Here is a 56,514-nt window from a genome sequence, read left to right as displayed (position 1 = left end):
CCACTTCCTGCAAATGGAAGACCCTTCAGGCTTCAATCGCACCCTGGCCGAGGTGCTGGCCCGCCTGACTCCGTAAACCGATCCGGCGCCGGGGGGGATCCTGCCCTCGGCGCCCTCTCTCCCGCCGTTTTCCCTTCCCTGCTCTATATTTTGCCCTCCAACCCTCCATTTTCCCCCATATGGGTGATTACTTGCCCCGGTCAGTTTGCTAGCATGGGCCAAAATCGCCATGAGCCGGGCTTGCCCGCGTCGGCGGCCGTCTGCGGCTGGCCGGCGCCATGATCCGGTGATTCCGGGTGACTCGGATGGGAGAGGTCGCAAAAACGGCGGCTCGCCCATGCCTTTGCCAGAGGGGTAACGGTTTTGCGCCCGATACAGAGTTTGGGCGGCAATATGCCATGAAAGGGGAGATGAGAGTTATGAAGGCTGGCAACAAAGGGAGTTTTTTACTGGGGATGATAGTGTTGATTGGGCTGATGATGCTGCCGGGTTCGGCGTGGGCCAGGTTCGCCGGCGGTTTGGGCACCGGGCAGGATCCCTGGCAGATCGCCACCCCGGCGCAGCTCGACCACGTCCGCGACTACTTAGGCAGCGCCAATGCCGACAAGCACTTCGTGCTGATTGCCGACCTTGATCTGGGCGTCGCGCCATACAATGATGGCGAAGGATGGCTTCCGATCGTCACCGACCCATGGAATGTCCAGTTTTACGGCCAATTCGACGGCCGCGGCCACACCATCCGCAACCTCTTTATCGCCAGGCCCACAACCAGCCACATGGGGCTGTTCGGCGCGACGAAGGGCGCGACCATCAAAAACCTTGTGCTGGTTGATGTAAACGTCACCGGCAACGACTACGTTGGCGCCCTGGCCGGCCAGATCGAAGACTACAACAACACTCCAACCATTATCTCCAACGTGTCAGCCATGGGAGCAGTAACCGGTGCTGCGCCCAACGGGAGCCAAGTCGGCGGCCTGGTGGGAAGGAACAGTTTATCCACCATCCGCGATTCCATGTCCGCTGCAGCAGTTACCGGCCGAGATTATGTCGGGGGGCTGGTGGGATATCAACAAAATCAGGGAACCGTTGCCAACTCATATGCCACCGGGACGGTGATCGGCAAGGGCAACTGCGTCGGTGGCCTGGTCGGCTACAACAACGGTAATGTAATCGGTTCCTATGCCATCGGTCCCGTTGCCGGGGTCAATGATGTCGGCGGCCTGGTGGGCAGAAATGAATCTGCTGGCGAAATAGCCAACTCTTATGCCACCGGTTCCTATTCGGGCCAGGATAATGTCGGGGGCCTGGTGGGCAATAACTCCGGCACCATCACCCATTCCTATGCCATCGGCCCCATTTTTTCCGCCGCAACAATTACGGCGGCCTGGTCGGCGCCATGGGCCCGGGGACTCCGGGACTCCGGGAGGGGAGCAGTCGCCGGAACGGCGGTTCGCTGACGTCCTTTGGCAGAGGGCTAACGGTTTTGCGCCCGATACAGAGTTTGGGCGGCAATATGCCATGAACAGGGAGAAAAGAGCGATGAAGGCTGGTAACAAAGGGAGTTTTTCACTGGGGATGATCGTGCTGGTTTGGTTGATGCTGGTATCGGCTCCGGCGTGGGCCGATTTCGGCGGCGGCAGCGGCACCACGGAGGATCCCTGGCAGATCGCCACCCCGGCGCAGCTCGACCACGTCCGCGACTACTTAGGCAGCGCCAATGCCGACAAGCACTTCGTGCTGACCGCTGATATCGATTTAGATGTCTTGCCTTACAATAGTGGTGACGGCTGGGAGCCTGTCGGGGCAGCGGCTGATGAAAACCGCTTCTTCGGCCATTTTGACGGCGCCGGGCACACCATCAGCGGTCTGTTTATAAATCGGCCAGGGGAGGACTTTGTCGGTCTGTTCGGCTATGCAGAAGAGGCCTCTTTTAAGAATATCACCGTGCTTAGCGTCAATGTGACCGGCCGGGATTCTGTCGGCGCACTGCTGGGCCGATCCAATGCCGCCGCTTTTTCCAATCTCAAGGTCCATGGCACCGTTGCTGGCCGCGTCCAGATAGGTGGGGTAATAGGGGTGCTTGAGCAAGCCAGTACTGCTGCCGGCATTTCCGCCGATATCGAGGTGACCGGCACAGGAAACAGAACCGGTGGGTTGAGCGGGTTTGTTTACACCGCCACTATCGCTGATTCTCAAGTCACAGGCCAGGTAACCGGAGGCGGCGATCATGTTGGCGGCCTGGTCGGCCACCTGGAAGGAAGATCCCCGGAACCGTTATCCGCCGTCATCAACGGTTCCTCGACCAACGTTGCGGTAAGCGGGGCGGGTTGGCATACCGGCGGTCTGGCGGGTTACGCGTCGAATGCCGAGATCAGTAATTCCCATGCCGCCGGGGTGGTGGCAGGAGAAGAAGGGGTTGGCGGGTTAGCGGGGTTTGCTGAACACGCGAGTGTCGTTGCTGCTTCCTCTGCAAGCGGCAATGTAGACGCCAGTGGCGATTACACAGGGGGGCTGATCGGGTATACCGGCGAGATCACCATCAGCAGCGTGTATGCCACCGGAACCGTGACGGCCGGTGGTAATAACATTGGAGGTTTGATTGGTGAGACCGGCGGGTCGGCAAGCATCAGCAACGCCTACGCCATGGGGCCGGTCAGCGGCGGCAACAATGTCGGCGGCCTGATCGGGGAGATCCATGGCGGCTCAGAAATCACCAATGCCTATGCCACAGGTCTGGTCAGCGGCAGTGGCCTTGACGGTGGTCTGATCGGTAATAATAACAGTGATGCCGGCGTGGTCACCGACTCCTACTACAACAGCGTCACCACCGGCCGGGCCGACACCGGCAAGGGCGAACCCAGAACCACGGAGGAGATGAAGCGGCAATCGACCTTTTTCGACTGGGATTTCGCCACCACCTGGGCGATCCGCGAGGGCATCGCCTACCCCCATCTGCAGTGGCAGCTTGCCTCCGACTTTTCCGGCACCCCCGTTTCCGGGCCGGCCCCGCTTACGGTGCAGTTTGCCGACGAGTCGACCGGTGATCCGACCGGCTGGGCCTGGTACTTCGGTGACGAGGATTGGGCGGCCGGTTCCTGGGTGGAGATGACCTCTTCCGCCGGCTGGGCCGGCCGTTACAACCATACCAGCGTGGTCCTGCCCGACGGCAGCATCGTCCTTATGGGCGGCCAGGGCGATGGTGGCGAAGGCGGCCATTCCCGCGATGTCTGGCGCTCGATCGACCAGGGAGAGACCTGGGTCGAGACGACCCCGGCCGCTACATGGTCGGCCCGCAACTCTCACGCCAGCGTGGCCCTTCCCGACGGCAGCATCGTCCTCATGGGGGGGCGCAATAGCGGTGGTTACGAGAGCGACGTCTGGCGTTCAACGGATGGGGGTGCGACTTGGACCGAAATGACCAACTCCGCCGGTTGGGCGGCCCGCGCCCACCATGCTGCCGTGGCCTTGCCGGATGGCAGCATTTTGTTGATGGGTGGCTATAACGATGCGGATTACGGAACCACGCTGGGCGACGTCTGGCGCTCCACCGACCGTGGCGCCACTTGGACCGAGATGACAGGTGCGGCAGAGTGGCCGGCCCGCAACAGCGCTACAAGCGTGGCCCTGCCCGACGGGAGTATTCTTCTGCTGGGTGGAAGCAACGCTTCTCATCAAGAGCTTAACGATGTCTGGCGTTCGACCGACCAGGGAGAAACCTGGGCTCAAGTCACCCCCGGCGCCGAATGGTCTGTTCGCTACGGCACCACAGGCGTGGCCCTGCCCGACGGCAGCATTGTCCTGGTCGGCGGCGGCAATTACGGAACGAATGATGTCTGGCGGTCGACAGACCTGGGCGAGAGCTGGGCCAAATTGACCGACTCAGCCCCATGGCCGCCTCGCGGCCGCCATACCAGCATCGCCCTGCCGGACGGCAGCATTGTCCTGATGGGCGGTTATGCCGGTCCCAAGTTCAATGATGTCTGGCGCCTGGAAACCGCCGGATCGTCCGAACAGAGTCCGTCACATACCTATACCGAACCGGGCGTCTACAGCGTAGCGCTGCAATCCTACAATACCAACGGGACCAGCAGTATCGCCAGGCAAGACTACCTCACGGTCGCTGGCGTATCCCAGTTCACCGTTACTCCCTCGGCCGGCGCGGGCGGTTCGATCAGCCCGAGTAGTCCGCAGTTGGTTAACCTCGGCGCCATGGCGAGCTTCACGGTAACGGCGGAAGCCGGCTACACGGCCCAGGTCGGCGGCACCTGCGGCGGCAGCCTAACCGGCGCTACTTTCACCACGGACGTCATCAGTGCTGATTGCACGGTGGAGGCCAACTTTGTCCTGGCCGTGGCGGGGGATGGCGACCCGCCGCCGGCCGATGATCCGTCCGGGCCGGCATCGGCCGGAGGAAGCAGCGGCTGCTTCATCGCCACCGCCGCCTATGGCAGTCCCCTGGCTTCCCAGGTCATGGTGCTGCGGGACTTCCGCGACCGCTATCTGCTGACCAATGGCGCCGGGCGCTGGTTGGTAAACCGCTACTACCACTATTCCCCGCCCCTGGCGGAGGGGCTGGCCCAGTCCGATACCCTGCGGCGCCTGGTCCGCTGGGGCTTGACCCCACTGGTCCTGGCCTTGCAATACCCGCTCATGGTCCTGTTGCTGCTGGGCCTGGGGGGAGGGGGCCTGGTGGCCCTGACCGGGCGAAATGCCTGGTCAGGGCCGGTTGCGCGGCGTCTGGCCTAGGGCCTCGGGTGGTTGTCTGCGTCTCCTGATCGTTGGCCCTCGCGGCCCCTCGCGGGGTTGCGCGCAACTTGCCCTGGCGCTGCCATGGTTTGGCTTCATGCCTGGCGAGGAACCACCCTGCCGCAGGATTTGCGGACGCCGTTAACCACCCCGGGCGCTAGATTTCGAACTCCTGGTGAAGTTCGGGGATCTTGATGTTGCTGAATTGCAGTTCTTCCGCCAGGGCGGCGGCCAGGGCGGCGGTGGACTCCGCCTCGCCGTGGACCAGGAAGGTGTGCCGGGGCTTTTTCTCCATGGCGCCGGCCCAGGCCAGCAGGCCTTCCCGGTCGGCATGACCGCTGAAGCCGGTGATGACTTCCACCCGGGCCTTGAGGGGAAATTCATCGCCGAAGACTTTGACCTTTTCCTGCCCTTCGACAATTTTGCGCCCCAGGGTATTGGGGGCCTGCCAGCCCGTGATCAGGATGGTGTTCTTGGGATCGCTGATCCGGTTGCGCAGGTGGTGGAGAATCCGCCCCCCTTCCATCATTCCGCTGGCGCTGATGATGATCGCCGGTTCGCGGAGAAAGTTGAGCTGCTTGGAGTCACCCACCGACTGGGTGTAGCGCAGGGTATCGAAGCCAAAGGGGTTGTCGTGGTTGCCCTTGAGGATGAAGTCGCGGATTTCCCGGTCGTAGGCCTCGGGGTGGAGGCGGAAGATATCGGTTACCCGGGTGGCCAGGGGGCTGTCCACGTAGATGGGCAGATCGGGGATGTCGCGCTCCAGGTAAAGCTTGTGCAGGGCGTAGACCAACTGCTGGGTGCGGCCCACGGCAAAGGCCGGGATCAGCAGGCAGCCCCCGCGCTGGTAAGTCTCGTTGACCAGCCGCTCCAGCTCCTTTTCCGAGTCGGGGTAGGGGGGGTGGCTGCGGTTGCCGTAAGTGCTTTCCATGATCAGGATATCGGCCCCCTCGGTCATCGGGGCGGGATCGCGGATGATGGGAATGCCGGGGCGGCCGATGTCGCCGCTGAAGATCAGGCGCCGCTGCTTCCCGCCTTCTTCCTGGATATCGAGCACGACGTTGGCGCTGCCCAGCATGTGGCCGGCCTCGGTCAGGGTCAGGTGGATGCCGGGCAGGATCTCCCGCCGGCGCTTGGGACTGATCCCGACGAATTGGGCCATGGCCCGGACCACGTCTTCCTTGTCGTAGAGGGGCTCGAAGAGCTTCTGGTTGTTGCGGGCCCGCTTCTTGTTGACGAACATCACGTCCTGCTCCTGAATATGGGCGCTGTCCATCAGCATTACCGCGCAGAGATCGCGGGTGGCCTGGGTGCAGATGATGTCGCCGGTGAAGCCGTTTTTGACCAGGCAGGGGATATTGCCCGAATGGTCGATATGGGCATGCGACAGGATCAGGCAGTCGAGGGTGGCGGGATCGCAGAAGCCCTGGCGGTTGAGTTCGAAGGCCTCCTTGCGCTTGCCCTGGAAGAGGCCGCAATCCAGGAGAATGCGGCGGCCGTTGACTTCGATCAGGTGCTGGGAGCCGGTAACGGTGCCGGCCGCTCCGTGAAAGGTGATTTTCATGGGAATCCTTGGCCGGGGCTCGACTCCAAGCCGTACCGGCGCCGCGCTGAGGTTGATAAGTGGTCGAATTGCCTCTCAGTCCTGGTTCTGCAGGGCGTACATCTTGGAAAAATCCCCCACCCGCTTGAAGAGGGCGGCAATCCCGGTCAGCAGAGCCAGGCGGTTGCGCCGCAGCTCGGGCTTCTCGGCCATGACCATGACCTGATCGAAAAAGCGGTCCACCGGTTCCTTCATCCCCAGGATGATATCCAGGGCCCGGCGGTAGTCGCCGCCCTGGAGCAGCGGTTCGGCCTCGGCGCCGATCCGGCTCAGGGCCGCGGCCAGTTCCCGCTCCGCCGGCTCCTGGAGCAGGGCCGGATCGACCCGGTCATCCCGGTTGTCCTTGATGATGTTGTTGACCCGCTTGAAAGCGGCGGCCAGCAGCGCAAAGGCCGGCCGGCTGCTGATCGCCACCAGGGCCTCGATCCGCTCCCGGCAGTCGTTGAGTTCCCGGAAATCGACGCTGAGCACCGCCTCCACCGCCTCCACCGGGATGTCGCGGGCGGTGAGGTCGTTGGCGAAGCGCCCCTTGATGAAATCCAGCAGCCGATTGCGGGCGGCGGCCGGCTGCTCGCTGAGCCTGTCGCCATACAATTCCAGGGCGGTGTCGATCCAGGGCGCCAGGGGCAGCGGGATCTTATGGCCCAGCAGCAGGTGGATCAGGCCCAGGGCCTGGCGGCGGAGACCGAAGGGATCGGCGGCCCCGGTGGTCTTGAGGCCGATGCCGAAGCAGCCGGCCAGGGTGTCCAGGCGATCGGCGCAGCCGAGAATGGCCCCGGCCAGATCCTTGGGCAGCCGGTCGCCGGCCCGCAGGGGCAGGTAATGGCTGTAGAGGGCTTCCGCCACCTCGATCTTTTCGCCCTGGCGGCAGGCGTAATCTCGGCCGATCACCCCTTGGAGGGAAGGGAACTCCCCGACCATGCTGGTCAGCAGGTCGGCCTTGCACAAGCGGGCGGCCCGGCGGACCACGCTTTCCTGTTCCGGGGCGAATTGGGCGGCCAGGCGGCCGGCCAGCTCGCCGATCCGGGCGCTCTTGTCGGCCATGGTGCCCAGCTTGGCCTGGAAAATGATGCCGTCCAGTTCGCCGGCCCGGGCGCTCAAGGGCCGTTGCTGATCTTCGTTGAAGAAAAAGAAGGCGTCTTCCAGGCGGGCCCGCAGCACCCGCTGGTGGCCTTCCGCTCCCACTCGGGCATCCTTGACCCGGGTGTTGTTCACCGCCACGAAGCGGGGCAGCAATTTGCCTGCCCGGTCAACCACCGCGAAGTATTTCTGGTGTTCGCGCATCGAGGTGATCAGCACCTCGTGGGGCAGTTCCAGAAAGCGCTCGGCGAAGCTGCCGCAGATGGCGAAGGGCGTTTCCACCAGGTTGGTCACCGTGCTGACCAGCTCCTCGTCGGGCAGAATGGCGCCGCCGGCGGTCGCCGCCGCCCGCTCGATTTCCTTCACCACCGCCCGGCGTCGTTCTTCCGGGTCGGCCAGAACTTCGGCCCGGCGCAGGCCGGCCAGATATTCCGTGAAGGATGCTGCCGTCAGGGGTGCCGGGGCCAGGAACCGATGGCCCCGGGTCTGGCTGCCCGTCGCCAGCTCTTCCAGTCGAAAATTAAGGAGTTTGCCGTCATAAACAGCCAGCAGCCAGCGCAGGGGGCGGGCAAAGTGAAGCTGACCGCTGCCCCAGTGCATGGACTTGGGAAAGGGCAGGCCGGTGACCAGTTGAGGGAGCATTTCCTCAAGCAGTTCGGCGGTCTGGCGGCCCGGCAGCTCGACCCGGGCCTGGAGGTATTCGCCCTTGGCGGTTACCACCACCTCCAACTCCTCCACCGCCACCCCCTTGGTGGCGGCAAAACCCAGGGCCGCCTTGGTGGGCCGGCCGGACTGATCGAAGGCCGCCTTCTTGGGGGGACCGAGGGCTTCCTCCACCCGGTCGGGCTGGCGCGGAGCCAGGCCGCTGACCCCCACCGCCAGCCGGCGCGGGGTGGCGGCGCTCCTGATCTCGGCGAAAGCCAGCTCCCGCTGGGTCAGTTCCCGGGCCAGTCCCTCCCGCAGGGCGTCCAGGGCGGGCATGATGTAGCCGGCCGGAATTTCCTCGGTCCCGATTTCAAACAGCAGTTCGTGCGCAGACATCTTATTCTCCCATGACGGTAAGCAGGTTCAAGTTTCAGCAGCCCGGGTTGAGGCCGGACTCGGGGCGCTTCCGGTCCCGGTGCCCTTTCCCCCCGGCCGGGGGCTCGCCGCCGCTGATGGTCGCGAAGGTGGAAAAACCAGCGGCCAGGTTTTCCACCCGGACCGAGTACTGGCGGATGTCGGGATGGCCCTGCAGTTTTTTGCCCAGGGCCCGGGCCAGATTCTCCACCGCCAGGGCGCATTCGCCCTGCTCCGGGGCGGCTTCCCGGCAGTCGGCCGGATCGGCCGGGGCCGGGGTTGCGGCGGCGGGTTCGGCCAGCGGCCAGCAGAGATCGTGGCGGGTGACCGAAGCGGCCAGGGCGATAATTTCCTCGATCCAGACAAAGCGGCGGAAACGCAGGCAGATATCGGCAGTGCCCCAGTGCCCCAGGGAGCGGGGCAGGCCGCTGCAATGGGCCGGCGGGCGGGGCGGGGCGATGGGAATCCGGATTTCCAGGGCCAGATCGTCCTTCTCGGCTAGAGAGCCGTGCATCCGACAGCGATATTCGCAAACCCCGATGCCCGCCTCGCCGGGGCCGGCGCTCAGCCGGCCGGGGGCCGCCGCCACCGCCGCGGGATCGGAAACGAAATAGGGGAACTCGATTTCCAGGTGGGCCGCTTCGGCCCGCAGCCGCTGCTTCATCTCCACCAGGATCCGGTGCATGCTTTCCAGGTTGATTTCGCCGTGAAACCGGTTGAGGATCTCGACGAAGCGGCTCATGTGGGTGCCCTTGAAGTGGTGGGGCAGATTGACGTACATGTTCACCCGGGCCACGGTCCGCTGGATGTGGCGGGCCCGGTCCAGCACGGTGATCGGGTAGGAGATGTTCTTGATGCCGACCTTTTTGATGTTGATCCGGCGGTAATCCGGCTGGCCCTGGATATCTTGCATTACGGCGCGGATAAATGGGGGAGGGTGGCGGCGGGGCCAAAGGGCGGCAGCGGCCGCCGAACCGGGCGGGGGAAGGCTTGGGGCCGGCCGGGAGCCGGATTCTGTCTTCTGCTGGCGATCATCGGTCCGCGGAATCAGGCCAGGTATTTTTTGACCGCCTGCTTCAGCTCGCTGAGGTCGGCGGACTTGACGATGTATTCTTCCGAGGCCCAGGAGGCCAGGTCCTGCTTGAATTCCTGGTAAGCGGAGCAGAGGATGACCGGGATGGCGGGATTGATTTCCTTGATTCGGCGCAGGGCCTCGATGCCGTTCATCCCCGGCATGTTGATGTCGAGGATGATCAGGTCCGGTTTGACGATATCAAGTTTGGCCAGGGCCTCTTCGCCGGTCAGAGCGGAGTGGATTTCGTAGCCTTCTTCTTCCAGTTCTTCACGATAGAGCAGTTGAATGGACTCTTCGTCGTCAACCAGCAGGATTTTTTTCATTTCCTCTGTCTCCCAATCAGTTGATTTCGGCTTCCCGCAGGAACCTGGCCGCCTCTTCCGGCGCCACCGGGTTGATATAGAAGCCGGAGCCCCACTCGAAGCCGGCGATCATGGTCAGTTTGGGGGTTATTTCAAAATGCCAGTGATAGTGATCCAGTGAATGGGAACGGAGGGGGGCGCCGTGGAGGACAAAGTTATAGGGGACGTTGGGCAGGCATTTGTCCAGCCGCCGCATGCATTCGGAGAAAATCGCGGTCAGGGCCCGGAAGGTTTCATCGTCGGTGTTGCAATAGCTGGAGCTGTGCTGGCGGGGCAGAATCCACATCTCAAAAGGGGATCGGGGAGCGAAGGGCACTATGGCCACGAACTTGTCGTTGCTGGTCACCACCCGGACCTGCTGGTCCAGTTCCTGGCGCACGATGTCGCAGAAAACGCAGCGTTCCTTGTAGCGGTAGTAGGACAGGCTGCCTTCCAGCTCGGAGGTGATCATCCGCGGCAGGATCGGCAGGGCCACCAGCTGGGAGTGGGAATGTTCCAGGGAGGCTCCGGCCGCCGCCCCGTAATTCTTGAAGATCATTACATAGCGAAAGCGTTCGTCCTTGCCCAGGTCCACCAAGCGGTCGCGATAAGCCCAGAAGATCTGGATCATCCGCTCCGGGGGTAGGTAGGTAAAGGATTCGGCATGGTCCGGAGTTTCGATCAGCACCTCGTGGGCCCCGATCCCGTTCATCCGGTCATAAAGGCCCTCGCCCTGCTTGTTGAGATCGCCTTCGATGACTAGGGCGGGGTACTTGTTGGGGACCACCCGTAGCGACCAGCCGGGCTGGTTGGGCTGGCGGCCGTGGGTGCTGCTGTAGGCCAGAACCTCCGGCGGGGTGGTGTTTTCGTTGCCGGGACAAAGGGGGCAGAAGCCGCCGCGAACCTGATTACGGTCGATGATGAAATCGCTGGGCCGCTTGCCCCGTTCGGTGGCGATGATAACCCAGCGGCCGATAATCGGATCCTTGCGGAGTTCCGGCATTGCCTCCCTCACCGGCCCTGCTGGGCCTTTTCCTGGTTTTCCTGCTGGGTCTTGCAGGAGATGCAAAGGGTGGTGACCGGCCGGGCTTCCAGGCGCTTGAGCGAGATATCGTCGCCGCAGGCCTCGCAGATCCCGTAGGTGTCCTGGTCGATCCGTTCGATGGCCTCCTTGATTTTAGCCAGCAGCTTGCGTTCCCGGTCGCGGATCCGCAACTCGAAGCTGCGGTCGCTTTCGGCGGTGGCCCGGTCGGTGGGGTCGGGATAGCTGTCGCTGTGGTCGGTCATCTCGTGGATGGTTTTTTCCGCCTCGCTGAGCAGCTGCCGGCTTAATTCTTCCAGTTTTTGACGAAAATAATCGCGATCCTTCTGTTCCATCGTACAACTCCCTTAAGTTTCAGGGCGTCCGGGCTGTTTCCCCTTCCCGCCGGTAAGTGCCGCTTTTGCCGCCGTTTTTGCTGAGCAGGCGGATATTGGTGATGGTCATCGCTTTATCCACCGCCTTGCACATATCGTAGATGGTCAGGGCCGCCACCGAAACCGCGGTCAGCGCTTCCATCTCCACTCCGGTTTTGCCGACCAGGCCGACGCTTGCCTCGATTTCCACGCTGGCGGCGGCATCATCGAGGCGGAAATCCACCGTTACCCGGCCAAGGTTCAAGGGGTGGCAGAGGGGGATCAGCTCGCCGACTTTTTTGGCCGCCATGATTCCCGCCACCCGGGCAATTCCCAGCACATCGCCCTTGGCGGCGGTGCCGCTCTTGAGCAGGTCGTAAGCCGTGGCCGACATGGAGATGCGGCCGGCGGCCACCGCCAGGCGGGCGGTGTCCTGCTTGCCGGTGACATCAACCATCCAGGCCTGGCCCGCCTGGTTGAAATGGCTCAGTTTTGCCTGGTCGTCTTTGCTGTCCGCCATTTTACCCCCTGCCGGAAACAAGGATTCCCTTTATAGCCTTGCCGGGCCTATAAATGGAAGAACTTTTTCAGAAAACCCTCGCCTTTGCCGTCCCGGTCCGCGGCGCCTTCCTCGGTTTTGCTGAAATCCCGCAGCAGTTGCTTCTGCTGCTTGGTGAGCTTGCTGGGGATTACCACCCGGATTTCGCAGATCATGTCCCCCCGGCCCCCGCCCCGCAATTTGGGCACGCCCTGTTCTTTCAGGGTCAAGTGCCGCCCCGGCTGGGTGCCGGCCGGAATCGTCAGCTTTTGCGGGCCGTGAATGGTGGGCACTTCCAGGGAACAGCCCAGGGCCGCCTGGGTAAAGGAAATGGGAATGGAGCAGAAAATATTGCTGCCTTCCCGCTGGAAGAATTCGTGGGGCTGCACGTGAATAATCACGTAAAGATCGCCCGACGGACCGCCCCGGCGACCGCCCTCGCCTTCCCCCCGCAAACGCATCCGGGCCCCGCTGTCCACTCCGGCGGGAATTTTCAGGGTCACCTTTTTGCTGCGCTGTACCAGGCCCTGACCCTGGCAGTCCTGGCAAGGTTCGGTGATCACCCGGCCCTGGCCCTGGCAATGGGGACAGGTGGTCTGGATCCGGAAGGGGCCCTGGGCGTGGAGCACCTGGCCCATGCCGTTGCAGGTCCGGCAGGTTTCCGGCTGGTGGCCGGGCCGCAGGCCGCTGCCCTCGCAGGTCCAGCAGGTTTCGCCTTTGCTGATTTCCACCTCTTTCTGGACCCCGTGCACCGCCTCCATGAAGCTGATGCTCAGATCGTAACGCAGGTCGTTGCCGGGAATCGGGCCCTGGCCGCGGCGCCCGCCGGACCGGCCGCTGAAGCCGAACAAATCGCCGAAAATATCACTGAAGCTGCTGAAGATATCGTCGTAACCGCCGGGGCCGTTGTAGCCGCTGTCGCGCAGGCCGGCCACCCCGTAGCGGTCGTAAATCTTGCGTTTTTCCAGATCCCCCAGCACTTCGTATGCTTCGGTGGCGATCTTGAATTGCTCTTCCGCTTCCTGGTCACCGGGGTTGCGGTCGGGGTGATATTTCAGGGCCAGTTTGCGATAGGCTTTCTTGATTTCAGCGGGCGTGGCGTCGGCTGAAACCCCCAGGGTTTTGTAATAATCGATATCCATGCCTTGTGTTGCTTGCCAACCGTTCATTGCTTGCCGAATGGCCCGGGCCGCCGGTAATTCCTGGAGCGCCGGGCGGTTAGAATCTTAAGCTTCGGGAGCCGGAGTGACTTTGCTGCTCGCAACCCCGGCGGCTTCGTTGGCGCCCATGATTTCTTCGGTGCTGGCCGTGGCGGCGGCCGAGGCGGTGCGCAACTCCTTGTCAAGGTCACGGATATTCTTGAAAGTGACCTTGCCGGCGGCGATTTCCCGCAGGGTACAGACAATCTCCTTGTTGCGGCAGCGCTCGGGGAAGGGAGCCCCATTGCGGTGCTGCTTGACCCGTTTCACGGCCAGGTGAATCAGGGCGAAACGATTTTCATTACCAATTTGCTGCAGGCAGTCTTCCACGGTAATCCGTGCCATAGTTTCCTCCCGGCCCAGAATTTTGCACATGCTTTACTGGCTAAACCGAAAATATATACCTGATCGCCGGGAGGAGGTAAAGAGATATTTCCCGCCCTGACAGAATGGCACGGAAACTGCATTCGGAGTATGGCAGGAAAAACTGCAACGGAAACGGCAATGGGGTTGCGGAAATAAATGGGGGAATTGACCGGACCCCAAACCTCCGTCGGGCCATTAAGGGGGAAGGGTGCCGGCAGCCGGCCGGGCGGCAAAGCCCATGGGGCCGGCGCCCGATCGGGTCGGGCGCCGGCCGGCGGCATCAGCGCTTGAAAGGATTGCGCAGCAGCATGGTTTCTTCGCGGCCGGGTCCGACCGAGAGGATGCAGGCCGGGGTTTCGGTGAACTCCTCGATCCGCCGCACGTAGGCCCGGGCCTTGGCCGGCAGATCGTCGAGGTGGCGGGCGTGGCGAATCTCCTCGCTCCAGCCGGCCAGTTTTTCATAGACCGGCACCAGGTCGCGGTGGCTTTTGCTGTTGTTGGGCATCGCCTCCAGGCTGGCTTCGCCGTGCCGGTAGGAAGTGGCCAGTTGCAGTTCGGGCTGGCCGCTCAGGACATCGAGCTTGGTGATGGCCAGGTCGGTGATCCCGTTGAGCCGGACCGCCTCGCGGGCCACGACGCCGTCCAGCCAGCCGCAGCGGCGCTTGCGCCCGGTGGTGGCGCCGAATTCGCCGCCCTTGCGCTGCAATTCCTCGCCGGTGGCGTCAAACAGTTCGGTGGGAAAGGGACCTTCGCCGACCCGGGTGGTGTAGGCCTTGAGAATGCCGATCACCGCATCGATGTGGGCCGGGCCGAAGCCGCTGCCGGTGCAGGCGTTGCCGGCGATGGTGTTGGAGGAGGTAACGAAGGGATAGGTGCCGTGGTCGATATCCAGTTGGGTGCCCTGGGCCCCTTCAAAGAGGATATGCCGCCCGGCCCGGCGTTGCCGGTCGAGGGCCAGCGAGACATTGGCGACAAAGGGGGCCAGCTGGTCGGCATAGCCCATGTATTCGTCGTAAACCGCGTCCAGGGTCAGGGGCTGCAGGCCGTAGCGGTTGGTCAGCAGGAAGTTTTTCTCTTCCAGGTTTTCCTGCAGCCGTTCCCGGAACAGTTCCCGGTCGAGCAGGTCGCCCAGCTTGATGCCGTGGCGGAGGATCTTGTCGCCATAGCAGGGGCCGATGCCCCGGCCGGTGGTGCCGATTTTGCGCCCGGCGGCCAGCATCGCCTCGCTACCGGCGTCCAGCAGCTTGTGGTAGGGCATGATCAGGTGGGACCGCTCGCTGATCATCAGCCGGGCCGGGGTGACCGGCAGGCCGTGGCCGGCCAGCTCGCTCATTTCCTTGAGCAGTACCTCCGGGTCGATCACCACCCCGTTGCCGATGAAACAGCTCTTGTTCTCATAGAGAATGCCCGAGGGGATCAGGTGGAAAATATACTGTTTGCCTTCCACCACCAGGGTATGGCCGGCATTGTTGCCGCCCTGGAAGCGGACAACGCAGTCGGCATGCTCGGTGAGCAGATCGACGATTTTTCCCTTGCCTTCATCGCCCCACTGGGTTCCCACGATTATTACGTTGGCCATTGTTCCCTACCACCTGGTTTGGTTAAGTTGTGCCCGCTGAAATACGCGGTTTTTCCCTGATGCCGGCCGAGCCGGCGCTTCCTGCCATCGAAGCCAAGCCAACATAGCCAACCCCCCGGCAAAAGTCAATTGGCAGAAGCCGGCCGAGGTCGCTTGCGCCGGCGCCGTTCCTGTTTCCCGGCTTGACACCCGGCGGCGTCTGCCGTAGATTGCGCCTTGGTGATGGTTGGGCGGTTCCGCCCGCAAGTTTCGGCCCTTAGTCCGTTCCGGCTCCCGGCAGGATCAACCGGCCGCGCCGCTGCTTACAGATTAATCAGGGCTTCGCCGCCGCGGCCTCTTTAATACCTGGATGGAACGATGTTTGGAATCGGTTTGCCCGAATTGCTGGTGATTATGGCCGTGGCCCTGATTGTGGTAGGCCCGGATAAATTGCCGGAAATGGCCAAATCCCTGGCCCGGGGGGTGCTGGAACTGAAGAAGGCCATCCAGGAGTTGCAGTCCAATGTCGAGGAAGAGGTTGGGGACGCTGAATCCTGGCAGAAAGAGTTGGAAGCCCCCTTGCCCCAGTTGACCGAGGGGGAGAAAAAAACAGCGGAACAAGCTTACTCCGAGGCTGAAACGGTGGATTCCGAAGCTGAAATCGCGGAGGAGGAAGAAAACCGCCCTGCCGCCAGCGTCGCCCCCCGCCGCCTCACCGTCGAGGAAGAAGACGCCGCGGCCTGGGGGGATGATTACTCCACGCCCCCGGCCCCCGAGAAGCCGCCTAAGCCGCCCGCTCCCGAATCATGACCGTCCTGGCCGACCATTTTACCCCCCATCTGCGGGAACTGCGGCGGCGGGTGCTGACCGTGTTCGCGGCGATGCTGGTTTTTACCGCGGGGGTCTACTGGTTCGTCGAGGACCTGGTCGAGCACCTCTCCTCGCCCCTGGTTCGGATCGACCCGGACCTGGCCCGGCTGGTTTATACCGGCTTGCCCGAGGCCCTGTTCAGCTACCTCAAGCTTTCCCTGTTGGCCGGTTTTGTCCTGGCGGTGCCGGTGCTGGTTTACCAGCTCTGGATGTTCGTGTCCCCCGGGCTGCACCGCCGGGAAAAGGTGGTGGCCATCCAGGTGGCGGCCTGGGGCTTTATTCTCTTCAGCGGCGGAGCCCTGTTCGCCTACTTCGTGGTGCTGCCCGAACTGATCGCCTTTCTGCTCCGCTTCGCCTCCGACCAGATGCAGCCCCACCTCAAGCTGGGCCCCTACCTGAATTTCGTGGTGCGTAGTTCTTTTGCCTTCGGCCTGGCTTTTGAGCTGCCCTTCCTGATGGTCATGGCCACCCGGCTGGGGGTGGTCGCCCCCGACTATTTCGTCCGCTACCGGACCTATTCCTATCTCGGGGTGGTGCTGGTCTCCCTGCTGGCCATGGCCGGCGATCCGGTGGCCACCTTCATGCTGGCCGTTCCCCTCTTCCTCCTTTACGAAGCCGGCATCCTGATCGGCAAGATCTTCAAACCAGTTGACCGTGACCAGGCGACAGAAAATGAATGAGCGGCGGTAATTCGCTTTGCCGTCAGCCAACTTCCGACTGCCGCCCTCTTATCTCTTGCTTCAGCAGGCAGCAGGAGATGCGGTGGCGGGGGTGGCCCTGGCGGTCATAGCTGATGTTGCCGGGCTGGAGCAGCTTGTTCATCACGCAGCCTTCGGGAATATCGAGGGTGAAGAGCTGTTTTTCGGTGACCCCCGGCTGGACCACCAGTCGGTCGCCTTCGATCCGCCAGGCATGCAGGGGGAAATCCTCGCAGAGGGGGCAGAGATAAACCCGGCCGTTGGGGAAGATGAAATAGTTTTCGGCCACCCGGCCGGCGCACTGGAAGGGCTCGTCCGCCGCCAGGTAAACCTTGGGATAGATGACGTCGATGCCCCGGGCCGCCGCCGCGGCCGCCACCGCCGGGACAATTTCCCGCCACTGTTCCGGGTTCAACTGCAACTCGTCGGCCGGGCTTTGGGCCGATTTGCCCCGGATGCCGATGACCTGGATAAAAAAGCGGCGGCAGCCCAGGGTTTCCAGCAGGGCGGGCATCCGGGCCAGGTGAGCGATATTGTGCTGGCTGACGGTATAGATCAGGCTGACGTCAAACCCCCTGGCTACCGCCCGGCGCAAGTTGGCGGTGCAGACTTCGAAGACCCCCGCTCCCCGGAGAGGATCGTTGACCGCGGGATCGGGGCCGTCCAGGCTGAAGCTCAGAATTGCCTCCTCGGGGCCCAGCCGGGCCAGCAGGTCGTGATGGAGAAAGCCGTTGGTGTCGATGGTGATGCCCCGGTAGCCCAGTTCCCGGGCGTAACGGACCCCTCGGACCAGGTCGGGGTGAAGGGTGGGCTCACCGCCGAGAAAGATCACGTTGCTCTCCTGGTCGGGAGCGGCGAAAAGCCGCAGCCAGGCCTCCATGGTGGCGCGGGAAACCATCGTTGTGCCGTGCTGGTCGGGATTGATGTAGCAATGGCGGCAGCGCAGGTTGCAGGCGGTGAGGAGGTGGAAAAAAATGTTGCGTTCGCCGGGCTTGAAATAGAGGGTCCGGGCCCGGTGGTGGCTGGCGGCGGTCATCATGGCGCCAGCATATCCCGCTTTAGTCTTTCCCGCAAGCGGGAGGGCCCGGCCGGGCCGCCCATTTTGCCCTGTGATCTTCGGGCTCTTTATGGTAAAAATCCCGGTTCCGGAGCAATAAAATTCGGGGCGGCCTCGCCAGTTGAGAGGTCCGCCCCGCGGAATTCAGACAACAGTAAAAAAATAACGATGGAGCGTGCGATGAACGAGGAAAATCAGTTTGTTCCTTACGAAGAGGCCCTCGCGCTGGTCGGGGCGGTCATGGAGGAAGAGCATATCCATGAGCCGGAGAGAAGAATTCTGACCGTTTACGATAAGCAGGATCGGGAGTTGTGCTGGTTTGACGCCGAGGAAATCATGGCCGAACTGGCCGCCCGGGAAGGCGGCTTGCCCAAGAAGGCCGATGAGGTCAAGGCAGCGGCGGTGGAGTTGATTCTCCACCAGATCCCGGCCTGGGTGCTGGGTCAGCCGGAGGCCGGCGCCGAATAAGCAGCCGGCCGGCTCGCAACGGATTGCCCGGCGGCGCCAGCCCAGCCCGGTTTTCAGAGAACGCCGGGGGGCATGGGGGGAACTGCTTCGCCGCCCAGCAGATAGCCTCCGTCCAGCCGGAGAACCGCGCCGGTCATGTAGGTGGCTTGGCTGAGCAGGAAGATCACCGTCCGCACCACCTCGGCCAGCTCTCCGCTGCGGCCCAGCAGCACGTGGCGGTGCAACTGGCGGCGCTGGTCGGCGCTCAGCAATTCCCAGCCCCGGGTTCCCTCGGCGTGGCGGGTTTTGATCAGGCCCAGCATCAGCTCGTTGACCCGCACGGTGGGAGCCCCTTCCCGGGCCCAGGTTTGGCAACAGGCAGAAACCGCCCGGTTGGCGGCGGCGTAGGCGTCATTGAAGATCAGGCCGGCCGGGCCGCTGCGGCCCACCAGGCCGGCGATGGAAGAAATCACCACCACCGCCGCTTCCGCCCCGCCTTGCTTGAGCAGGGGCAGGGCCTGGCGCATTACCCACCACTTGGCCTTGAGGGTGGTGGCGATCTCCCGGTCCCATTGTTCTTCGTTGTAAGGGCCGTGGACCACCGGCATTCCCCCCCGCTCAAGGTTGTTGACCAGGATGTCGAGGCGGGGAAAGTCGTTGGCGAAGGCGGCAAAAAAAAGCTCCACCTCGGCGGGTTCGCGCAGATCGGCGGTGATCACCCGATGGCCCGGCCCCAGCCGGTCCAGCTCGGCCGCCAGGGAGGCGGTGTCCGCCGGCCAGTCGTAGGCCCCGGCGATTACCGTGGCCCCGGCCCCGGCCAATTCCAGAGCCACGGCCCGGCCGACTCCCCGGTTGGCTCCCAGCACCAGGGCATTTTTCCCAGCGATTTCCATGATCTCAGCGCTTACCTCGTCCGGTTTGACAGGGGCCGTCTTCAGGCAGTCGGGTAACCCCCAAGCAATTAATCAGCTGGTAATCTCAGGACCGTGCCGCAGAGGGCGGCCGGTGTTTCCGGCGGCCATCCAGCCGGGGGGTTGCCGGGTCCGATCGCCGCAAGAGGCGCCGCCGCGGGTTTACAACTCGGCCAGCCGGATCAGGAGGCGCTTGCCCGGGTGAATCAGGTCGCTGCTGAGCTGATTCCACTGGCGGATCATCGTCGTGGTGGTTTGGAACTTGCGGGCAATCGACCAGAGGGTGTCGCCCCCCTGGACCTGGTAATAGGTGACTTCGGGCCGGCTCTGTGCCGCCGGCGCCTGCTTGCTCTGGACCGAGGCCACCGTGGTTCGCTCGCCGCTCCCGCCGGCCGGTGGTCTTTTGGTGGGGCTGGCGGCGGCGGGCGCGGTGGCCAGCGGTTGGGGGTCCAGATAGAGGGCCAACTGCTGGCCGGCCCGGATCCGGCTGGGATCGCTGATATCGTTCCAGGCCGCCAGGGTGTTGGCGTTGACCCCGTAACGGCGAGCGATCAGCCAGAGGGATTCCCCCGGTTGAATTTTATGCAGGACCAGGCCGCCGGCGCTGCCGCCCATGACGGCGGCTGTCGCTTTCAGGTCGGCGTCCTCGGGCAGCAGCCGGTAGGCCGTTTTCTGAACCGGAATCCGCAGCCGCTGCCCGATCACCAGCTGCTCCGAGCGCAGGCTGTTGGCCTTGAGCAGGGTGGTTTTGTTGATGTTGTAGGTGCTGCAGATCCGGGTCAGGGTGTCGCCCCGTTGCACCACGTGGGTCCGGTAGGCGACCTCGGCCACCGTCCGCACCCGGGGCAGGTTTGCCATTACCAGGGCGCTTTTGCCTTCGGGCAGCCGCAGGGTGTAGGAAGCTTGGTCCGGAGGAGTTACCAGCCGCCGCAATTCCCGGTTGAGATCGTGCAGTTCCTCAAGTTCGATGGCGCCGGCCAGGGCCAGGGCTTCCAGGGAAGTCCAGCGGGGCACCTCAATGGTTTCGTAGCGCAGCGGTTCGTCATATGCTATATTGGTAAAACCGTACTCTTCGGGGTTTTTGGCGATTATGATGGCGGCGATGAGCTTGGGTACATAATGCCGGGTTTCCCGGCTGAGATGATCATTTTGGGAAATCTCCCAGAAATTGTCGCTGTCGAAGCGCCGGATGGCGCCCCGGATCCGGCCGCCGCCGGCATTGTAGGCGGCCACCGCCAGCTGCCAGCAGCCGAACTCGCCATGAAGATCGCCGAGGAAGGCGATGGCGGCCCGGGTTGACTTGATCGGGTCGCGGCGCTCGTCGACGTAATCGTTGATCACCAGGCCGTACTGGCCGGCGGTGGGGGCCATGAACTGCCAGGGGCCGACGGCCCGGGCCCGGGAATAGGCGGTCAGGTTGTAGCCGCTTTCAATCATTGGCAGATAGGCCAGATCCTCGGGAAGCCCCGCCTCCCGCAGATGTTCCTGGATCAGCGGCACGTAGCGGCCGGAACGGGCCAGCCAGCGGCTGAAGGTGGGGCGCAGATCGTTTTGAAAATAGTCCAGGTAAAATTGGACATGCTTGTTCATGACGACCGGAAAGTCGTAAATGGCGTCGGCCAGTTCCTCGGTGGACTCACTGCTCGGATCCCATTCCCCCAAGGCCCGGAAGCGGGCAATTTCATCCTCCATGAACTGGTCCGGCTCGGCTGGAGTAAGTTCCAGCGCCTCGATGTTGATGGCCGGTTCGGAGGAGGCCCCGGCGGGATGGATCAAGGTGCTCCGGGCTTCCCGTTCCACCGGGCCGGTGGCCGGGGCACAGGCCCAGAGTCCGGTGGCCAGGGCGGCGCCGAGCAGCAGGAGAAGGCAACGGGCAGGAAATGATGGGGTGGCGGCGGGGAGAGGCATTAGCGGCTCCATGCGGATTCTCCTTTGACGAATAGGGCAGGGGGCTTCATGCTGCTGCCGGCGAACAAACTGTAATTTTTTACTTGACTCCCCGCGCCGGTGCAAGCAGATATTGTGGCTGGGCCGGAAAATCCCGGCCTGGCCGACCAGTGATCCAGGGTATCTTTTGGTTATGTTGAAAAAAATCTTTCTTTCCTTGGCGATCCTGCTGCTTTTCGGGAGCCTGCTGCTCGGGGCGGGTTTTGCCTGGCTGGTGATCATCAGTCCCGGCGAGGAGATCCGCCGGGATAATATCGAAAAAATTCTGGCCATCGAAAGTCCGGTTTTTTACCGGGACGGCATCAGGCGGGTGGGGGTCTTTTTTGAGCAGGCCCATCGCCAGTATGTGCCTTTTCAGCGCATCCCCCCCGAATTCGTCCAGGCCCTCGTGGCCGCCGAAGACAGCGCCTTTTACCAGCACTACGGCATCGATTTTCGCGGGGTGGCCCGGGCCGCCCTGGCCAATATCAAGGCCCGCCGGGTCGTTCAAGGCGGCAGCACCATCACCCAGCAGGCGGCCAAGAACCTCTTCAAACGCAAGGATCGTTCCCTCTCCTCCAAACTCAAGGAGCTGCTCTACGCCTTCCGTCTCGAGTACCATTACGACAAGGATGACATCCTCGAATTTTACGCCAACCAGTTTTTCGTCAGCGGCACCGGCCGGGGCCTGGGGATGGCGGCCCGCTATTTCTTCGACAAATCAGTTGATGAACTCGACCTGCTGGAGTCCGCCTTTATTGCCGGCAGCGTCAAGGGACCCAATCATTACAACCCCTTTACCAAGCACACCGACGAGGCGGAGCAACTGGCCCGTCAGCGAGCTCGCCAGCGGACCACCTACGTGCTGGAGCAGATGCACCGGTTGGGCTATATCGACGAGGAGCGGCTGCTCGCCAACCTGGAGCAGGAGATCCCTTTTCAGCAGGGCCAGATGACCTTCGCCCTCAATACCATCCTGGACCTGGTCCGGGATGGCCTCAGCGAGCCGGAAGTGGTGGAGGCCCTGAGTCTGCACGGGATCGACAACGTGGCCACCTCCGGGGTCAGGATCATCACCTCGGTGGACGGCGACCTGCAGGACGAGGCCCATTTTGCCCTGCGCAAGGAACTCTCCCGGCTCGATATCCGCCTGCAGGGCTATGATCACCGGGCCATCCAGGAGATCTACGCCGAGATGCCCCGGGGCAGCAACTGGCAGCAGCAACCGGGGGCTTTCATGATCGGGGCCGTCACCGCCATCGAGGGATCCGAGAGCAACCCCCTGGTGCGGGTTACCCTGGGCAGCGAGGGGGCCAATCCGCCGCCGGCCGTGATCGACCGCCAGGGGCTCTTCAATCTGCTGACCCCCCTGGTCCGTTACCGGCAGCATGCCTGGTCGGACGCCGGCGCCGCCGATCTGGCCAGGCTGCTGGGCGAAGTCAGGGTCGGCGATCTGGTTTACGTCAGCGTCCGGGGCCAGCGCCAGAACGGGGAACTGCTGCTGGACCTGGAAAAGTACCCCGAGTTGCAGGGCGGGGCCCTGGTTCTGCGCAACGGGGCCATCCAGGCGATGGTCGGGGGTATGGAAAACCAGCATTACAATCGGGCCGTCACCGCCCGGCGCCCCATGGGGTCGGCGATGAAACCGCTGGTATACGCCGCGGCCTTGCAGCTGGGGTGGAACAGCGCCGACACCCTGGATAACCGGCGCAATGTTTTCGTCTACCAGAACCAGGCTTACTTCCCCCGGCCGTTTCAGGAGATCAAGCATGAGCAGGTATCCTTGAGCTGGGCCGGGGTGCTGTCCGAGAACCTGGCCAGCATCTGGCTGCTCTACCATCTTTGCGATCAGCTTCCCCCGGGCCGTTTTGCCGAACTGGCCGAGCACCTTGGCCTGGCCCGGGGAACCGGCGAAACCGTGGCCGCTTATACCCGCAGGATCCGCGATGAGCTGGGGGTCACGGTGGACCAGGCCGCGCTTTATCGCCGGGCTTTCGAGCGGGCCGTGGCCCAGGTGGAGCCCGACCTGCTTTTCGCCGGACAGGCCGAAGAGTACCAACGGCTGCAAAAGTTCCACTACGGCGCCGGCTTTGCCCGTTTTCAGGCCGAAATCGAGGCGAATTTCCTCGCTGCTGCGGCTTCGGCGGCGGAAAAGCGGGAAGGCGAGCTGCGGCTGGCGATCCTGGAACGGAATTTTCTCCGTTTCCTGGACTTGCGCGGCAATTTGCGAGAGCTGGCCATCGGGCTGATGTATGAACACGAAGCCTGGCCCACCGGGCTGTTTCTGAACGAGGAAGACAGCATCATCTATACCGAAGGTGAGCCCCAGCCCGGCTGGCAACCCATCAGCGGCCGGCTTTTCCGGCGCCTGCTGCCGGCGGACGAGTTCGGGCGCCAGCTTTTCTGGGATGAAGTGCTGATTGAAGGCCAACTGCGAGTTGCGACCCTGGATCTGCTGGAGGAAGCAGTTGAAGCGGAATACCGCCGCCTGGCCGCCCTGCCGGCCTATGGCCCGGAAGTCCTTTCCCAGATCCGGGATTTCCGGGTGCTGGTCGCGCTCCATTACCTGGTGGACATCAGCCGGGCCCTGGGAGTGGAAAGCCAACTGGAGGCGGTGCTTTCCTTCCCCTTGGGCTCCAACGCGATCAGTCTGCTGGAAACGGCTCGCATATTTGAGGCCATGCGGGATGGCCGGGTACACCTCAACGAGGAGCGGGCCGACCAGGGCGGTCTGGCGATCATCGAGCGGATCGAGTCCAGCGAAGGGGACTTGATTTATGCGCCCCGGCGGACCGAGCGGCAGATTTTCGCCCCCCCGATTTCCGTGGCGATCAGTGATATCCTTTACAATGCCATGGAGCATGGCACCGGCCGGCCGGCCCATAATGTGGTCCGGTTGCGCAGCGAGGATCCGGCCCAGCAAAGGCTGCTGGCCGCCCTTGATCTGCGGGTGCCGCTGTTCGGCAAAACCGGCACCGCCAACCGCTATCTCAACGCCGCTTTCGCCGGCTATCTGCCGGGGCCGGGGGAAAACAACACCCTCTCCCTGGCGGCCGGCTACACCGTGGCCACCTATGTCGGCTTTGACGACAACCGGCCCATGGTGCGCGGGTCGACCCGGATTACCGGCGGCGGCGGGGCTTTGCCGTTGTGGGCCCGGTTGACCGACTCCATCGTCCGCCAGGGCGATTACGCCGCCGGGCTGGATCTCGATGACTTGGCCTTCGGCGGCGCCTCCAGGGTGGCGGTGTCCTATCCCCAGCTTGCCCAGGTGGAGATTCCGGTTGAAGACGGCCGTGGGGGTGTGGTAAGCAGGACTACCGGAAGAGACAGGCGGTATGGCCCGGGAACGGCCCGGATTGTTACCTTCGGCCGTTACAGCCCTGATGGCTCCTTTGAGCCGGAGCGGTTCTTCTGGCCTTACTGGCGTACCAACCAGGCCGGCGGCTCGGACTAGCCGCTCCGGTCCCGGCGACCAGGGCCGGGGCTTTGCCGGTCGGGCCAGTTGAAGGTTGAAAGAGGAGCGGGGACTCGCGGCCCGGGCAAAACCGGGCTCATTTGGGATCAAGGTTGCCGCAAGGAGGATCCAGTTGCTGCAAGGATTGCGATATTTACTGATGGCCCTGGCCGTGGCCGGCATGCTGGGCGGCTGTGCCGCCCTGCCCCCGCCGGAACCGGCGCGGGTGCCGGTACCCGAAGCGGCAGCCCCGGAGGCCGAGAGGGAACCGGGTGAGGTGCCGCCGGCGGAGTTAACCGCGCCTCAGCCAGTGGTGGATTTTGAGGAGATTTTGCGTTTTGCCGCCCGGGAAGAGCCCCATGTGGCCGGCCGGCTGGATTATTATCGGCAGGAAGAGGAGCGCTGGCGACAACTGACCCAGCAGCTCGATGGTTTGGTTGGGGAACGCCAGCGTCCCGCCCGCTGGGGAGAGTGTCTGGACCGGTTGGCGGAGGCGGCCGCCGGTTTTCAGGCGGTGCGCGAAATGCTGCATGACCTGGAGTTCGGTGATGCTTCCCGCTGGAGCGAGACGGTTTCCGCCTTGAGCGCGGCCTATCGCGCCGATCTGGCCTTCATCGGCGACGATTGCGGCGAGTATTACCGGCTGGCGGAGTTGACCGTCGCCGCCCGGCTGGACCGCTTCCATGCCTCGGCGGCAGAGCAGCTGGAAGCGGCCATGCTGCACCATGCCCGCCAGGGCCGGGTCGAGGAGGTCCAGCAGACCTTGCGGGACTGGCGCCGGATTTATCCGGCCAGAAGCCTGCCCTTTCCCTTGCTGGAAAAGATGAGCATTGCCCTCTTCCGGGCCGGAAAAACCGGGGAGACGCTAAGCCTCTTGAGCGAACAGGAGGAAATTGCCACCGCGGAGGGTCTGGCGGCGCCGACGGCGCTGATCCGTTTGCGGGCCGATTTGCTGCTGCTCGCCGGCCGCGATCAGGAGGCCCGAAGCCACTATGAAGCCATCGCCGCCCGCCATGCCGCCCTCGATGATGAGCGGCATTGGGTCAGCGAGCAGTTGCGCCTGTTGCGCGGCGAATTTCCGGTCAGCCCGGCCGAGCGGGAACTTTTCCTGGCCCTCCTGCGGGATGCCATCCTCTCTGACGGCCGGGTCGTGCCGCCATCACTGGTTGAACACCTCCGTCGCCTCGAGCGCCGTTTCCCCACCGGAATGCTGACCATCCGGGCCCGCATGCTGGTGGCCGAGGTGGAGAGCCGGTCGGAGGCCTGGTTTGCTGACCAGCTCGCCGGGGTGGAGAAGCTGCTGGCCGAGGAGGATTTTGCCCAGGCCGTTGCCCGCCTGCAGGCATTGCAGGCCGACAACCTGACCCCGGACCAGCGCGCCCGGGTCGGGGAAACTCTGACCTTGGCGGAAAGCTCCCGCCAGGAGGCGGACCAGCGGCGCTGGCAAATGGAACAGCAGACGGTAACCAGTCAATGGGAAGAGGCCAACCGGTTGCTGGGCCTGCGCCGGTTTGACGAGGCTATCACGGTTTTTTCCGGCTTGCTGGGAAGCGCATACGCCGATGAATCCCGGCGGCTGATCCGCGAAGCCTCGCAGGAAGCGGCGGCTGAACTGCGCCGGGAAGCGGCCGGTTTGTTCGTGCGGGCCCGGCGCAGCGATAATCCAGAGCGGGCCCGGGAGTTTGCCGTCGAATCCTGGACTTTGCTGCGGCGCATTGTCAGCCGCTATCCCGACAGCGATATAATTCCCCGGGTGTGGGATAACCTGGTGCCGGTGGAGGAGTTTCTCGAAAGCCTGGAGCCCGGTTTGGTAGATCGCCTGCAGGAGGAGGAAGCCGCCGCCCAGCGCGACCCCGTGGCGGGCGAGTTCCCGGGCTGAGCAATAAACCGCTGTTCAGCTGTGGTCCCAACGAACGAGTGGAGCCGCCGTCCCCACTCGCCGGGGCCGGATTACCCCCCCGCCGGGGGATTTATGGTTTTTCTTCACCAAGACTCGCCCTTTCCAGGGCGAGCAGCATTTTTTTCAGTTCGATCCCGCCGCCGGTAAAGCCGCCCCAGGAACCTGCCCCCACCACCCGGTGACAGGGGATTACCAGGGGGCAGGGGTTGGCCCCGCAGGCCCGGCCCACCGCCCGGGCCTGCCGGCGGTTTCCCAGTCTCCCGGCGATTTCGCCATAGGTTCTGGTTTGTCCATAGGGAATCAGGGCGATTTCCCGCCAGACCTCCCGCTGAAAGGGGCTGCCGGCGGCCAGGAAAGGGGATGACGTCAGGGGCCGGAAAAACTCCCGTTCTTCCCCTTGCAGGTAGGCCCTGAAGCGCCGGCTTACCAGGGCGGCCAACTGGTTCCGGGCGGTCGCCTGGCGCCGGGATTGACCCCGGCCTTCTGGCGGGCTGACTCCCGGGTCGGCCGGGGCCACGCCATGTTGCCGGGCCAGGGTTAGCAGGGCCTGCTGGTGATCAGCCAGTTGGAAGCTGACATGAACCGGGCCGGCATCGTTGAGGATGAACCAGCAATCGACTCCCCGGCTGCTGCAATGCAGGGAAGAGAAAAAAATATCGTCGGCCATCCTTTTTCACCTCTTTTCCTTGATCAGTGCCAGATATTGTGGTGTTGGGCCGGGCAAACACGAGATGTGGTGGGGGTTTACGGTTTTGTCACTTTTTGTTATGGCATAAAAACAGGGCGTTAGAAAAAACATCTAATTTTTTGCTTGATTTTTGGGCGAGGCTTATCTATACGTCGAATAAGGGGATGGTTGGGTGCGTTCCCTGTTTTACCGGGGCCGTAAGGGCTGTTCAAGCAAAAAAACAGGGAGAAACCGGATGCGTACTGCCAGGGCTATGCAAATTCTGCTTGTACTCTGCCTTGTCCTGGTTTGGTTGGGCCAGGAGGCCCAGGCCAGGCAGGTTCTGGCCACCACCCACAAAACCGCCCCCGGGGCGGCCTCGAGTCCCGCCGCCCCCGGCATGGTTTTATTGCGCCCCGCCGATGCCGACCTGATCAAGAGTCAGCCGGGCCGGGCCGGCAACAGCCTCAGCGGCAACCGTGAAACGGCCCAACTGGCCCAGCGGATTTCCGCCCAGAGCGCGGTGGTGGTCGATGCCCGAACCGGCCGCATGCTTTTTGCCCTGAATCCTGATCAGCCCCGGCAGCCGGCCAGCACCATCAAGGTAATCACCGGCCTGATTGCCATCCATTCCCTGCGGGATGCCGAACTGGTGCCCACCAGCCGCCGGGCCGCCGAAATGCCCCGCTCCAAAATCTATCTCCAGCAGGGCCGCTCCTACCGGGCCAGCGACCTGGTCAACGCCACCCTGCTCAGTTCGGCCAATGATGCCACCGTGGCCCTGGCTGAGCGCATTGCCGGCAGCGAGTCGGCTTTTGCCCGCCTGATGACGAGCAAGGCCCGTTCCATGGGGGCCACCAATACGGTTCTGATGAACTCCAATGGTCTCACCGCCCGCGGGCAGCAGTCCACCGCCCGCGATCTGGCGCTGATTTTCCACCACGCCATGCAGGACCAGGAATTTGCCCGCCGGATCGGCTCTCGCTCGGTCGCCACCGGTTTCGGCCAGACCCTGCGGACCAACAACCGGGCCTTGTGGCAGATCAACGGGGCCCAGGGGGGCAAGACCGGTTTTACCCGGGCCGCCCAGCAGACCTATGTCGGCAAGTTCAAGCGCGGCAACGACGAGCTGGTTGTCGCCCTGATGGGCAGCAACAGCATGTGGGATGACGTGGGCAACCTGGTGGAATTCGGTTTTCGCCAGTTGCGCGGCGGCTCCGTGCTGGCCGAAGCCCGGGTCGATCCCGCCTTTACCCGGCGGGTCCCGGGATCCGGTTCGGTGGCGATGACCGTGCTCAGCGATGTCGCCAAGTCCAGCCTCTAGCCCGCCGCCGGCCGGGGGGGCGGATCAGCCGGCCAAGGAAGCCCTGCGGCTCCATTATGCCGGCCGGGGGACGGCTTTGCCTCCCAACGTGGCGGGGGTGCTGGCTCAGCATCTGCGTTCCCTGCCGGCCTACCGTCAGGCCGGCCAAATTTTTGTCTCCCCGGCCCCGGTCCTCAAGCAGATCCGGATCAACGCCCTGGTGGACGGCAAGTCTTTGCTGATGCCGGGTCCTTCGCTCCATGCCGGCTTCTATCTTCTCGCCCCTTTCACCATTCCTTTCCCCAGCCTCAGCCAGGCCGTGACCAGCAAGGGGATGACCAGCTACGGTCGCAAACTGGCGACCAGAGAACTGGCCGACCTGCGCCTGGATTTGCTGGTGGCCGACGCCCTGGCGGTTGACCGGCGGGGATACCAATTGGCCGACGGCAACGGCTTTTTTGACCTGGCCGCGGCGATTCTGGCCGCGACCGGAGCCCTGACCCCGAATTGCCTGGTGGTGGCCCTCGGTCCGGCCGCCGGCCGGGATCTGCCCGCCGATCCCTGGGATGTGCCGGCCGACTACCGCCTGGATGACGCCGGCCTGACTCCCTGCCAACCGCCGCCTTCCCCCCGGCCCGGACCGATTCTCTGGCCCGCCCTGCCCCCGGTCCGCATCCGCCGCATCACCCCCCTCTGGCAGTTGCAGGAACAGGCCGTAAAACGGCCCCCCAAGCCCGAACAGCCGTAAACCCCCTCCTGGTCGGCCATGGTTGCCGATCCAACTCAGGAATGGACGCTAAAATTGCGGCGGGGGTGGAGATTGGCGCCCGGATAGCCCGGCGCTTATCCCTTCTGTTGCCGGGGCTGAGCGCGCCAGGGGCCGGTGCGGCCGCGGGTTTACGGTTTACTCTTTGTTGGCGCGGAATACTGGCTCGAGCCCGCTGGCTTCGGCAAAGCGGGCGATTTCATCCTGCAGGGTCCGGACATAGGGGCAGTCCCAGATGGCCAGCAGCTTGTGGCGGGCGAAGTAAACGGGCCCCGGAGAGTCCTCGGCGCCGGGGGCGGTGGGGGCAGGGGCCGGCTGTTCTTCGAGCAGATAAGCAAATATCTGGGGCCGGCGGCAGACCTGGGGCCGCTGGGGATAGATTTGGCAGCCGCCGAGCTCGTCCAGCTGCGGGCAACGGCTCTGCCTGGGCAAAATCAGGCTCCAGCCCCGGTGCCAGTGGTAGATGGCCGGCTCGCCCTGATAAAAGGGGCGGCCTTCGCGGAGCAGGGGCGGTTCAGCGGCGCTGTCGCCGGCCCGGCTCGCCGGGCTGTCGATCCGGGGCAGGGCAAAGAGGCGGGTTTCTGCGCTGGCCAGGGGAATCTCAAAAAATTCCTGGGCCATTTCCGGGCTGGGCCCGGTGCAGCAGAGGGTGCAGCCGCAGGGCCCGCAGAGCAGGCTGTTGATCTCTTCCAGTTCGCGCTCCAGAACGGCCTGGCCGACCTCGGCTGCCAGGGCCTCCAGGAGCGAGAGGGTCTGGTGCTGTTCATCAAGAATGGTGGCCGGGGCCGCTCCGGGCTCTTTGAGGGTTTCAAAGCGGCGGAGAATTTCCCGGTGGGGAGCCAGGACCAGGTCTGGTTCGGGGTAGTTAACCCCGGCGGTTGCCAGCGGCTCCCGGAGTTGTTCCAGGACTTCCTCGATGCGGGCGAAGGGGCCGGTAAGATAGAGGAGCTGGACCAGCCGGACCAGGGGGAGCAGAGGGCGGGCCAGCAGCCGGCGCCCGGCCTGGAGTTGCGATTTAGCCACGCTTGCTTGGGGCATGGTTCGGCCCTGGGAAGAGATTGGTGGAGAGTAAATTCTTGACCGGATCAGCTCCGGCCGGTACTATCGGGCCATTATGGCGATGGAAGATACATTTCAGCAGCAAACCCTGACCGAGCACCTGAGCGATCTGCGCCGGGCCCTGATGCGTTCCCTGGCCGCGGTGGGGCTCTGTTTCGCCTTTACCTACACCTTCAGCGAACCCATCGGCCAGTGGTTTTTTGCTCCGCTGTTCGCGGTGCTGCCGCCGGGGAGCACCCTGATCTTTACCTCTTACCAGGAAGGGTTTTTTTTTACCTGAAGGTCGCCTTTACCGCGGCCATTCTGCTGGCCTCGCCGGTGATTTTCTGGCAGATCTGGAGTTTTATCGCCCCCGGCCTCTATAACCACGAAAAAAAGGTCGTTTTGCCCTTCACCGCCGTTTCGGTGATCTGCTTTCTGGGCGGGGCCGCCTTTGCCTACTACGTGGTTTTCCCCCCCGCCTTCCGCTTCCTGGTCGGCTACTCCCACGAATACCTGGTCACCATGCCGGGAGTCAGCGAGTATTTCGGTCTTTCCCTGCGCCTGCTGATCGCCTTTGGCCTGATTTTCGAATTGCCGGTCTTCGTGGTCATGCTGGCCCGGCTGGGGGTGGTTGACGCCCCGTTTCTGGCCCGGAACCGCCGCTATGCGATTCTGCTGGCCTTCATCGTCGCCGCGGTCCTCACCCCCACCGCCGATCCGGTCAACCAGTTGCTGATGGCCGGGCCGCTGGTCATCCTTTACGAAATCAGCATTGCCATGGTCAAGATGTTCGGGCGATAGCCTCGGCCCGGTTCAGCAGTTCCTGGGCGCTCCGGCTGTGCTTGAAGCTTTTATGAATGGCGGCGGCGGTCCGCAGGCTTTCGGCGGCCTTGAGCGGCTCTCCGTTTTCCTGGTGAATTTCAGCCATTTTTTCCAAAATTTCCACGGCTCCGGCCGGGTTGTTGAAATCATGGTAGATGTCCAGCAGATCAAGCCCCAGGGCCAGGGCTTCCCGGGCCTGCTGCAGGGCTATGTGGGTGTAAAACATCTGTTTCTGGAGGTAGGTGACGCTCAAGTCATCATGGGCCCGGTGGCAGATCTCCCGGGCCCGGCGGAAGTGTTCCAGGGCCTTGGCGTATTCTTCCCGCAGCAGGCAGACTTCGGCCAGCTTGGTGACGGCCCGGGCGATACCCGGTTCTTCGCCGGCTTCTTCAAAGCCCCGCAGGGCATTGTGGAAGGAAGCCGCGGCGCCGCTGTAATCCTTTTTCTTCATCAACTCCAGGCCCTCGTCGTAATCCTGCTGGGCCGGGCTGGGGGGCTGGTTGGTTTCCTGGTCTTGGGCTTCGTTGCTCATCTTTTATCCTTTCCTGTTGTTGCTCTCGCCACTTGCCCCGCCGAGGTAATCGGCGGGGCTGCCGGCTTGGGATGGGGTAGTCATTGGGGCAGTTTATCGATGCGGGCCAGGGCCTCGGCCGCCAGGCGGGCGATGGTGGTGGCCCGCGGCCGGCCTTCTTCGTATATGGTCACCGGGGTTTCGTCCCGGGCCAGGGCTTCGAGGCGGCTGCGCACCTCGCCGGCTCCGGCCCGGCCCAGCAGGCGGATGGTAAGGGCCCGAACCTGGGGATCGGCATCGTCGAGCAGGCCGAACAACTGGTAAAACTGGCTGACCCGGACCAGGTCCGGCCGCCGGGCGGCCACGGTGCCCAGGGCCCAGATAACCAGGGGCCTGGTGCTGACGTGATTGACATAGCGCAACAGATGGCGGCTGAAGCTCCCGTAGATATCCGGCCGGGCGGCAATGATCGAGCCCATGGTTTCGACCAGACCCCAGTTGGCGGCGGCCGAATCGCTGCAGGCTTCGAAAAGCCGGTGCAGGAGGTCGCTGACCACCCCGGGCTTGCGGCTGGCGACCCGGGCACAGACCTGGCCGATGACGTGGGCAATCCACCAGCGTTCGGCTTCGTCGGGTGAGTAGAGCAGACGCTGGAGGAAGCGCAGGGTCTTGAGGTCGTCAAAAGTCAGGTCGACCAGGGCCGCGATATCTCCGGCCAGGGCCAACTGGTGCACCTCTTTTTTGTCGGCCTTGCGGCGTTTCCGGTGGGGATCCCGTTCCGGTTCCACGCCGGCCGGGTGATCAGCTCCGGCCGGACCTGGCCGGTCGCCGGCCGCCGGGCCGGCGGCACCGTGCTCCCCTGGTCCCCTTGGGGCGGGGGATTTTGCCGAGGGCCGGCGGTGGGCAATTTCCTCGATCTCCCGCTGGAGGCGGACGAAGTAGAGCACGCCGCGCACGTAGCGACCGTCGAGATGGCGCTGATCGAGAACCTGGTGGGTTACCTCGTCGTAGGATTCGATCCGGCCGGTGAGGTAATCCTCGCCGGGCAGCAAATCCCAGGCCAGATCCCAGTCGTCGTTGCAGGCATAGACCAGGGCTTCGATCATGGCCGAGCCGATGTTGTGCCCGGTGGGGTCACTGGCGTAAACGGCGCCGCAGTCGCACCGGCCGACGCTGAACTCCCCCAGCTTGCGCTGTTGCTGGGCCTGGGGCCGTTCAACCTCGGCGCCGCAGATCGGGCAACGGGGCGGGGTCTTGATCAGTTGACCTTTCATGAGTTCAGGGCGTGTTCAACGGCCTGGAGAAAGCGGGCGTCCACCGGATAGCCCAGGCTCTGGGCCTTGACGGCCGCCTCCTTGGCTTCCTGGTATTTCTCCAGGTAGTAGAAGGCCACGGCCAGATTGTTGTGGGCCATGCCGAAATCGGGGGCGAGCTTGATCGCTTCCTTGGCCGCCTTGCGGGCCTGGTCGAAATCCCCGGCCATGATCTGGCAGGAGGCCATGTTGACCCAGGCGTTGGCCAGCTTGGGGTCATGCCGGACCGCCTCTTCGTAGGCGGCGATCGCCGCCAGGGCATCGCCTTGCTGCTGCTTGATCAGGCCGATATTGTTATGGGCCCGGGCCAAGGTAGGCAACACCTTGAGCGCCCTCAGGTTGGCGGCCAGGGCCTGGTCCAGGTTGCCCTGCTCAAAGTGGATGGCGCCCAGGTTGATATGGGCCTCCACGGCCTGATCATCCAGTTCCAGGCATTTTTCCAGTTCGCGGATGGCATCGGCGGTTCGGCCCGCTTTGCGGTAAACCAGGGCCAGGTGATGGTGGGCGGGGACATTGTCGGGCAACTCGGCGCACTTCTCTTCGAGTTCCGCGATGATCTTGGCCAGTTCCTCTTGGGGCGTGATTTTGGTCGACATTGTTGTTCCTTATCGGGTCGAGGTGATAGCGGCCGGTGGTGTATGGCGCCGGCCCGGCCGCAGGGTCGAATATTTTATTTAGAACCGAAAAAGATAACACAGGCCGGGCTGAACGTCAAAAAAAAGCGCTTGCTCCCAAGGTTCCGCCCCCGGCCGGCAACCCCCGGCGGGCGGCCGGCAACCGGCAAGGCCCGGAGAGTCCCGCCGAGCCGGCATAGGGCCGGCGGGCTTCGGTCTCGAGCCGGAACGGCGGCAGAGCTCTGGTCGGCGGGGCTGAAAAGGTGTAGAGTGCGGCCTTGGAACGGGATTTGCGCCAATCGGCGCAGGGGCGATTCGCTGGAGAGACATCATGATGGAGACAAGCAGGAAAAGCGGTTTGCTGGTGGCCGGGTTGGGCGGCGGCAGCGGCAAGAGCGTGGTTGCGGTGGGACTGGCGGCCGCCCTGGCCCGGCGGGGCCACGAGGTCGCGGTCTTCAAAAAAGGGCCGGATTACATCGATGCAGGCTGGCTGGCCCTGGCCGCCGGCCGACCCTGCTACAATCTCGATCCCTACCTGATGCCGGCCGAGGTTATCCGGGCTTCCTTCGTCGCCCATCTCAAGGGGGCCGAACTGGCGGTGCTGGAGGGTAACCGGGGGCTCTTCGACGGGGTAGACGTCGAGGGCTCCTGCAGCAGCGCCGAACTGGCCCGCCTGCTGGGGGTACCGGTCCTGCTGGTGGTGGACTGCACCAAGACCACCCGGACCGTGGCCGCCCAGGTCCTGGGCTGCCGCCATTTCGAGCCCGATCTCGACCTGCGGGGGGTGGTTCTCAATCGGATCGGCGGCAGCCGCCATGAAAACATCGTCCGGCAAGCGGTGGAACGCTACACCGGCCTGCCGGTACTGGGGGCCATCCCCCGCAGCCGGAGGGATGTTTTTCCCCAACGCCATCTCGGGGTCACCCCCGCCGCCGAGCATGCCGAGGCGGCGGAGGCCGTGGTCGCCCTGGCCGAACGGGCGGAAAAGTATCTCGATCTGGCGGCCATCAAGGCGGTGATGGGGGCAATAACTACCGGCCCGCCGGCCGTGCCGAGCATCTCGGCCGGCCGGGAAGAGCAAAGTCCCGCGGTCGCCGGTATAACCCCGCTTGCCGGGGAGGACCGCGGGGTGAGCGTTTCTGCGGGGGGCGATCGAGCAGGGCGGGTCAGAATCGGTTACCTGCTGGACGCCGCCTTCCAGTTTTACTATCCGGACAACCTGGAGGCCCTGGCGGCGGCGGGGGCCGAACTGGTGCCGCTCAATGCCCTGCGGGATGAGGGCCTGCCCCCCCTGGACGGCCTATATATCGGCGGCGGCTTCCCGGAAACCTCCGCCCCCCTGCTGGCGGCCAATACTCCCTTCCGGGACGCGGTTCGAGCGGCGGCCGCGGCCGGGTTGCCCATTTATGCCGAATGCGGCGGCCTGATCTATCTCGGCGAGGCCATTGTCCTGGATGGTCGGGAATATCCCCTGGCCGGAGTTTTTCCGGTCCGTTTCGGGCTGGCCCGCAAGCCCCAGGCCCACGGCTATACCGAGCTGGTGGTGGAGCGGGAAAATCCTTTCTACCCGCGGGGCAGCGTGATCAAGGGCCATGAATTCCGCTATTCCACGGTGGAGCCCGGGCCGGTCGAACCAGCCACCCTGGTCTTCGCCATGGCCCGGGGCACCGGCTTCAGCCATGGCCGCGACGGCCTGACCACGGGTAACGTGCTGGCCCTGTACACCCATGTTCATGCCCTGGGCACCCCGGAGTGGGCCCCCGCCCTGGTGGGACGGGCCCTGGTCCATCGCGCCGCCCGACAAGGGTAAAAGGCCGGGGGAATTTTGTGGTTGAGGAGGAGGGAACAGGAAAGGAGTCTGCCGCCGGCCGGGACCGCGCCAACCGCCAAGGCGGTCCCGACCGCCGGCAGGTTTGCGCCCCCGGGAGCCTGGGGCGGCGCGGCGCTCTTCCCGCCCCTTAATGGGTGGTGACGGTACCGAAGACCTTGGCGCGGATTTTTTCCTGCCGGTCAGGCGGCGGGGCGGGTTCGAGCCAGTGGATGAATGATTCCACCACCCGAATGAAGGCGCCCTGGTCATCCTGGCACTTTTCGCAGATATTGAGGGCGTTGTCCCGGTAGATTATGACTTTGCTGGCCGGCTCGCCTTCCTGGTCCACCGCGGCCATCTTGCGGCAACCGCAGTCCAGGCGCAGCACCGCCACCCCGACGGCGTCCGGGCTGCCTTCGATGATCCCGCCGATCATCGCTTCTTCCGCTTTTTCCGGGCTCAGGACGGGGGAGCCGCCCTTCCGGGATGATTTGGATTTTTTAAGCTTGCTCATGGTCGGTTCTCTGTTTGCGCCTGCTTACTGGGGGGATGGGGCCTCTTCGGTCGGCCACCCTGGGGCCGCCGGTCGTGTGCCGGGCAAGCTACCTTATTTGGGCGGGCGGGTCAATGTCGCTCTGCCTTGCGAGGCGGCCCCGCGCCGCCCGCGCGACCCAGGCCCCGCCCCCCGCTCGGCCCGTCGCCGCTTTTCTGTTGACAAAAAAAAGTCGGTGCATTAGAGGAAATTGGTGTTACGTTAATGCCGGAGAGAATTGGCCGGGAGTAGAGTATTGAACGCGGCTTCCTTGGTAGTCTGCTCCGGGCCGACAATTTAACTTATTCGCTTAAACGGAGGTATGTATCATGTGGCAAGTTGATGTGGACAAGGACAAGTGCAGCGGGGATGAAGAGTGCGTAAACGCTTGCCCGGCTCAGGTTTTCGAGATGGTGGACGGCAAGGCCGACCCGGTAAACATGGACGAATGCCTCGGCTGTGAAACCTGCGTTGAGGTTTGCCCCGAGGGTGCCATCACGGTAACCGAGGTTTAATGTAGCTTGTCCGTTGGTGAAAGCTGCTGGAGAATAGGCATGTCCCCCGAGCGGGATATGCCTATTCTTGTTTGGTAACCGCTCGCAGGAGTCGTGGTCATGCTTTTTTCGGCGGTGCAGCGCTGGAAACCGGGAGCTTCGGTAAGTACCCATCTGCTGGTGGCCGCCCTGCTCTGGAGTTTCATCGGGATTTACCTGCTGGTCCGGGGCATCATGCTTTACGGCGCCGGCTCTTTCTGGCTGCCGGTGGTCGCCCTGGCCGTTGGAGCTTTGAAGGCCCAATGGCTCCTGGCCCGTTCAGCCCGGAAGAATATCAAGCGCATTCTGGCCATGAAGGAAAACTCCTGCCTGGGAGCGGTTTATTCCTTGAAAATGTGGGGCTTGGTGCTGCTGATGATGCTGGCCGGCCGGGCTTTGCGGAGCGCCGGAGTGCCCGAGCAGTGGGTGGCGCTGGCCTATCTCGCCGTTGGATTTGCCCTTTTCCTGGCCAGCCGTTTATTCTGGCAGCAGTGGCGCCCTGGTGCCCCACCGGCCGGGAACCGGGCCGGGAAATCTTGAGATCACAGACGGACACTGGTCATGAGCGCCGCCTCCTATAACTCGGTAATGGTTGACCTGGACGCCCTGCGGGACAATTTTCGCGCCGTCAGCCAACGAGTATCCCCCGCAACCAGAGTGATGGCGGTGGTCAAGGCCGATGCCTACGGCCACGGTCTGGCCGCGGCGGCCGGGGCCTTTACCCGGGCCGGGGCCCAATGCTTTGGAGTGGCCGAGGCGGAAGAGGGGGTGTGCCTGCGGGAGGCCGGAATCCAGGGCGAGATTGTCCTGCTGCTGGGCTTGGATCCCGCCGCGACGAGCGCTACGGTGGCCCATGATTTGAGCCCGGTGGTCTTTGACCGGGCCGGCTTGGCGGAATTGTCCCGGCAGGCCCTGGGTCGGGGCAAGGTGGTTGCCGTCCACCTCAAACTCGATGTCGGCATGGGTCGATTCGGGCTCCCCCCAGCTGAAGCCGGGCGCCTGTTGGAGGCGATCAGGGCCTTGCCGGGGTTGCGTCTGGGCGGCATTATGGCCCACTTTCCCCTGGCCGACGACCCCGAGGCGGAAAGGGAATGCCGCGAACACTGGCGCCGGTTCAGCGCCGCCGCCAGCGCCTGGCGGGACGGTTGGGCCGAAGCCGGCCGGATCCGCCTGCACATGGCCAATTCAGCCGCTCTGTTCCGTTTCCCCTGGGCGCACGGGGATCTGGTTCGGCCTGGGATCAGCCTCTATGGCTATCCCCCGGCCGATCCCGCCCCTTTTTTGCCTCCGGCCCTGCGCCCGGCCATGAGCCTGCGCAGCCGGATTCTCCAGGTCAAGGAGCTCCCCGCCGGTTGCGGAATCAGCTACGGTCATCGTTTTGTGACCAGCCGTCCCACCCGGCTGGCGGTGCTGCCCTTGGGCTACGCCGACGGCTATCCCCGCGGGGTGAGCGGCCGCGCCCAGGTGTTGATCGGCGGCCGGCGGGTGCCCCTGTGCGGCACGATCTGCATGAATGCCTGCATGGCCGATGTCAGCGCAATCTCAGGGGTGGCCGCGGGCGCCGAGGTGATCTTCATGGGGCGCCAGGGGGATGAGTTCATCGGCGCGGCTGAAATCGCCGCCTGGCATGAAACCATCAGCTACGAAATTCTCTGCCGTTTCGGAGCGATGAATAAGCGGCTTTACTCCTCTCCCGACGGGGAGCCGGAACCGGCTTAAGGTAGCAGCATCCGCCGGAGCCGGGGCTTAAAACCTTGGTTCCCGGACTGGGACCTGCTAACTTGAACCTGATAAAATAACTTTCGCCAATCAAAGAGCATAAGGAACAGAAAATAAGATGATCAAAACGCGGGTGCGGGCAACGATTGACCGCTGTTTTGCCTTGGGGATCGAGCGGGGGCTGTGGACCGAGGCCGCCGCCGGGGCCTATACGGTGGAGGAACCCAAGCGGGAAGGCCAGGGGGATTTTGCCACCAACCTGGCGATGATCGCCGCCGGCCGGGAAAAGCGCAAGCCCCGGGAGATCGCCGCCGCCCTGGTCGGCCTGCTCGGCGATTCCGAGGTTGGCGGTGATCTTTTCGAGCGGGTGGAGGTTGCCGGGCCCGGCTTTGTCAACTGCTTCGTCAAGCCGGCGGTCTGGCAGGCGGTCATTCCTGAAATACGCCGCCGGGGAGAGGAATTCGGTCGCGGCGAGAGCGGCCGGGGCCTTAAGGTGCTGGTGGAATTCGTCAGCGCCAACCCCACCGGTCCCCTGAGTGTCGGCCATGGCCGCCAGGCGGTGCTCGGCGACGCCATCGCCCGCCTGCTTAGCGCCACCGGCTATGCGGTGACCCGGGAATATTATTACAACGACGCCGGCCGCCAGATGCGGGTGCTGGGCGAATCGGTCCGGGCCCGGTACCTGGAGCTGCTGGGTCTGCCGGGTGCTTTCCCCGAGGATGGCTACCAGGGAGAATATATCCGCGAGATCGCCCAGGCCCTGGTTGATCAACGGGGCGACGCCCTCAAAAAGGTCGCCGACCATGCTCCCTTTACCCAGAAGGCCGAAGAGGTGATTTTCGCCGATATCAACCAGACTCTGGCCAGCCTGGGCATCCGGTTCGACAATTACTACAACGAGCACTCCCTGTATGAGCAGGGCCTGGTGGATGAGGTGGTCGCGACCCTGCGCCGGCAGGGACTGGTTTACGACCAGGACGGCGCCGTCTGGTTTAAAACCACCGAGTTGGGCCTGGAGCAGGACCGGGTGATCATCAAATCCACCGGCGAGCCCACCTACCGGCTGCCCGATATCGCCTATCACCGGGAAAAATTCCGCCGCGGCTTCGACTGGATGGTCAACGTCTTCGGCTCCGACCATATCGCCACCGTGCCCGATGTGCTGGCCGGGGTCAAGGCCCTGGGCTATGATCCGGACCGGGTGACCACGGTCATTCACCAGTTCGTCACCCTGCTGCGCGACGGCCGGCCGGTCAAGATGTCCACCCGCAAGGCCAATTTCGTCACCGTCGATGAACTGGTGGCCGAGGTGGGGGTGGACGTGACCCGCTTCTTCTTCCTGATGCGCAAGGCCGACAGCCAGCTCGAGTTCGATCTCGACCTGGCCACCCAGCAGAGCCAGGAAAATCCGGTCTATTACGTCCAGTACGCCCACGCCCGGCTCTGCAGCATTGCCCGCCAGGCCCGGGAGAAGGGTTTGGAGCTGGCCGCGGGCGAGATCAACCATGCCCGCCTGGAGCTGGAGGAGGAGCTGGTCCTGCTGCGGGCCATGGCCGGGCTGCCCTCCCTGCTGGAGAGCGCCGCCCAGGCCCTGGAGCCGCATCGGATCGTCTTTTACCTCCAGGATCTGGCCGCCCGGTTCCACGGCTATTATAATCGCCACCGGATTGTCGGCGAGGACCAGGAGTTGAGCCGGGCCCGGCTGGCCCTGGCCGAGGCCCTGCGGGTGGTTTTCGCCAACGGTCTCCGGTTGATCGGGGTCAAAGCTCCCGAGAATATGTGATGGCGTCGGCAAGAAGGGGTAAAAAAAAGACGGTGGTCAAGATCGAACTGGGCTGGGGTGGTCTCTTGAGCCTGGCGGTGGTGGTTTTCTGCGTCTTTCTTTGGATGTTTCTGCTGGGGATTTGGGCCGGGCAGAGTATTCTGGCTCCGGTGGGTGAAAATTCGGCCAATTTGCAGCCGTACTTGCTGGCGGGTAAAATATGACCTCGATGACGATTGCCCAGGATGGCGCCGGGGAGGATAAAGGAGCGGAGCCGGGAGGTTTCCTGGTCCGCAATGCCCGGATGGAAGATGTGCGGGCGATTTACGCCCTGCTCCAGTTTTTCGCCGGCAAGAACCTGTTGCTGGGCCGGTCGCTCAGTTCGCTGTATGATCACTTGCGCGATTTCAAGGTGGCGGTGACCTCCGCCGGCCCTGAGAGCCGGCTGCTGGGGGTCTGCTCCCTCCATATCTGCTGGGAGAACCTGGCGGAAATCCGTTCCCTGGCGGTGGCCGAGAGCTTCCAGGGCCGGGGGGTCGGCAGTACCCTGGTCCGCTCCTGTCTGGCCGAGGCTCAAGATTTCGGGATTTCCCGGGTCTTTACCCTGACCTACCAGCCGCAATTTTTTCAGAAGCTGGCCTTTCGCCCCATCGATAAAAATGAGTTGCCGCACAAGGTCTGGAGCGATTGTATCAATTGTCCGATGTTTCCGGATTGCAACGAAGAGTCAATGATCTGGGAGGCCGCATGAAAGGGGCCGGAGCTTTGTCCGCCGGATCCCCAGCGGTGTCCCGTTAAAGCCGGCCGTCTTGCCCGTGCCACCGCGGGCCGGCCCGGCGCAATGTTGTCTGCCAAGGAGAGTGTTTAGATGTTGGCCAAGGTATTAAAGAAAATTTTCGGCAGCCAGAATGAGCGAATCCTCAAGGCCATGGAGCCCCTGGTGGCCCGAATCAACGATTTGGAGCCGGCCGTCCAGGCCCTCGATGATTCCGCCCTGGCCGCCAAGACCGGCGAATTCCGCCAGCGCCTGGAGCAGGGGGCCGGTCTCGATGATCTGCTGCCCGAGGCCTTCGCCGTGGTTCGCGAGTCCTCCCGCCGGGTGCTGGCCATGCGTCATTTTGATGTTCAGCTCATCGGCGGCATCGTGCTCCATCAGGGCAAGATCTCCGAGATGAAGACCGGTGAAGGCAAGACCCTGGTGGCTACCCTGGCGGTTTATCTCAACGCCTTGAGCGGGCGCGGGGTCCACGTGGTCACGGTCAACGATTACCTGGCCCGGCGGGATGCCGAATGGATGGGCAAACTTTATAATTTTCTCGGCCTCAAGGTCGGGGTGATCGTGCATGGCGTCGACGATGCCGCCCGCAAGGAAGCTTACGCCGCCGATGTGACCTACGGCACCAACAACGAGTTCGGTTTTGACTACCTGCGCGACAATATGAAGTTCCGGCTGGATGACTTCTGCCAGCGGGAACCCCATTTCGCCATCGTCGACGAGGTGGACAGCATTCTCATCGACGAGGCCCGGACCCCGCTGATCATTTCCGGCCCGGCCGACGTCTCCACCGAACTTTACGTCAAGGTCAACACCCTGCTGCCCCACTTCAAGGCCGAGACCCACTACACCGTGGATGAAAAGGCCCGCTCGGTGGCTCTGACCGAGGAAGGGGTGGCCCTGGGCGAAAAGCTGCTGGGGGTGGACAATCTCTACGATCCCCGCAATATCGAACAGCTCCACCATCTCAACCAGGCCCTGAAGGCCCACGTCCTCTTCAAGCGGGACGTCGATTACCTGGTCCGGGACGACCAGGTGGTGATCGTCGATGAATTCACGGGGCGGGCCATGGCGGGCCGCCGCTTCAGCGACGGGCTGCACCAGGCCCTGGAGGCCAAGGAAGGGGTCAAGGTGGAACGGGAAAACCAGACCATGGCCTCGGTCACCTTCCAGAACTACTTCCGGATGTATGAAAAACTGGCCGGGATGACCGGTACCGCCGACACCGAGGCGGCCGAATTCAAGAAGATCTACAACCTGGACGTGGTGGTGATTCCCACCCACCATCCCATGGTCCGGATCGACTACCCCGATGCCATCTATAAGACCCTGAACGCCAAGTACCGAGCCATAGTCCGCGAAATCAAGGACCTGCACGAAAAGGGCCAGCCGGTTCTGGTGGGCACCATCAGCATCGATGTCTCGGAAAAGATTTCGGCCCAGCTCAAGAAGGAAAAAATTCCCCACGCGGTCCTCAACGCCAAACAGCATGACAAGGAGGCGGAGATTGTCGCCGACGCGGGCCACAAGGGCAAGGTGACCATCGCCACCAACATGGCCGGCCGGGGTACCGACATCAAGCTGGGCGAGGGGGTGGCCGACCTGGGTGGCCTCCATATCCTCGGCACCAGCCGGCATGAATCGCGGCGGATCGACAACCAGTTGCGGGGACGTTCCGGGCGCCAGGGCGATCCCGGTTCCTCCCGTTTCTTCCTCTCGCTGGAGGACGACCTGCTGCGGATTTTCGGTTCCGACCGGATTTCCGGGATCATGGATCGGCTGGGGATGGAGGAGGATGAGCCCATCGAGCACAACATGATCAGCAAGGCCATCGAAAACGCCCAGCGCAAGGTGGAAGGCCACAACTTCGAGATCCGCAAGCACCTGCTTGAGTATGACGATGTGATGAACAAGCAGCGCGAGGTCATCTACCGCCAGCGGCGCGAGGTTCTGACCAGCACCGACCTCAAGGAAGTGGTGCTGGAGATGGTCGGCGACCTGGTCCAGAACCTGGTGGTCGAATTTGCCGAGGAGAAAATCCCCTCGGAGGATTGGGATTGGAGCGGGATCGAGGAGCGCTTCAACGCCCTGTTCTCCTTCCCCCTGGCCTGGGATGAACCGGCTAAGGCCGATCTCAACGGCGAAGAGCTGGCCACCCGGCTGCGGGCCGCGGTTAAGAGCCGTTACGAGGAACGGGAAGAAGAGATCGGACCGGAAAATATGCGCCAACTCGAGCGGATCATCCTGCTGCAGATGGTGGACAGCCACTGGAAGGAACACCTGCTCAACATGGATCATCTCAAGGAAGGGATCGGCCTGCGCGGTTACGGCCAGAAAAATCCCCTGATCGAATACAAGCGGGAAGGCTTCCAGATGTTCATGGAGATGATCGAAGCCATGCGCGAAAAGACGGTCAGCACCCTGTTGCGCATCCGGCTGGTCCGGGACGACGATGTCGAGGCCATCGAGGCCCAGCAGCGCAACCGCCGGCCGCCGATGCAGCTCAGCCGCGAGCAGCCCGGCGAAGAACAGCCGCGCCGCCCGGTGACCCGCCAGGAAGACAAGGTGGGCCGCAACGCCCCTTGTCCTTGTGGCAGCGGCAAGAAGCATAAACGCTGCTGCGGCCGCCAGGGTTAAGCTTACAGGACCCTGGCCCGACAGCTTTGTCGATGAGGCTTTTTCTTTGAACCAACAATGGGCCAAGGAGGCAGAAAGATGCTGGAGGTTCGCGGTTTTCGGGCAGCAGCGGTAAAGGCGGGAATCCGGGGTAAGGATCGACTCGATCTGGGGCTGATTGTCAGCGATACCCCGGCGGCGGCCGCCGCGGTTTTTACCACCAACACCGTCAAGGCCGCTCCGCTGCTGCTGGGCAAGGAGCGGCTCCGCGGCGGCCGGGCCCAGGCTATCCTGGTCAATGCCGGCATCGCCAACGCCTGCACCGGCGCCGAGGGGATGCGCAACGCCCGCCTCTGCGGGGCCATGGCCGCCGACACCCTGGGGATCGGGGAGGAACTGGTTCAACTCTCCTCCACCGGGGTGATCGGGATGCAGCTCGATGTCGAGTGTTTCCGGCGCGGCATCCCTCGTTTGGTTGCCGCCCTGAATCCCGGCGGGCTGGAGGAGGTTTCCCGGGCGATCATGACCACCGACACCGTACCCAAAACCGCCGAGCGAGTTTTCCAGCTCGACGGCGTCGAGGTAAAGATGGCCGGGATCGCCAAGGGGGCGGGCATGATTATGCCCGACATGGCCACCATGCTCTGCTTCATCCTCACCGATGCCGCCGTCGAGCCGGAACTGCTGCGGACCATGCTGCGAAGCAGTGTCAGAAGCTCCTTCAATCGGATTACCATCGACGGCGATACCAGCACCAACGATACGGTGCTGGTGCTGGCCAACGGCCGCTCCGGGGCCCCGCTGCTGGCGGCCGGTTCACACCGGCAGAGGCTTTTTCAGCAGCAGCTCGATGAGATTTGCCTGGATCTGGCCCGCCAGGTGGTGCGGGACGGGGAAGGGGCCACCAAGCTGGTGACCATCCGGGTGGAGGGGGCGGCCGACGAGGCCCAGGCCCGGCAGGCGGCCCGGACCATCGCCAATTCCAACCTGGTCAAAACCGCCTTCTTCGGCGAGGATGCCAACTGGGGACGGATCATTGCCGCCCTGGGCCGCTCCGGGGCCGACTTCAATCCCGAGGCCGTGGCCATCGCCTTCGACGACGTGGTCATGGTGCGGGACGGGGTCGGCCAGGGGGCGGCGGTCGAAGCCCGGGCCACCGAGGTGCTGCGCCGCGGGGAGTTCACGGTGACCGTCGGCCTGCAGGCCGGTGCCGCTGCCGCCGAGTACCTTACCTGCGATTTTTCCCTGGACTACGTCAAGATCAACGCCAATTACCGCACTTAACCGCCGGCAGCACCGCATCTTGCGGCGATCAGGCCGGCTTGCGTACTTATGTACGCGGCGCCGCCCCGCTTGCCGCAACCTGCGGCACTGCCGGCGGTTAAGCTCTGGATGACTCATGGCCGGGCTTTGTTTGTCGGGGGATAAAGAAGGCTGTGGCCAACCCTGGTTTCCCGGTTCAGTCGTTGTATTTTTCGGCGCAGGAGAGGATGAACTCCTTTTCGGCGGCGGCCAGGACTTTGCGGGCCTCGGTGGCGTCAAGGGCGATCTGGACGGCCAGTTCCTCGGGGCCGGCGAATTTGCGCTCATCGCGCAGATGCCTGAGCAGGTTGATTTTGAGGGGCTTGCCGTAGATGTCCTCTTTGAAGTCGAAGATATGGGTTTCCACTGCCAGCTTGTCCTCGCCGAAGGTGGGGTTGTAGCCGATATTGAGCACCCCGCCATAGCAGCGGCCGTCATAAACCACCTGGGTGACGTAAACCCCGTGCTTGGGGCAGAGGTCGTTTTCGTCGATGCTGAGGTTGGCGGTGGGAAAACCCAGGATGCTGCCGCCCCGTCTCCGCCCCATCTGGACCACCCCCCGCAACTGATAGTAGCGGCCGAGCAGCTTGGTGACATCTTCCATCCGGCCCGCCATCACCAGTTCCCTGACCTTGCTGCTGCTGACCACCATGCCGTCCACCGTAAAGGCGGGAATCACCCGGACCGTAAAGCCCCGTTCCCGGCCGCAGGCCTCGAGAAATTCGGCGTTGCCGCGGCGGCCCTTACCGAAGGCGTAGTCGTAGCCCACCACCAGTTCCCTGACTCCGAGAGTGTTGACCAGTACCCGATCGACGAAACTTTCGGCGTCGGTAGCGGCGAATTCCCGGGTAAAGGGCAGCACCAGCAGCACGTCCACCCCGGCCATGGCGATCAGCTCCACCTTCTGCTCGTAGGTGGAGATCAGCTTGACCCCGGTCTCGGGCTGGACTACCTGGAGGGGATGGGGATCGAAGGTGATGGCGATCCCGGTCCCCCGGTGGCGCCGGGCCAGGTCGCTGACAGTGCTGAAAAGCTGCTGGTGGCCCAGGTGAACCCCGTCGAAATTGCCGATGGTTACGCAGGCATGCGGGAAGGGGGCGGAAATCTGGTCCAGGCTGGTATAGATTTTCATGGTTCTGCTTTACCGCATGATTAAGTGATCGGCGGCGCCGCCAAAAGCCGCGCCGCCGCCGGGGGCCGCTTGGCAACCTGCTGTTTTCGCATGACCGACCAAGTCGTTTGGCAGGTTTTTGCGATTCCCCCTATTTTGTCTTGACAAAGGGGCGGGGGAGTCTATATTATCGCCTCTTCAAACGTGCTGCCGAAGTGGCGGAACTGGTAGACGCGCTAGGTTCAGGGTCTAGTGGGGGTTTCCCCGTGGGAGTTCGAGTCTCCCCTTCGGCACCAGGCAAGCAATGAAAAGCGTAATCCTTAGGGGTTACGCTTTTTTTGTTTCGGGTCCCGGCGCCGGGACCTGTGCGTGGGGCAAGGTGCCCGTTTTCTACTGAGGTTCCGGCAAAAAGTCAAGCTATGCGTGCCGGTGGGCGGTACGGCTTTTTGTGCAGCCCCCGACCAAATAGAGGTTGAACCCGGCGGCGAAATAAGGCAAAGTGTATCCCCGTGTATATTTTGTCAATTTGCTTTTTTGCAGGCAGGCATAATGTGCCGGACCCGGCCGGATGTGGCTGGTCGGGGAAGCGGCTTTTTGCGAAGGCTACAACCAATCATACTGGATTTTAGAGGACGGTTTTTATGGCATGGGACAATCAGCAACCCCCTTGGGGACAGCGCAAAGGCGGTCAATCTCCGGAGGAGCAACTGACGGCGCTGATCAACAAGGTCAAGCGTTTCTTTGAAGGAGGCGGCGGCTCAGGCGGCGGCTCCCGGAATTCAGATGAACCAGGCGGACCCGGGGTCAATCCCGGCACCATCGCCACCGTGGTCGGAGTGGTCCTGGTCGGCTTGCTCCTGTTTTCTTCCTTTTACACCATCCGCCCCGGGGAACAGGGAGTGGTCCTGCGCCTGGGCAAGTACAATAAGACCACCAACCCGGGCTTGAACTTCAAAATTCCGCTTATGGACGTGGTGCACAAGGTGGACATGGAGTCGGTACGTAAAGAGCAGTTCGGCTTTCGCACCCGGACGGTGGCTGACCGAACCCAGTATCAGAAGCAGGGCTACACCGAGGAATCGCTGATGCTGACCAGCGATCGCAACGTCATCGATATGGAGTGGGTGGTCCAGTACCGGGTTGACGATCCCTATCACTTTCTTTTCCGAATCCGCGATATCCCCCAGGCGGTGCGTGATGTCAGTGAAATGACCCTGCGGCGGCTGGTGGGCAACATGGACTTCGACGGAGTCCTCGAGGGCCGGGCGCTGCTGGCCGACGCCATGGCGCGGGAACTGCAGGAAACCCTGAACCGCTATGAGAGCGGGGTTCGGATCATCACGGTGCAGTTGCAGGACGTCAACCCGCCGGAACCGGTCAAGCCCGCCTTCAACGAGGTCAATGAGGCCGATCAGGATATGCAGCGCCTGATCAACGAGGCCGAGGAGATTTACAATCGCGAGGTGCCCCGGGCCCGGGGTGACGCCCGCCGGACGGTGGAAGAGGCCCGCGGCTACATGACCGAACGGGTCAATCTGGCCCAGGGTGAAACCTCCCGCTTTGTCGCCTTGCTCGAGGAGTACGGCCAGGCCCGGGAAGTCACCCGGCAGCGGCTTTACCTCGAAACCATGCAGCGGGTGCTGCCCCAGGTCAGCGAAGTGGTGGTCATCGACAAGGAGCAGAAGTCGTTACTGCCCCTGCTCAACCTTGGCGCCGCCGGCAAGACCCCGGGCCAATAAGGCTCAGGGTTTGTCGGGCGCTGAAAATCCTCGCGGATAAGTAAAAGCGGAGGCTTTTGTGAAAAATATTGTGCGTACCATTTTAATTGTCGTGATTGTTGCCCTAGGCCTGGTGGTGGCCAACGGGGTCTACGTTCTGCCCGAGGATCGCCAGGCGGTGGTCACCCAGTTCGGCCGCCCGGTGGGCGAGCCGGTAACCGAGGCGGGGCTGAAGTTCAAGGTGCCCTTTGTCCAGGATGTCACCTACTTTGACAAGCGGATCCTGATCTGGGACGGGGATCCCAACCAGATCCCCACCCGGGACAAGACCTTCGTCCATATCGACGCAACCGCCCGCTGGCGGATTGTCGATCCCTTGCGCTTCATGCAGTCGATGCACACCGAAGCCCGGGCCCAGGGAGTTCTTGACGCCATTATCGACGGCACCATCCGGGACTTCGTCAACCAGAACAACCTGGTGGAGTTCATTCGCAGCTCCGACTGGGAGCCCCAGGCCATGCGGATCAGCATGCTGGAGCCGGCGGAAATTGAACACGTGGAACTGGGCCGGGACGTGATCAGCAACATGATCCACGAAAGGGCCGCCGAGGTGGTCAAGCAGTACGGGATCGAGCTGGTGGACGTGATGTTGCGGCGGGTCAACTATATCGATTCCGTCCAGCGCCGGGTCTTTGACCGGATGATTTCGGAGCGGAAAAGGATCGCCGCCGATCTCCGTTCCCGCGGCGAGGGCAGCAAGGCCGAGATTCTCGGTAAAATGGAGCGTGATCTGCTGGAGATCCGTTCCGGCGCTTCCCGGGAGGCCCAGACCCTGCGCGGCCAGGCCGATGCCGATGCCGCCCGGATTTACGCCGAGGCGTACAGCCGCGATCCCGAGTTTTACCGTTTTTATAAAACCCTGGAGTCCTACCAGGCCACTTTGGGCAAGAATACCCGCCTGGTGCTGACCACTGATTCGCCGCTTTATCGTTACCTGGAAACCCTGGATCGCTAAAGGTCCGACAGCCTTACATCTTGTTTGGAGCAGGTCCGGCGACGTACAGCAGTATGGTCGCCGGACCTGCTTGCACTTGTGGTGCAGGCAGGGCAAGGGGCTTTTGCCGGTGGTTCAGAGGGCTTGCTTGCTGAGCAGGTTCACCCATTCCCGGGTTTCGGCGGCGATATCCGCCGCCTGGGTCAGGGCGGTGACCACTGCCGGGCGGCGAACCCCGGCGGCCAGCAGGGCCGGGATATGCTGCTTCTTGATACCGCCCATAACCGTGAAGGGCAGGGAAGAGTGGCGGGAAAAGCGGGGGATGGCTTCCAGGCCAAGGAACTCCTTGATGCCTTCCTTGGTTCCGGTGGTGAAGAGGGGGCCGATGTTGTAGTAGGAGGCGCCCCGCTCTTCGGCGCTGGCGGCTTCTTCCTCGCGGTTGCAGGAGACGCCGATCAGCAGGTCGGGGGCGAAGCGGCGAACCTCTTCGCAGGGCAGATCCTGGTTGCCCAGGTGAATTCCGTCGGCTTCGCTGAGCAGGGCGATATCCAGGCGGTCGTTGACGATGAACAGGGCGCCGGCCTCCCGGGTTTTGCGGCGGAATAGCTTGGCCTTGGCCAGCAGGGTGCGGCCGTCGGCCTCCTTGTCCCGCAACTGGACGATCCTGGCCCCGCCCGCCAGCACCGCCTCCAGCCATTCCCGGTCGCCGCGGCCCGCCGCCAGTTTCTCGCAGGAAACCGGGTAAAGAGTGACCTCGGTGATGAACTTCCGCAATCTTTCCTGGTAAATAGTCATCAGATCTCCTTCGCGTCGGTCTGCCGCGGATAATCCGGCGGGAACAACAGGGGGCAGGCTTTGCCCTTGAAACCGGACGAACTCAGCGGTAAAATAACCGATTCGCTAATCACTAAAAAGGATTTTGCCATATGCCGCACAACTATTATTCCGGCGAGAAAGCCGAAATCAAGATCGACGGGCAGGTTTATGAGCTGCCGATAATCGTCGGCACCGAAGGCGAAAAAGCCATCGACGTCCGAACCCTGCGGGCCAAGACCGGCCATATCGCCTTTGACCCCGGCTATGCCAATACCGGTTCCTGCAACAGTAATATCACCTATCTCGACGGCGAACGGGGCATCCTGAGCTATCGCGGCTACGATATCGCCGATCTGGCCGAAAACTGCACCTTCGTCGAGGTGGCTTACCTGCTGGATCACGGCACTCTGCCCACCCGGGAGGAACTTTCCGAATTCAGCCGGATGCTCAACGACTTCGCCATGATCCACGAGGACATGATCCGCTTCTTCGACAGCTATCCGCCCAAAAGCCCGCCGATGGCGATCCTCTCCTCGATGGTCAACTCCCTGTGCAACTTTTATCCGGAGATGACCGAGAATCCCCTGGAGAATATCGACAAGATGTCGGCCCGCCTGATTTCCAAGGTCCGGACCATCGCCGCCTTCTCCTATAAGAAATCCATGGGCCATCCCGTGGTTTATCCGCGTTATGACCTTTCCTATTGCGCCAATTTTCTCAATATGATGTTCGACTCGCCGGTCAAGCCCTACGAGATCAATCACAAGGTGGTGGCGGCGCTCAACAAGCTGCTTATTCTCCACGGCGATCATGAGCAGAACTGTTCCACCTCGACGGTGCGGATGGTGGGCAGCGCCCGGGTCAACCTCTACGCCTCGGTTTCCGCCGGGATCAGTGCCCTCTGGGGCCCCCTGCACGGCGGGGCCAACCAGGCGGTGATGGAGATGCTGGAAAACATTCACCAGCACGGGGGCGATTTCCGGAAATACGTGGAGCGGGCCAAGGATCCCAATGACCCCTTCCGCCTGGCCGGCTTCGGCCACCGGGTTTACAAGACCCACGATCCCCGTTCCCGGATCATTAAGCAGGCCTGCGACGATGTCCTGGATGATCTCAAATTTGCCGACCCCTTGCTGGATATCGCCAAGGAACTGGAAGAGGTGGCCCTGAAGGATGAGTACTTCGTCGAGCGCAATCTCTATCCCAACGTCGATTTTTATTCCGGGATCATCTACCGGGCCATCGGTATTCCCACCAGCATGTTCACGGTGATGTTCGCCCTGGGCCGTCTTCCCGGCTGGATCGCTCACTGGAAGGAGATGTGGGACGATCCGGGCTGGCGCATCAGCCGTCCCCGCCAGATCTATGTCGGGCCCTTGAGCCGCCCCTTCATCCCCATGGATCAGCGGTAAGCGAGCAGCGGCACCGCGGATTCGGGCGAGCGGTCCGGCTTGCTTAGTCGGTCCGGCCGATGCCGCTCCCCGCGCCCAAAATATGCGGCCCTGCTGATCGTTTAACCCCGCAAAGCGCAAGAGCGGTTCCAGGGCTGCGCGCAAAGATGAGCTTGCTAAACTGGTTGGAGCGTGGTTAAAAAGGCCGTTGCCCTAATGTGCCCTAATGTTAGGAGGTGCGGCCTTTGCGGTTTGGTCGCGGGTTGCCTGACGGGCTTAGTTTTTTTGGCTTAAGGGAAATATAGTTCCGCAAACGTTCGGTCGGGTTGCGGCAGGATCCGGGGGGCTGGACGTTTCCCCCCTATTTGGATTAAGGACAAGGTGGTATGCGTACCGACATAGTGCACATCGGCGCCGGGGAGTTGACCTACGAAATTCGCAATATCGTCGCGGTGGGGGAAAAGCTCCAGCAGCTGGGAATTAAAACCTACTGGGAAAACATCGGCGATCCGGTGGCCAAGGGCGAGGAAATTCCCCTCTGGATGAAAAAGGTGGTGGCCCAGTACGCCATGGAGAACGCCAGCTACGGCTACTGCCCCACCCGCGGCATCCTCGCCACCCGCGAGTTTCTGGCCGCCGAGGTCAATAGCCGGGGCGGGGTCCAGATCACCCCGGACGATATTCTTTTCTTCAACGGCCTGGGCGACGCGATCAGCAAGGTTTACGGTTTTCTGCGCCGTACCGCCCGGGTGGTGGTGCCGTCGCCCAGCTATACCACCCACTCCTCCGGCGAGGCGGCCCATGCCGGCGACCGGCCCGTCTCCTACCGGCTCGATCCCCACAACCACTGGTTCCCCGACCTGGAGGACCTGGAAAACCGGATCAAGTACAATCCGGCCGTGGCCGGCATCCTGCTGATCAACCCCGACAACCCCACCGGCGCGGTTTACCCCGAGGATATCCTGCGGGGGATCGTGGCCCTGGCCCGCAAGTACGATCTCTTTATCATCTGCGACGAGGTTTACCAGCGCATCGTCTATAACGGACAACAGACCAGGCCTTTGGCCGAAGTCATCGGCGACGTTCCGGCCATCAACATGCGGGGGATTTCCAAGGAGATGCCCTGGCCCGGCTCCCGCTGCGGCTGGATCGAGGTCTACAACGCCGACCGCGACCCGATGTTCCAGAAATACGTGGCTTCGATCCTCAACTCCAAGATGGTGGAGGTCTGCTCCACCACCTTGCCCCAGATGGTATTGCCCGCCATCGTCAGCCATCCCGAGTACAACGCCTACCTGGCCGAGCGGATCAAGCGATATGAGACGGCCTCCAACATCGCTTACGATGTTCTCAAAGGGGTGGACGGTCTCATCGTCAACCGGACCAACGGCGCCTTCTACATGAGCGTGGCCTTCGCCCCAGGGGCCCTCAACCAGAGCCAGACCCTGCCCATTGCCAATCCGGAGGTCCGGGCCCACGTCGAGGCCCTGGTGGCCAAGCCCGGCACCTCGCCGGACAAGCGCTTTGTCTACTACCTGCTGGGTTCCACCGGGATTTGCGTGGTCCCCCTGAGTTCATTCGCCACCGAGCTTCAGGGCTTCCGCACCACTTTGCTGGAGCGCAACGAGGAACGCTTCCGCCAGATCTGTCTGACCATGGCCGACGCCATCCGTAACTACCTGTAAACTTGCCGCAGCACCGCATCTTCGGGCGATCAGCCCGGCTTGCATAGCGAACTATGCGGCGCCGGGCTGCTTGCCCGAATCTGCGGCACTGCGGCAAGTTTACCGGGCTTGGCCGTGTATTTGCGGCCGTTTATCGCGTAATTGTCCCGATTCCCCGCTTCTTGCAAGCAACCACCGCATCTTCGAGCGATCAGCTCGGCTTGCATAGCGAACTATGCGGCGCCGGGCTGCTTGCCCGAATCTGCGGCACTGCGGCAAGTTTACCGGGCTTGGCCGTGTATTTGCGGCCGTTTATCGCGTAATTGTCCCAAATCCCCGCTTCTTGCAAGCAACCACCGCATCTTCGGGCGATCAGCCCGGCTTGCGTAGCGAACTATGCGGCGCCGGGCTGCTTGCCCGAATCTGCGGCACTGCGGCAAGTTTACCGGGCTTGGCTGTATAATTGCGGCCGTTTATCGCGCAATTATCCCGATTCCCCGTCTCTTGCAAGCAACCAGATCATCTTCGGGCGATCAGCCCGGCTTGCATAGCGAACTATGCGGCGCCGGGCCGCTTGCCCGAATCTGCGGCACTGCGGCAAGCTTACCTTGGTAAAAGGGTGTTTGGCGGTTTCTGCGCTTTGCTCTCCTGGTTCTCTTTGCTGCCAAATCTTTTGGGGCGGTGGTTTCTCTTGTGTGGGCCCGGGGTCGCCATTTTCTGCCGGACTTTGGCCGGCGGTTGTTCTCCCCGGGGAAATCTGGCATGATGTGGCCAGGAGCAGTCTTTGCCGGACCCCGCTTTGGAGCTGATCATGCCGTCGCCAGCCGACCCTGCATCGCCGGATTCCGCGGAAATCGTTTTCCATGCCGAGGGCCTGACCAAAATCTATCGGATGGGCGAGGTGGAGGTCCGGGCCCTGGACGGGGTGGATCTGGACCTTTACCGGGGCGAGCTGGTGGTATTGCTGGGGCCCTCGGGCAGCGGTAAATCGACCCTGCTCAATATCCTGGGCGGGCTCGATCCGCCCACCACCGGCACCGTCATCTGCGGGGGCCGCGACCTGGCCGTCGCGGGCGAGGCCGAACTCACCGAGTTTCGCCGTCACATGGTCGGTTTCGTCTTTCAGTTCTACAATCTGATTCCCAGCCTGACCGCCCGGGAAAACGTGGCCATCGTCACCGAGATCGCCCGAAACCCTCTGACCCCGGAAGAAGCCCTGGCCCTGGTGGGGCTGGGTGAAAGGCTTGATCATTTCCCCGCCCAGCTTTCCGGCGGGGAGCAGCAGCGGGTGGCCATCGCTCGGGCCATCGCCAAGCGGCCCCAGGTGCTGCTCTGCGACGAGCCCACCGGGGCCCTGGATTCCAAAACCGGGGTCGTGGTGCTTGAAGTGCTGGAACGGATCAACCACGAGGTGGGAACCACCACCGCCCTGATCACCCATAACGCCGATATTGCCCGGATGGCCCACCGGGTTATCCACTTGAGCGACGGCCGGATCGGCCGGATCGAGATCAACGAAAAGCCCTGTCCGGCCAAGGAACTGAGATGGTAGCCAAGGCTTGCCGATGAAGGCCCTGCACCGCAAATTGTTCCGCGAACTCTGGCAGTTGCGGGGCCAGAGCCTGGCCATCGCGGTGGTGATCGCCGGCGGGCTGGCCACCCTGCTGATGTCGCTTTCCTCCCTGGATTCCCTGCGCCAGACCCGCGACGGCTTCTATCGCGAATACCGTTTCGGTGAAATCTTTGCCGAGCTCAAGCGGGCCCCCAACGAGCTGGCCGCCGCCATTGCCGCCATCGACGGGGTTCGGCTGGCGGAAACCCGGGTCCAGTCCGCCGCCACCATCGGGGTGGCCGATTTCGTCGACCCGATCACCGGACTGCTGATTTCCCTGCCCGACGGGGCCGAGCCCGAACTCAACCGGCTCTACCTTCGCCTGGGCAGTTTGCCGGCCGCCGGGCGCAACGAGGCCGTGATCAGCGACGGTTTTGCCGACGCCCACGGGCTTTTGCCCGGAGATCGCCTGGAGGTGGTGCTCAACGGCCGTCTCCAGGAACTGGTGGTCAGCGGCATCGCCGTAAGTCCGGAACATATCTACCAGCTTCAGCCCGGCGAATTATACCCCGACAACCTGCGCTACGGCATTCTCTGGCTCAATCGTTCCCAACTGGCCCCCGCCAGTGACCTGGACGGCGCTTTCAACAGCGTGGTTCTCAGCCTGGAGCGGGACGCGACCCCTCTGGAGGTGGTGGCCGAGCTTGATCGACTGCTGACGCCCTACGGCGGCATTGGGGCCGTAACCCGCGCTGACCAGCAATCCCACATGTATCTCGAGGCCGAGTTCGAGCAGTTGGCCACCATGGCCTGGATATACCCCGCCATCTTCCTGGCGGTGGCCGCCTTTCTGCTCAACGTGGTCCTGGCCCGGCTGATCACCACCCAGCGCGAACAGATCGCGATCCTCAAGGCCTTCGGTTACACCCATTGGCAGGTGGGCCGGCACTACAGCCAACTGGTCCTGTTGATGACCTCCCTGGGCCTGGTCCTGGGTACCCTGGGCGGCCTGATTCTGGGCGAGGCCATGGCCCGGATCTATGCCGAATTCTTCCGCTTTCCGGTCCTCGAATACCGCCTGAGCTGGCAGGTGATCCTGCTGGGGGCCGCGGTTACCTGCGGGGCGGCCCTGGTCGGAACCCTGAGCGCGGTGCGCCGGGCGGTGCTTTTGCCCCCGGCCGAGGCCATGCGCCCGGAAATCCCCGCCGCCTACCGCCCCACCTTGATCGAGCGCCTGGGCTGGCAACGTTACCTGAGCCAGCCCTCCCGGATGATTCTCCGCAACTTTGAACGGCGGCCCGGCAAGGCCCTGTTGGCGATTTTCGGTATTTCCCTGGCCTGCGCCATCCTGATGATGGGCCATTTCTGGCAGGATGCCGCCGACTATATGATCGATGTCCAGTTCGGACTGGCCCAGCGCTACGATCTGGCGGTGAGCTTCAACGAGGTTACCTCCCAGCGGGTGCTGTACGAACTCATGGCCTTGCCTGGCGTTACGGCGGCCGAGGGGCAGCGGGCGGTGCCGGTCAGGCTGCGCCACCAGCATCGGACCTTTCGCACGGTCCTGCATGGCCTGGTGGCCGAAGGGGAGTTGCGCCGGGTGCTCGATGACCGGCTGGCCATCCTCTCTCCGCCCCAGGACGGTCTGATCCTGACCGATTACCTGGCGGAAATGCTGGCTTTGCAGATCGGCGACCCGGTCCGGGTGGAAAGCCTGGAAGGCCGGCGCCAGGTGCTCGATCTGCCGGTGGTCGGCCTGGTCAACGAACATATCGGAGTCTCGGCCTACATGGAGATGGCGGCCCTGAACCGGGCTTTGGGCGAAGGCGAAGTTTTCAACGGCGCCTTCCTGGCGGTGGCCGAGGAAGAGGTGGCGGCGGTGAGCGGCGAGCTGCGGGAAAGTCCCCGGGTGGCGGGGGTGAGCCGGCGCATGGCGGCGATCACCAATTTCCGGGAAACCATGGCCGATACGGTCCTGGTCTTCAGTTTTATCACCACCCTGTTGGCGGGCAGCATCGCCTTTGGTATTGTGTATAACAGTGCCCGGATCGCCCTTTCCGAACGGAGCCGCGAATTGGCCTCCCTGCGGGTCCTGGGGCTGACCAGGGCCGAAACCGACTATATCCTGATGGGGGAGCTGGCCCTGCTGACGATCTTCGGCATCCCGGTGGGCTGGCTGATCGGCTACTGGTTCTGCTGGTATCTTACCCTGGGCCTGCGTTCCGATCTCTACCGGATCCCCCTGGTCATGGAACCGGCTACCTACGCCACCGCCGCCACGGTGGTGGCGATAGCCGCGGTAATTTCAGGTTTGATCGTCCGCCGCCTGCTGCACCGCATCGATCTGGTGGCGGCCTTGAAATCCGCCGATTAGCGAGGGGTTGAAAAAATGTAATTATTGGCGGCCGATTGGTTGGGTTGGATTAAAGCTCGGTGAGCCCGGGGAAAGCAGAGGATATGCGAGCGGACAGTGGTATATTGGCTCCGGGGTTGCCGGGCCGGTGGCGGTTATTAATTTTCAGTCCGGGCCCCGGGCCCGGCTGGGATCGCAACCTGCCAAGGGTGGACCGGCAAGCCTGCGCTTGCGCATGGGGGTTTGGATGGCGCTTTTAAAGCGAAACTATCTCAAAATTATCATCGCCTTGGCGATCATGGCCTTGCTCTTTCTGGCCCTGCGGCCAACCCCCCTGCTGGTGGACAGTGAAACGGTCAGCCGGGGGCCCCTGCGGCAGAGCATCGAGGAGGAAGGGCGGACCCGGGTGGTCGATTCCTTCGTAATCTCGGCCCCGCTGGCCGCCGAGGTGCGGCGGCTTGACCTGGATCCGGGCGATCCGGTGAGCAGGGGGCAGGTGGTGGCGGTACTCGATGCCGTGGCGGCCCCGCCCCTGGATGTTCGCGAGATCGCCGCCGCCCGGGCCCGGGTCGAGGCGGTTTATGGCCCTTGAACACGCGCTCG

At 63.3% G+C, this 56,514-nt stretch carries 47 protein-coding genes, 1 tRNA gene and 1 pseudogene (1 of these 49 only partly in view); 28 read left to right on the top strand and 21 right to left on the bottom strand.

The genetic code is table 11. The annotated features are described in order from the left end of the window. The 3 genes from ACHHTY_RS04675 to ACHHTY_RS04665 form a co-directional block, all read left to right on the top strand. A protein-coding gene (locus ACHHTY_RS04675; RefSeq protein WP_395492911.1) for an alpha/beta fold hydrolase crosses the window boundary here: on the top strand, positions 1 to 76 show its 3' portion. 728 nt of this gene lie to the left of the window's left edge; the window shows 76 of its 804 coding nt (coding positions 729-804); its start codon lies off the left edge, out of view; the stop codon is at positions 74 to 76. A 343-nt stretch (positions 77 to 419) separates the two neighbouring features. Beyond that, complete coding sequence (locus tag ACHHTY_RS04670; protein WP_395492909.1) at positions 420 to 1,457, top strand: GLUG motif-containing protein; 1,038 nt, start codon at positions 420 to 422, stop codon at positions 1,455 to 1,457. A gap of 82 nt (positions 1,458 to 1,539) precedes the next feature. Then, the gene (locus ACHHTY_RS04665; protein WP_395492908.1) at positions 1,540 to 4,746 is read left to right on the top strand and encodes a kelch repeat-containing protein; all 3,207 of its coding nucleotides are present in this window, start codon (positions 1,540 to 1,542) and stop codon (positions 4,744 to 4,746) included. Positions 4,747 to 4,903: 157 nt separating this feature from the next. On the opposite strand, the gene ACHHTY_RS04660 is transcribed toward ACHHTY_RS04665, so the two are convergent. The 10 genes from ACHHTY_RS04660 to ACHHTY_RS04615 all read right to left on the bottom strand — a co-directional run bounded on the left by ACHHTY_RS04660 (position 4,904) and on the right by ACHHTY_RS04615 (position 14,981). Further along, positions 4,904 to 6,310, bottom strand: a complete 1,407-nt coding sequence (locus ACHHTY_RS04660; RefSeq protein WP_395492906.1) for an MBL fold metallo-hydrolase RNA specificity domain-containing protein — start codon at positions 6,308 to 6,310, stop codon at positions 4,904 to 4,906. A gap of 75 nt (positions 6,311 to 6,385) precedes the next feature. Next, on the bottom strand, positions 6,386 to 8,470 hold the full coding sequence (gene glyS / locus ACHHTY_RS04655) for a glycine--tRNA ligase subunit beta (protein WP_395492905.1): 2,085 nt from the start codon (positions 8,468 to 8,470) through the stop codon (positions 6,386 to 6,388). 34 nt (positions 8,471 to 8,504) lie between these two features. Next, positions 8,505 to 9,401 carry a GTP cyclohydrolase, FolE2/MptA family gene (locus tag ACHHTY_RS04650; RefSeq protein WP_395492903.1) on the bottom strand — a complete coding sequence of 299 codons (897 nt, stop codon included), beginning with the start codon at positions 9,399 to 9,401 and terminating at the stop codon, positions 8,505 to 8,507. Between the two features lie 134 nt (positions 9,402 to 9,535). Continuing rightward, positions 9,536 to 9,886: a response regulator gene (locus ACHHTY_RS04645; protein ID WP_395492902.1), complete on the bottom strand. Its 351-nt coding sequence runs from the start codon at positions 9,884 to 9,886 to the stop codon at positions 9,536 to 9,538. Positions 9,887 to 9,902: 16 nt separating this feature from the next. Then, positions 9,903 to 10,907 carry a galactose-1-phosphate uridylyltransferase gene (galT, locus tag ACHHTY_RS04640; protein WP_395492900.1) on the bottom strand — a complete coding sequence of 335 codons (1,005 nt, stop codon included), beginning with the start codon at positions 10,905 to 10,907 and terminating at the stop codon, positions 9,903 to 9,905. A gap of 8 nt (positions 10,908 to 10,915) precedes the next feature. Then, positions 10,916 to 11,281 carry an RNA polymerase-binding protein DksA gene (gene dksA, locus ACHHTY_RS04635; RefSeq protein ID WP_395492898.1) on the bottom strand — a complete coding sequence of 122 codons (366 nt, stop codon included), beginning with the start codon at positions 11,279 to 11,281 and terminating at the stop codon, positions 10,916 to 10,918. A gap of 19 nt (positions 11,282 to 11,300) precedes the next feature. Beyond that, positions 11,301 to 11,819 carry a cyclic pyranopterin monophosphate synthase MoaC gene (gene moaC, locus ACHHTY_RS04630; RefSeq protein ID WP_395492896.1) on the bottom strand — a complete coding sequence of 173 codons (519 nt, stop codon included), beginning with the start codon at positions 11,817 to 11,819 and terminating at the stop codon, positions 11,301 to 11,303. A gap of 47 nt (positions 11,820 to 11,866) precedes the next feature. Further along, the gene (dnaJ, locus tag ACHHTY_RS04625; protein WP_395492894.1) at positions 11,867 to 12,979 is read right to left on the bottom strand and encodes a molecular chaperone DnaJ; all 1,113 of its coding nucleotides are present in this window, start codon (positions 12,977 to 12,979) and stop codon (positions 11,867 to 11,869) included. Positions 12,980 to 13,063: 84 nt separating this feature from the next. Next, on the bottom strand, positions 13,064 to 13,381 hold the full coding sequence (gene rpoZ / locus ACHHTY_RS04620; RefSeq protein ID WP_395492893.1) for a DNA-directed RNA polymerase subunit omega: 318 nt from the start codon (positions 13,379 to 13,381) through the stop codon (positions 13,064 to 13,066). Positions 13,382 to 13,682: 301 nt separating this feature from the next. Beyond that, positions 13,683 to 14,981 carry an adenylosuccinate synthase gene (locus tag ACHHTY_RS04615; RefSeq protein ID WP_395492892.1) on the bottom strand — a complete coding sequence of 433 codons (1,299 nt, stop codon included), beginning with the start codon at positions 14,979 to 14,981 and terminating at the stop codon, positions 13,683 to 13,685. 357 nt (positions 14,982 to 15,338) lie between these two features. Here ACHHTY_RS04615 and ACHHTY_RS04610 point away from each other — a divergent pair, with 357 nt between their 5' ends. Together ACHHTY_RS04610 and tatC (ACHHTY_RS04605) are read left to right on the top strand one after the other, a co-directional pair. Further along, positions 15,339 to 15,770 (top strand): twin-arginine translocase TatA/TatE family subunit, encoded by a 432-nt coding sequence (locus ACHHTY_RS04610; protein ID WP_395492891.1) that lies wholly within the window; start codon positions 15,339 to 15,341, stop codon positions 15,768 to 15,770. Then, on the top strand, positions 15,767 to 16,510 hold the full coding sequence (tatC, locus tag ACHHTY_RS04605; protein WP_395492889.1) for a twin-arginine translocase subunit TatC: 744 nt from the start codon (positions 15,767 to 15,769) through the stop codon (positions 16,508 to 16,510). The genes ACHHTY_RS04610 and tatC (ACHHTY_RS04605) overlap by 4 nt, the downstream gene beginning before the upstream one ends. A 22-nt stretch (positions 16,511 to 16,532) precedes the next feature. Here the strand turns inward: tatC (ACHHTY_RS04605) and ACHHTY_RS04600 are convergent, their stop codons facing one another. Next, positions 16,533 to 17,564 (bottom strand): radical SAM protein, encoded by a 1,032-nt coding sequence (locus ACHHTY_RS04600; protein ID WP_395492918.1) that lies wholly within the window; start codon positions 17,562 to 17,564, stop codon positions 16,533 to 16,535. A gap of 201 nt (positions 17,565 to 17,765) precedes the next feature. Here ACHHTY_RS04600 and ACHHTY_RS04595 point away from each other — a divergent pair, with 201 nt between their 5' ends. Beyond that, positions 17,766 to 18,053: a hypothetical protein gene (locus ACHHTY_RS04595; RefSeq protein WP_395492888.1), complete on the top strand. Its 288-nt coding sequence runs from the start codon at positions 17,766 to 17,768 to the stop codon at positions 18,051 to 18,053. A 53-nt stretch (positions 18,054 to 18,106) separates the two neighbouring features. Here the strand turns inward: ACHHTY_RS04595 and ACHHTY_RS04590 are convergent, their stop codons facing one another. Together ACHHTY_RS04590 and ACHHTY_RS04585 are read right to left on the bottom strand one after the other, a co-directional pair. Next, complete coding sequence (locus ACHHTY_RS04590; RefSeq protein WP_395492887.1) at positions 18,107 to 18,925, bottom strand: SDR family NAD(P)-dependent oxidoreductase; 819 nt, start codon at positions 18,923 to 18,925, stop codon at positions 18,107 to 18,109. Between the two features lie 180 nt (positions 18,926 to 19,105). After that, positions 19,106 to 20,863 carry a LysM peptidoglycan-binding domain-containing protein gene (locus tag ACHHTY_RS04585; RefSeq protein ID WP_395492885.1) on the bottom strand — a complete coding sequence of 586 codons (1,758 nt, stop codon included), beginning with the start codon at positions 20,861 to 20,863 and terminating at the stop codon, positions 19,106 to 19,108. A 160-nt stretch (positions 20,864 to 21,023) separates the two neighbouring features. Here ACHHTY_RS04585 and ACHHTY_RS04580 point away from each other — a divergent pair, with 160 nt between their 5' ends. Continuing rightward, a complete protein-coding gene (locus ACHHTY_RS04580) occupies positions 21,024 to 24,326 on the top strand; it encodes a transglycosylase domain-containing protein (RefSeq protein WP_395492884.1) in 3,303 nt (1,100 codons plus the stop codon). 133 nt (positions 24,327 to 24,459) lie between these two features. Next, on the top strand, positions 24,460 to 26,205 hold the full coding sequence (locus ACHHTY_RS04575; protein ID WP_395492883.1) for a hypothetical protein: 1,746 nt from the start codon (positions 24,460 to 24,462) through the stop codon (positions 26,203 to 26,205). A 91-nt stretch (positions 26,206 to 26,296) separates the two neighbouring features. Here the strand turns inward: ACHHTY_RS04575 and ACHHTY_RS04570 are convergent, their stop codons facing one another. Continuing rightward, complete coding sequence (locus ACHHTY_RS04570) at positions 26,297 to 26,893, bottom strand: methylated-DNA--[protein]-cysteine S-methyltransferase (RefSeq protein WP_395492882.1); 597 nt, start codon at positions 26,891 to 26,893, stop codon at positions 26,297 to 26,299. Between the two features lie 256 nt (positions 26,894 to 27,149). Between ACHHTY_RS04570 and ACHHTY_RS04565 the strand changes: the two genes are divergently transcribed. Both ACHHTY_RS04565 and ACHHTY_RS04560 read left to right on the top strand, forming a co-directional pair. Then, on the top strand, positions 27,150 to 28,217 hold the full coding sequence (locus ACHHTY_RS04565; RefSeq protein WP_395492881.1) for a D-alanyl-D-alanine carboxypeptidase family protein: 1,068 nt from the start codon (positions 27,150 to 27,152) through the stop codon (positions 28,215 to 28,217). Beyond that, complete coding sequence (locus ACHHTY_RS04560; RefSeq protein ID WP_395492880.1) at positions 28,195 to 28,944, top strand: 5-formyltetrahydrofolate cyclo-ligase; 750 nt, start codon at positions 28,195 to 28,197, stop codon at positions 28,942 to 28,944. Before ACHHTY_RS04565 ends, ACHHTY_RS04560 begins: the two co-directional genes overlap by 23 nt. Before the next feature lie 156 nt (positions 28,945 to 29,100). Here the strand turns inward: ACHHTY_RS04560 and ACHHTY_RS04555 are convergent, their stop codons facing one another. Beyond that, positions 29,101 to 30,000 (bottom strand): YkgJ family cysteine cluster protein, encoded by a 900-nt coding sequence (locus ACHHTY_RS04555; RefSeq protein ID WP_395492879.1) that lies wholly within the window; start codon positions 29,998 to 30,000, stop codon positions 29,101 to 29,103. Positions 30,001 to 30,076: 76 nt separating this feature from the next. On the opposite strand from ACHHTY_RS04555, the pseudogene tatC (ACHHTY_RS04550) reads away from it, so the two are divergent. Next, positions 30,077 to 30,804: pseudogene (gene tatC / locus ACHHTY_RS04550) on the top strand (twin-arginine translocase subunit TatC). Here tatC (ACHHTY_RS04550) and ACHHTY_RS04545 read toward each other — a convergent pair. From ACHHTY_RS04545 to ACHHTY_RS04535, 3 genes are all read right to left on the bottom strand, one after another. Further along, positions 30,785 to 31,357, bottom strand: a complete 573-nt coding sequence (locus ACHHTY_RS04545; RefSeq protein ID WP_395492878.1) for a tetratricopeptide repeat protein — start codon at positions 31,355 to 31,357, stop codon at positions 30,785 to 30,787. The pseudogene tatC (ACHHTY_RS04550) and the gene ACHHTY_RS04545 overlap by 20 nt on opposite strands. A gap of 80 nt (positions 31,358 to 31,437) precedes the next feature. Then, complete coding sequence (locus ACHHTY_RS04540; RefSeq protein WP_395492877.1) at positions 31,438 to 32,610, bottom strand: DVU0298 family protein; 1,173 nt, start codon at positions 32,608 to 32,610, stop codon at positions 31,438 to 31,440. Then, positions 32,607 to 33,245, bottom strand: a complete 639-nt coding sequence (locus tag ACHHTY_RS04535; RefSeq protein ID WP_395492876.1) for a tetratricopeptide repeat protein — start codon at positions 33,243 to 33,245, stop codon at positions 32,607 to 32,609. The genes ACHHTY_RS04540 and ACHHTY_RS04535 overlap by 4 nt, the downstream gene beginning before the upstream one ends. 349 nt (positions 33,246 to 33,594) lie before the next feature. Between ACHHTY_RS04535 and ACHHTY_RS04530 the strand changes: the two genes are divergently transcribed. Further along, positions 33,595 to 35,073 carry a cobyrinate a,c-diamide synthase gene (locus ACHHTY_RS04530; protein WP_395492875.1) on the top strand — a complete coding sequence of 493 codons (1,479 nt, stop codon included), beginning with the start codon at positions 33,595 to 33,597 and terminating at the stop codon, positions 35,071 to 35,073. Positions 35,074 to 35,221: 148 nt separating this feature from the next. Here the strand turns inward: ACHHTY_RS04530 and ACHHTY_RS04525 are convergent, their stop codons facing one another. Continuing rightward, positions 35,222 to 35,587 (bottom strand): hypothetical protein, encoded by a 366-nt coding sequence (locus tag ACHHTY_RS04525; protein ID WP_395492874.1) that lies wholly within the window; start codon positions 35,585 to 35,587, stop codon positions 35,222 to 35,224. A 347-nt stretch (positions 35,588 to 35,934) separates the two neighbouring features. On the opposite strand from ACHHTY_RS04525, the gene ACHHTY_RS04520 reads away from it, so the two are divergent. The 8 genes from ACHHTY_RS04520 to argJ all read left to right on the top strand — a co-directional run bounded on the left by ACHHTY_RS04520 (position 35,935) and on the right by argJ (position 44,294). After that, positions 35,935 to 36,120, top strand: coding sequence for an indolepyruvate ferredoxin oxidoreductase subunit alpha (locus ACHHTY_RS04520; protein WP_395492873.1), 186 nt, complete (start codon positions 35,935 to 35,937; stop codon positions 36,118 to 36,120). Between the two features lie 99 nt (positions 36,121 to 36,219). Further along, a complete protein-coding gene (locus ACHHTY_RS04515) occupies positions 36,220 to 36,678 on the top strand; it encodes a hypothetical protein (RefSeq protein WP_395492872.1) in 459 nt (152 codons plus the stop codon). 21 nt (positions 36,679 to 36,699) lie between these two features. Further along, positions 36,700 to 37,857 carry an alanine racemase gene (gene alr / locus ACHHTY_RS04510; RefSeq protein ID WP_395492871.1) on the top strand — a complete coding sequence of 386 codons (1,158 nt, stop codon included), beginning with the start codon at positions 36,700 to 36,702 and terminating at the stop codon, positions 37,855 to 37,857. 118 nt (positions 37,858 to 37,975) lie between these two features. After that, positions 37,976 to 39,640: an arginine--tRNA ligase gene (gene argS, locus ACHHTY_RS04505; RefSeq protein ID WP_395492870.1), complete on the top strand. Its 1,665-nt coding sequence runs from the start codon at positions 37,976 to 37,978 to the stop codon at positions 39,638 to 39,640. Next, positions 39,640 to 39,843 (top strand): hypothetical protein, encoded by a 204-nt coding sequence (locus ACHHTY_RS04500; protein WP_395492869.1) that lies wholly within the window; start codon positions 39,640 to 39,642, stop codon positions 39,841 to 39,843. The genes argS and ACHHTY_RS04500 overlap by 1 nt, the downstream gene beginning before the upstream one ends. A gap of 5 nt (positions 39,844 to 39,848) precedes the next feature. After that, on the top strand, positions 39,849 to 40,370 hold the full coding sequence (locus tag ACHHTY_RS04495) for an N-acetyltransferase (protein WP_395492916.1): 522 nt from the start codon (positions 39,849 to 39,851) through the stop codon (positions 40,368 to 40,370). Between the two features lie 117 nt (positions 40,371 to 40,487). Continuing rightward, positions 40,488 to 43,031, top strand: a complete 2,544-nt coding sequence (gene secA, locus ACHHTY_RS04490) for a preprotein translocase subunit SecA (protein ID WP_395492868.1) — start codon at positions 40,488 to 40,490, stop codon at positions 43,029 to 43,031. A gap of 81 nt (positions 43,032 to 43,112) precedes the next feature. Then, a complete protein-coding gene (gene argJ, locus ACHHTY_RS04485; RefSeq protein ID WP_395492914.1) occupies positions 43,113 to 44,294 on the top strand; it encodes a bifunctional glutamate N-acetyltransferase/amino-acid acetyltransferase ArgJ in 1,182 nt (393 codons plus the stop codon). 175 nt (positions 44,295 to 44,469) lie between these two features. Here argJ and ACHHTY_RS04480 read toward each other — a convergent pair whose 3' ends face one another. Further along, positions 44,470 to 45,444, bottom strand: a complete 975-nt coding sequence (locus ACHHTY_RS04480; protein WP_395492867.1) for a bifunctional riboflavin kinase/FAD synthetase — start codon at positions 45,442 to 45,444, stop codon at positions 44,470 to 44,472. A 188-nt stretch (positions 45,445 to 45,632) separates the two neighbouring features. Here ACHHTY_RS04480 and ACHHTY_RS04475 point away from each other — a divergent pair. From ACHHTY_RS04475 to hflC, 3 genes are all read left to right on the top strand, one after another. Next, positions 45,633 to 45,719 (top strand) — tRNA-Leu (locus ACHHTY_RS04475). A gap of 345 nt (positions 45,720 to 46,064) precedes the next feature. After that, complete coding sequence (gene hflK, locus ACHHTY_RS04470; RefSeq protein ID WP_395492866.1) at positions 46,065 to 47,162, top strand: FtsH protease activity modulator HflK; 1,098 nt, start codon at positions 46,065 to 46,067, stop codon at positions 47,160 to 47,162. 58 nt (positions 47,163 to 47,220) lie between these two features. Further along, a complete protein-coding gene (gene hflC / locus ACHHTY_RS04465) occupies positions 47,221 to 48,156 on the top strand; it encodes a protease modulator HflC (RefSeq protein ID WP_395492865.1) in 936 nt (311 codons plus the stop codon). A 114-nt stretch (positions 48,157 to 48,270) separates the two neighbouring features. Here hflC and thiE read toward each other — a convergent pair whose 3' ends face one another. Continuing rightward, a complete protein-coding gene (gene thiE, locus ACHHTY_RS04460) occupies positions 48,271 to 48,930 on the bottom strand; it encodes a thiamine phosphate synthase (protein ID WP_395492864.1) in 660 nt (219 codons plus the stop codon). Positions 48,931 to 49,061: 131 nt separating this feature from the next. On the opposite strand from thiE, the gene ACHHTY_RS04455 reads away from it, so the two are divergent. From ACHHTY_RS04455 to ACHHTY_RS04435, 5 genes are all read left to right on the top strand, one after another. Continuing rightward, complete coding sequence (locus ACHHTY_RS04455) at positions 49,062 to 50,363, top strand: citrate synthase (RefSeq protein WP_395492863.1); 1,302 nt, start codon at positions 49,062 to 49,064, stop codon at positions 50,361 to 50,363. A gap of 365 nt (positions 50,364 to 50,728) precedes the next feature. Further along, positions 50,729 to 52,027 carry a pyridoxal phosphate-dependent aminotransferase gene (locus tag ACHHTY_RS04450; protein WP_395492862.1) on the top strand — a complete coding sequence of 433 codons (1,299 nt, stop codon included), beginning with the start codon at positions 50,729 to 50,731 and terminating at the stop codon, positions 52,025 to 52,027. Positions 52,028 to 52,817: 790 nt separating this feature from the next. Next, entirely contained in the window at positions 52,818 to 53,558 is a 741-nt protein-coding gene (locus tag ACHHTY_RS04445; RefSeq protein ID WP_395492861.1) for an ABC transporter ATP-binding protein, read from the top strand. Between the two features lie 13 nt (positions 53,559 to 53,571). Continuing rightward, a complete protein-coding gene (locus ACHHTY_RS04440) occupies positions 53,572 to 55,932 on the top strand; it encodes an ABC transporter permease (protein WP_395492860.1) in 2,361 nt (786 codons plus the stop codon). A gap of 226 nt (positions 55,933 to 56,158) precedes the next feature. Next, on the top strand, positions 56,159 to 56,503 hold the full coding sequence (locus tag ACHHTY_RS04435) for a hypothetical protein (protein ID WP_395492859.1): 345 nt from the start codon (positions 56,159 to 56,161) through the stop codon (positions 56,501 to 56,503). The last annotated feature ends 11 nt before the right edge of the window (positions 56,504 to 56,514 follow it).

Source organism: Desulfurivibrio nitratireducens (assembly GCF_044068515.1).
Lineage (GTDB): Bacteria > Desulfobacterota > Desulfobulbia > Desulfobulbales > Desulfurivibrionaceae > Desulfurivibrio.
Note: the sequence above shows the minus strand (reverse complement) of the source record. Positions and strands in the feature narration are given on the sequence as shown.

Coding starts and splice junctions, on each gene's coding strand:
- ACHHTY_RS04670 (WP_395492909.1), top strand. CDS start 420: ATGAAGGCTGGCAACAAAGGGAGTTTTTTACTGGGGATGATAGTGTTG.
- ACHHTY_RS04665 (WP_395492908.1), top strand. CDS start 1,540: ATGAAGGCTGGTAACAAAGGGAGTTTTTCACTGGGGATGATCGTGCTG.
- ACHHTY_RS04660 (WP_395492906.1), bottom strand. CDS start 6,310: ATGAAAATCACCTTTCACGGAGCGGCCGGCACCGTTACCGGCTCCCAG.
- glyS (WP_395492905.1), bottom strand. CDS start 8,470: ATGTCTGCGCACGAACTGCTGTTTGAAATCGGGACCGAGGAAATTCCG.
- ACHHTY_RS04650 (WP_395492903.1), bottom strand. CDS start 9,401: ATGCAAGATATCCAGGGCCAGCCGGATTACCGCCGGATCAACATCAAA.
- ACHHTY_RS04645 (WP_395492902.1), bottom strand. CDS start 9,886: ATGAAAAAAATCCTGCTGGTTGACGACGAAGAGTCCATTCAACTGCTC.
- galT (WP_395492900.1), bottom strand. CDS start 10,907: ATGCCGGAACTCCGCAAGGATCCGATTATCGGCCGCTGGGTTATCATC.
- dksA (WP_395492898.1), bottom strand. CDS start 11,281: ATGGAACAGAAGGATCGCGATTATTTTCGTCAAAAACTGGAAGAATTA.
- moaC (WP_395492896.1), bottom strand. CDS start 11,819: ATGGCGGACAGCAAAGACGACCAGGCAAAACTGAGCCATTTCAACCAG.
- dnaJ (WP_395492894.1), bottom strand. CDS start 12,979: ATGGATATCGATTATTACAAAACCCTGGGGGTTTCAGCCGACGCCACG.
- rpoZ (WP_395492893.1), bottom strand. CDS start 13,381: ATGGCACGGATTACCGTGGAAGACTGCCTGCAGCAAATTGGTAATGAA.
- ACHHTY_RS04615 (WP_395492892.1), bottom strand. CDS start 14,981: ATGGCCAACGTAATAATCGTGGGAACCCAGTGGGGCGATGAAGGCAAG.
- ACHHTY_RS04610 (WP_395492891.1), top strand. CDS start 15,339: ATGTTTGGAATCGGTTTGCCCGAATTGCTGGTGATTATGGCCGTGGCC.
- tatC (WP_395492889.1), top strand. CDS start 15,767: ATGACCGTCCTGGCCGACCATTTTACCCCCCATCTGCGGGAACTGCGG.
- ACHHTY_RS04600 (WP_395492918.1), bottom strand. CDS start 17,564: ATGACCGCCGCCAGCCACCACCGGGCCCGGACCCTCTATTTCAAGCCC.
- ACHHTY_RS04595 (WP_395492888.1), top strand. CDS start 17,766: ATGAACGAGGAAAATCAGTTTGTTCCTTACGAAGAGGCCCTCGCGCTG.
- ACHHTY_RS04590 (WP_395492887.1), bottom strand. CDS start 18,925: ATGGAAATCGCTGGGAAAAATGCCCTGGTGCTGGGAGCCAACCGGGGA.
- ACHHTY_RS04585 (WP_395492885.1), bottom strand. CDS start 20,863: ATGGAGCCGCTAATGCCTCTCCCCGCCGCCACCCCATCATTTCCTGCC.
- ACHHTY_RS04580 (WP_395492884.1), top strand. CDS start 21,024: ATGTTGAAAAAAATCTTTCTTTCCTTGGCGATCCTGCTGCTTTTCGGG.
- ACHHTY_RS04570 (WP_395492882.1), bottom strand. CDS start 26,893: ATGGCCGACGATATTTTTTTCTCTTCCCTGCATTGCAGCAGCCGGGGA.
- ACHHTY_RS04565 (WP_395492881.1), top strand. CDS start 27,150: ATGCGTACTGCCAGGGCTATGCAAATTCTGCTTGTACTCTGCCTTGTC.
- ACHHTY_RS04560 (WP_395492880.1), top strand. CDS start 28,195: ATGTCGCCAAGTCCAGCCTCTAGCCCGCCGCCGGCCGGGGGGGCGGAT.
- ACHHTY_RS04555 (WP_395492879.1), bottom strand. CDS start 30,000: ATGCCCCAAGCAAGCGTGGCTAAATCGCAACTCCAGGCCGGGCGCCGG.
- ACHHTY_RS04545 (WP_395492878.1), bottom strand. CDS start 31,357: ATGAGCAACGAAGCCCAAGACCAGGAAACCAACCAGCCCCCCAGCCCG.
- ACHHTY_RS04540 (WP_395492877.1), bottom strand. CDS start 32,610: ATGAAAGGTCAACTGATCAAGACCCCGCCCCGTTGCCCGATCTGCGGC.
- ACHHTY_RS04535 (WP_395492876.1), bottom strand. CDS start 33,245: ATGTCGACCAAAATCACGCCCCAAGAGGAACTGGCCAAGATCATCGCG.
- ACHHTY_RS04530 (WP_395492875.1), top strand. CDS start 33,595: ATGATGGAGACAAGCAGGAAAAGCGGTTTGCTGGTGGCCGGGTTGGGC.
- ACHHTY_RS04525 (WP_395492874.1), bottom strand. CDS start 35,587: ATGAGCAAGCTTAAAAAATCCAAATCATCCCGGAAGGGCGGCTCCCCC.
- ACHHTY_RS04520 (WP_395492873.1), top strand. CDS start 35,935: ATGTGGCAAGTTGATGTGGACAAGGACAAGTGCAGCGGGGATGAAGAG.
- ACHHTY_RS04515 (WP_395492872.1), top strand. CDS start 36,220: ATGCTTTTTTCGGCGGTGCAGCGCTGGAAACCGGGAGCTTCGGTAAGT.
- alr (WP_395492871.1), top strand. CDS start 36,700: ATGAGCGCCGCCTCCTATAACTCGGTAATGGTTGACCTGGACGCCCTG.
- argS (WP_395492870.1), top strand. CDS start 37,976: ATGATCAAAACGCGGGTGCGGGCAACGATTGACCGCTGTTTTGCCTTG.
- ACHHTY_RS04500 (WP_395492869.1), top strand. CDS start 39,640: ATGGCGTCGGCAAGAAGGGGTAAAAAAAAGACGGTGGTCAAGATCGAA.
- ACHHTY_RS04495 (WP_395492916.1), top strand. CDS start 39,849: ATGACGATTGCCCAGGATGGCGCCGGGGAGGATAAAGGAGCGGAGCCG.
- secA (WP_395492868.1), top strand. CDS start 40,488: ATGTTGGCCAAGGTATTAAAGAAAATTTTCGGCAGCCAGAATGAGCGA.
- ACHHTY_RS04480 (WP_395492867.1), bottom strand. CDS start 45,444: ATGAAAATCTATACCAGCCTGGACCAGATTTCCGCCCCCTTCCCGCAT.
- hflK (WP_395492866.1), top strand. CDS start 46,065: ATGGCATGGGACAATCAGCAACCCCCTTGGGGACAGCGCAAAGGCGGT.
- thiE (WP_395492864.1), bottom strand. CDS start 48,930: ATGACTATTTACCAGGAAAGATTGCGGAAGTTCATCACCGAGGTCACT.
- ACHHTY_RS04455 (WP_395492863.1), top strand. CDS start 49,062: ATGCCGCACAACTATTATTCCGGCGAGAAAGCCGAAATCAAGATCGAC.
- ACHHTY_RS04450 (WP_395492862.1), top strand. CDS start 50,729: ATGCGTACCGACATAGTGCACATCGGCGCCGGGGAGTTGACCTACGAA.
- ACHHTY_RS04445 (WP_395492861.1), top strand. CDS start 52,818: ATGCCGTCGCCAGCCGACCCTGCATCGCCGGATTCCGCGGAAATCGTT.
- ACHHTY_RS04440 (WP_395492860.1), top strand. CDS start 53,572: ATGAAGGCCCTGCACCGCAAATTGTTCCGCGAACTCTGGCAGTTGCGG.
- ACHHTY_RS04435 (WP_395492859.1), top strand. CDS start 56,159: ATGGCGCTTTTAAAGCGAAACTATCTCAAAATTATCATCGCCTTGGCG.